Consider the following 57671-nt stretch of genomic DNA (forward strand, 5'->3'; position numbering starts at 1 on the left):
GAACGTCATCGCGCCGAATCGCACGTTGTGCGCGGGCCCGCCCAACGGGAACGGCATTGCGATGTCGCGGCCCGGGGCGGCGGCCGCCGATGCGGTGGGCGCGAGGGCGAGGCCGGCGCCCACCAGTAGTGCGGCGGCACCAAGCGCGGTAGCGGCCTTGCGGTGGGCGAGGGGCTTGCGCGTCACGGGGACTCCCGGATGGTCGACGGTCACGGCACGATCACTGGGGACATCGTCGCAGAAAAGCTGTGTGTTGGCTGGGAGTGGTGCGTGGTCGGCGTTGCGGCTCAGCCTGCTGCGCACAACGCACGGCTCGGCCGGCCCACTATGCTGTGGAACCCATGGCACTGAGCGCAACCCTGTACACCTTCACGATCCAGCTGGCCGACGTCGACCGCGGCGTCTATCAGGACCTGGAGTTGCGGGTCGCGCGGCATCCGTCCGAGACCGCCGAGTACATGCTGACGCGGCTGCTCGCCTACTGCCTCGAATACGAGGACGGCATCGCGTTCAGCGACGGCGGGGTGTCCGCGACCGACGAGCCGCCCGTGCTCGTGCGCGATCTCACCGGCCGGCTGACCGCCTGGATCGACGTCGGCGCGCCCGACGCCGACCGCATCCACCGCGCCGCGAAGCTCGCCGACCGGGTCGCGATCTACACCCACCGCGACCCGGCGAAGGTGCTGGCGGCGTTGAGCGGCAAGCGGATTCACCACGCCGAGGCCATCCCGCTCTACAGCCTCGACCGGGGGTTCGTCGACGCCGCCGCCGCGGCGATCGCGCGTCGCACCACCGCGAGCATCTCGGTGACCGAACGCGAGCTCTACCTGGACCTCGACGGGACCGGGTTCAGCACCCCGATCGAGGAACACCGGCTGGGGTAGCCGCCTGCCGAGGCGTCATCCGCGGCGCGTCGTCTGAGCCGGGACGGCCGAACATCCGAGCCGGGCAGGTCAGGCGCAGTCGATGCACCGCCGCGCGGAGGGCAGGGCGTCCAGCCGCTCGTCGCCGATTCGGCGGCCGCACTTCTCGCAGACTCCGTAGCCGCCCGTGTCGAGCCGGTGCACGGCGGCGTCCAACTCGTCGAGGTCGCGCCTCGCCTCGGCGAGCAGGGACGCCGTCTGCGCGCGTTCGAACGCGACGGTCGCACCCTCCGGGTCGTGCTCGTCGTCGTTGGTGTCCAGGCGTGAACCCTCGATGATCTCGTCGAGCCGGGCGGTGAGGAAGTCGATGCGGTGCGCGGCGTCGGCCCGCTCGGCGGCGATACGCTGCCGCGGCCAACCGCTGCCCGATTGGGGGTGCGTCATGGTTCGGTCAACGCGAGACGATGCCGATCCGATACCCCGGCGCGCCGGGGTATCGGATCGCGGCGCGGGCCGGCTGCGGCAGCCGGTCAGCGGCGGGCGAAGCGGGCAGGCTCGGTGCCCGGCAGCTGCACGACCTTGCCGCGCGCCACCAGGTGCCGCAGGTGCGCGGCCGCCTCGGACATCGCCATGTTCTGCGCGAGCGGGTGGAACTCCCCCCACGGGCGGTACCACTTCATCCGCTGGGCGACCTCCCAGAGGGTGATCTCGTCGTCGCCGAACGCTTCGTAGAGATGCTCGAGTCGCTCCTCGTGGTGCGCGATCAGTTCCTTCGCACGACCCGGCAGGTCGGTGATCGGGGTGCCGTGCGCGCCGAGGCCGCGGGTGATGCCCATCGACTGGACGTGGCCGAGCGAGTCGAGGAACTCCGCGAGCGCGTCACGCTCCTCGAGTGGATAGGTGAAGTTGCCGACGTGCGGGGTGGTCTTCTGCAGCACGTGGTCGCCGGTGAACATGACGTCGGCGTCCTCGAGGTAGAAGCACGCGTGTCCGGGGGTGTGCCCGGGCGTGAACACGACCTTCAGCCCGCGGCCGGCGAGCGAGATCACCTCGCCGTCGGTGAGGGTGCGGTCCGGCGCGGACTGTGGGCCGGCGGGGGCGCTGTGCCCGAGCGCAGCGAACGCGTCGCGGGCGTCCGCGGGGGCGCCGGCGTTGGTGAGGTTCTGGACCTGCTCGGTCACCCACGCCTCGTCGTGCGGCGACGACATCAGCCGGAACATCTCGTGGTCGGCCTCGTGCATCGCGATCCACGCACCCGACGCCTCGCGCACCCGCCCGCACAGGCCGGTGTGGTCGGGGTGGAAGTGCGTGAGCACGACGCCCTCGACCTCGGAGATCGAGTGGCCCACCGACTCGAGCCCGCCGGTTAAGCCTTCCCAGCCCTCGTCGCCGTCCCAGCCCGCGTCGACCAGCACTATCCCGTTCGGCGACTCCATCGCATAGATGAGCGTGCTGCCCAGCGGGTTGTGTGACATCGGGACCGTGATCTGGAAGATGCCATCACCGATGGCCAATGCGTCGGACATATCACTACCTCGCTGTGAATCGGGGCAAAGTCTTCTGCTTCATCCCTACCTCACAGGTGTGGTCTGGCGCACCAGGGGTCCCGGTAACAGGGAAGGGGTCGCGCGGGGGTCGGTCCCGCGGCGCGGTCAGTCCTGTGGCGCCCCGACCGGGATGGTCTCGCCCAGGCCGTCGCCGGCGCAGTCGCAATCGCCGCAGTCACAGCCGGCGGGGTTGCAGTCGCCCGCGTAGGTGTCGTCGTCGGCGTCGCAGTCCAGCGCGGCGTCGAACCGGGCGGCGAAGTCGTCGTCGAGGTCGTGGGTCAGCTCGTGGATCTCCTCGACCAGGTTCAGCAGGTGCTGCGGCGCGAACGGGTCCGCGTCCAGCAGCGTCGAGACCAGCAGGTGCTCGCGGTCGAGCGTGAACCGCAGCCGCGGCCACTCCTCGGACAGGTCGAGCAGCGGCCCGGCGGCGCGGGCGCGGTCGGTGACCCCGTCGAGCAGCGACGACCACACGTGCAGCTGCGGGCCGTCCTCGGCGACCGTGACGTACAGCGCGAAACCGTGCACCGGGACGACGATGTCGCCGTCCTCGTCGAGGTCCGGCTCGGCGCCGAACAGTTCGGTCAGCGCGCGCAGGCAGTACGAGCGCAACTCGTCGCGGTCCTCGGTGGCCACGGCGAAGGCGTCGTCGAGCTGCAGGGGGAGGTCGGCCTGATCGGTCATGGTTCCTCTGTTCGCGTGCAGGGGGTGGGCGGGCACCACGGTACCGGGTGCGGGTGATCTCTACCTGCCGGGAAGTCACGGCGCATTGATAGGTTGAGCTGGTTCAGCGCCGATGGATCGCGCGCGATGGGGAGGACATCAACGGTGGGGAAGAACCTACGGCTGAGCCCGGAAGCGGCTCAGCAATGCGCGGATGCCGTGCAGGAACTGATCGACGGCTTGGAAACTCAGATGCAAAAAGTCGACCGACTCACGGACTTGCGGTCGGCCGCTGGGTCGTTGCATTCGGCGCGGCAACTCATGGAAGGGTTCGAGCGCAAGGCTCGCGGGAGTTCAGACTCTTTGTACGAACGGCTCGGCCAGTTCCGCGACGTAGCAATCCGTATGCGCGAGAACTTTCTTGCGGGAGGCGAAGGGTTCGCTGCGATGGAAGAGCAGTTCGCTACCACTCTCGGCGAACTCGGGAAGGACCTGGAAGCGTGAAGGCCTTCAAAGCGTTGCTCGCAGTGCTCGCGGCCGCCTCACTCGCGGGATGCGCTTCGGCGACGACGGGTCCTCCCGCGGCTGGATCGACGGCTGTCACAGCTTCCCAGTCACCTAAAGCGTCTGAATCTTCTGCGCGCCAGCAGATTCTGTTCGATCCGTGCAAGAGCCTGCCGCGGGAGGTGGTGATGAAGGCGGGCTACGACCCGAACAACCTGGAGCCGTCCGACTTCGACGGTGGCAGCTACAAGTTCCTGGTGTGCGACCTCAGTTCCGACATGTACAGCTTGGGCATCTCCTCCGGCAACATCAGTGTCACGGAGCAGCAAGCACAACAGAAGCGTGATTCGCCGACGAAGGTCGTCACGCCGATCACGGTCGCCGGAAGGTCGGGCTTCGAGGCTCGTGACCCGAGCCGGCCGAACATGTGCACGTTGGCATTCCAGGCGTCGTACGGCGAGGTGCTTCTCACGCGGTACCAGCGTGAGAAGGCGACGGATGCGGGGCTCGACGTCTGCGATGGGATGCAGCAGACGGCTGTGACGATCGCAGCGGCGCTGCCGGTGGGGCGTAGGGCTCCAGCTTGACGGTTGGTTCAGAACAACGTCGGCTGCGCGGGTGCGCCGCCGCGGGCCTCGCGGACACGGGCGTTCCAGCGCTGCACCAGCCACATCTCGACCAGCTCGGGCTCGGTGTCGGCCTGCCGCGCCCAGGAGTGGAGCAGCTCGAGGTAGTGGAGGTAGCGGCGCGGAGTGAAGTCGTTGACGGACGGGTCTTCGAGCCAGCCCTCGTGTAGCAGCGTCGACACCCCGTGCTGGTCGACCAGTTGGGCGGGCCCGGCGGACGTGTGGACGTCGGTGGCCCACAGAAACGTTGCCAGCAGCGCGACGCCGACGCCGGGGGTGATGGGCCATGCGGACCAGGGCCGGTTCGGGTTGTCCGGCATATGGCGGCACTGCAGACAGTGATCGAGCGTGTGGGTGATCTCGACCAGCGGAGACTTGCCCGGCTGGGCATGGCGGTCGACGATGTCCGGAAAGCGGAGCGCGGCCCGCCGATCGGGGTGCCTGCTGCGCCAGGCCGCGCACAGGAACAGCAGCCCCAGCGCGTCGTTGTCGCCGTCGACCAATTCCTTGTGGTAGCGCAGATCGTTGCGCTGCAGCACCGCCCTCCCGGTGTTGACGATGTGACCGTCGAAATTGCGTGCTCGCAAACTGATTTCGTGGCCTGCCTTGGTGACCTGGGAGTTCCACCAGTCCAGATCGATCTCGACGCCGTCGTCGAGGACGTGCAGGTCGTATGAGCGGGTGCTGCACCACTGAATGCAGGCGGCCGGCGGTTCGAATTCGTCGTCGGGTGGGTCCATGAGGTGATCTTGGCAGTGGGGTGTGACAAGGGGGCGGGAAGACCGGGCCTCGGTTCGTAGTTCGGGGCTGTCGTCAGCGGACGAACCGGGACGAAGGATCACCAAAGTGGTGAGCACTTCTCACAAGAGTGCACGATCTCGCTGCGGTCGGAACAGGGGAGGATGGAGGTCCGAACGCTTTCCGAGGCGGAGGGCGACCCTGCGCGTGATCTGTGCGGGAAAGCGGATGAGCTGACGACGGCGCTACTACCGTAGTGGCCGAGATTGATTGTCTGGCCGGGTGATTCAGTTGATTAATTTGGCGTTTGGACACCGGGATCGCTCACCTCATCAATCGGCGCCATCTACGCACGCACCTACTCCGCGCCGCCCCTGGCCTTCGCGACGGGTCATTCTGCAACCACCGCACCGCTCTGCAACACTTCGGACGGCATGGGCCGCCGCAACCGCCACGTGATCGCGATCGGCCGCTCCCCGCGGTGCTCGACGTAGTCAACCTCGCTGAGCAGGAGGAACGGCGCTGCACCCAGTTCGTTGTGCGGGCGGTCGCGGACGAACAGCAGGACGTGGGTACTCATCTCGCGGTGGTGCAGGAAGCGCTGACCTGGACCGGAGGACAGCGCGGTCGAGTTCGGGGACTCCCAATGAAACAGGTCGCGGGCAATCGGGAAGTCCCTGTACATCGTGGTCGGGCTGAACTGACCCTCGTCCTTGTGCAGGTTTACGAACAGCGCATCGATCTTGGTGTCCGGCGCCCAGATCACGCCACCGGCCTGGCCGCGGGCGGCGCGCGCCATCGACGCCCAGTTGGTGGCGGCGAGAACTTCCTCGCGGCGGTAGTGAGCGTGCGTCAAGAGCGGAATCGACGCGAGCGCTGGGCTGATCGTGCGTGGGACATGGGCGATCCGCTCCATTGCGACGCCGAGCAACTGGGAGATTTCCTCGCACACCGCGGGATGAATGCGTAGGTGCGCGAACGCGTCCTCGTAGGCGTCGAAGCCGCCACGATTGGGCCAGAGCGTGAAGAACAGCATCCGCCCCAGGGTCTGCTCGCGCTCGGACAGGTCGTTGTAGCTGGGTCCGTCGACCGAGGCGAGGCGGCGGTAGATGTCGGCGCGCTCGGGATCGTCGACGTGGGTGAGGGCAGCGACGCGCCGCAGCAACTCGTCCTCGTCCGGCCCGGCCGGTGGCGTCGGCAGGCCGGCGTCGCGGCGTAGGGCCGTCCAGCTGCCGCGGCCGCTGTAGACGTCGACCAGCTCGTGGCCCGACTCGCGGAGGTACGTGGCCAGGGACGCGATGCCGTGCGAGCGGACGTCGTTGACCATCTCCTTGCGCTGATTGAGACGCAGCGAGGCCCGCACGTTCTCGGTGACGATCTGCTGAGAGACCTTGTCGAGGATCAGACGACTGCCACCGGGCAGATAGGGGAAGCCCTCCTCGATCTCGGTGATCAGTCGCTTGCGGGACGACCCGGTCAGTGCGCGGTAGCGGGCGTCGATGCGGAACTCGCGCCGCTGTTGGCCGATGAAGTCGAGGACCGTCAGTACCGCCTTGCCCGCACTGCGACGCAGGCCGCGGCCCAGCTGCTGGAGAAATATAGTGGCGCTCTGGGTGGGCCTCAGAAGAAGCAAGGTGTCGACGTCGGGGATGTCGAGGCCCTCGTTGAACAGGTCGACGGCGAACAAGCACTGCACCTCGCCGGCCCGGAGCGCGGCGAACGCCTCGGCCCGCTCGGTTCGGGTGGACTCACCGGTGACCGCCAGCGATCGGACGCCCTGATCAGTGAACACCCGGGCCATGTACCGGGCGTGCTCGACCGAGACGCAGAATCCGAGGGCCCGCATACGCGTCGGGTCGACAACCTTGTCACGAATGCCCTGCAGCACGAGTCTGGTGCGGGCGTCGTTGCCGGTGTAGACGTTCGACAGTGCGGCCTGGTCGTAGCTGCCGCGGCTCCACGTCACGGCTCGTAGGTCGGTGTTGTCCGCGATGCCGAAGTAGTGGAACGGGCACAGCAGATCTTGGTCGAGTGCATCCCACAGGCGCAACTCGTAGGCGGCGCGTCCGCCGAACCAGTCGAGGACGTTGCGGCCGTCGGAACGCTCCGGGGTCGCGGTGAGTCCGAGCAGTTCGACGGGCTGCAGGTACTCCAGCAGTCGTCGGTAGGTTGCGGCCTCGGCATGGTGGAACTCGTCGACCACGACGACCTCGAACTGTGTCGCGTCCAGGGTGGCGAGGGCCGCGGCATTGAGTGACTGGACGCTGGCGAACACGTGCTTCCATGCGGTCGGCCGGAGACCGTCGACGTACAGCTCGCCGAAGTTCGCGTCGGACAGGACCTCTCGGTACATGCGCAGCGCCTGCTCGAGGATTTCGTTGCGGTGCGCGACGAACAGCAGTGGCAGTCGACGCCCGGCGGCGTCGGAGAGCCGGTGGTAGTCCAGGGCGGCGACCACGGTCTTGCCGGTGCCGGTCGCGGCGACGACGAGGTTGCGGTGCAGGTCGTGGACGACGCGTTCGACGTCGAGGGCTTCGAGGATGGCTTCCTGGTGCGGCTTCGGGCGGACCTCGAGACCGGAGAGGGTCAGCGTGACGCGTCCCGATCCTGCGCCGCCGGCCTCGGCGAGTGCGCGGTCGAGGAGCTCGCCGTCGGTGGTGGGGTCGTAGTCCTTGAACGCCGGGTCGTTCCAGTAGGTGTCGAAGGTGGCCTCGAACTTGCGGATCAGGGCGGGGGTGCTCACGCCCGAGATGCGAACGTTCCATTCGAGGCCGTCGAGGAGCGCGGAGCGGGACAGGTTGGAGCTGCCGACGTAGCCGGTGTCGAATCCGCTGGCGCGGCGGAACAACCAGGCCTTGGCGTGCAGGCGCGTGGACGCGGTCTCGTAGCGGACACGAACCCGGGCGCCGTACGTGGTGACGAGTTCGTCGACGGCGCGGCGCTCGGTGGCGCCGCGGTAGGTGGTGGTCAGCACCCGCAGCGGCACACCCCGGTCGCGGATCTGCGCGAGTTGCGGTGCGAGCACGCTGATGCCAGCGAAGCGGATGAACGCGCACAACAACTCCACTGTGTCGGCGCTGGCCAGCTCGTGCGCGACCTCGCTGGCCATGTTCGGCTCTCCGCGGGCATTGGTCAGCAGTGCGACCTCGGATAGCGGCGTCACCGGACGAGGGATCGGCTCATGCGACGAGGACAAGCCGAGCAGCTGCTCCAGCGCAGGTAGGCGCTCGTCGACGGCACCGAGATCCGACAGCACCCGGTTGGCCAGCTCGCGACGAGCTTCCGGCTCGGCGATGTCCTCCAGCGCGCGGGTCGCTGCGTCGGCGATGTGCCGGCTGAGGACGTGCGGCGAATCTCCCTTCGGAATGTCTTCGAACTGCGGCATCAGCTCGGTGTCCTGCAGCTGAGTATCGAGACGGTCGGTGCGCAGGAGCTCGTAGATGCCTTGGGGGAGGGCGTCGGTCACCGGGACAGTCGATCACATGGTCGTGGATTCGATACGGGATAGTGCCGGTCGAACGAGCTCGGGCGGCTTTTCGTCCTCCGTCGCGCTCGGCGGTGTGGGAATCCTGCAAATGATGTCGTCGTTCGTGTGACTGACAGCGCTCGAGCATGTCAGTTGCCTCGGCTAATCTCAGCGCAGCACGCGGGCATCTTGTGGACCTCCCCGCGTGGTTCGACGGTAGGCAGGGAGATTGTGACGGTGGCGAACGAGCTCGCGGACTTCCTCGACCCCACCGAACCGGAGCTGGAGGACGCCTGGCGTTCAGTTGCCTCGAGAGCCGACGCCGGCGCCGGCCGACAAGTCAACTTCATTCCCGCGGAAGTCGTGCTCTGCCTGTGCGCCATGCGGTTGGTCGATCACAGCCGGTTCGGTAGCAGTTCGGCGAGCAGAGCGCCCTTCCCGGTGCCGGAGTTGGCTCGCCTATTCAAACGGCCGAACTCCAGCATCCTGGCGAAGATGGCCAATCTGGACGGTAGTCGCCCCAACGGGGGCAAGCACGACCAGGCGGTGTTCGAGCGACTGACTGCGGCACCGGACACGCTCGACACGCTATATCGGCGGATGCTGCGGTGCGCTCGCCGTCAAGGTGTCGGTCCGGATCTGCTCCCCGATTTTCTCGATCTGCTCGACTTCGTCGAGCACTCCGAACCTGTTCACTCCGGTGAGAGCAGGGGCACGACGGTTCCGTCCATGGAGTACCCGCGGTGGTTCCACGGGATCGACGGGCAGGTCATTCTCGACCGCACCCATGTCTGGATTACCCGGGACGGCGTTTCCGGCTACCCCCTACCGACCGAGCCGCGGCGTGCGCCGTTGGCTGCGGTGCGTGAGTGTCGGCTCATTCCCTCGCGGCGTGGTTCGGGAGGGCTGGCACACATACTCGTAGACGGAGCGGAGGACCTGGCGCAGGACGCGGACTGTCACCCCGAGGCGGTCTTCTTCGGCCATGAGCAGCGAGCCGAATTCGAGTTGCTGGCAGCACTGTTGGCCCCGGACGATGCCGCCTCTGGACGGATCTCGACGCCGGAAATCGACTTCCTTTCTGCGCTAGATCGGTTGGATCATGTGGCAACGGCGCAGGAGGTCCTCGATGCGGTGATCGCGGAGCGGGGGCTAGCCGACGGCTCCGAGGCAGCCGAGAAGTTGGCGGAAGCTCTGGACGGTCTCGATGACGACCCGCGCGTCAGTTGGGCATGGGTGGGGGAAGTCTGGGTCGCCGCGGGAGGGACTCGTCCCGACGAGGAACCGGACCGGATCGCGGTCTTGAAGGCATTGGGGAGCCTCGTCGACACGCTGCCGTCGGACACCGGCGTCACCGCGCTCTTTTCCGCGGCCCGCGGCACTGCGATCGCCGGCCTGCCTCACCAGCGGCTCGCGGCACTGTGGATGGCGCTGTATCCCGACACATCGGAACAGGATTCCGGCCAGGACGACGGTCTGGTCGACTCGACACCGAGTCGCGAGAACGCGCATATGTCCTCGATCGGTGAATCCGATGCGAACTCGGACGTTGGATATTCGGTTGTGCGTAATACGTGTTTGCCGCAACCGACTTCGACGCAGGCATCTGCGAGTCGGGTGGAACCACCCGTCGCAGCTACACCCACTGTCACGCGGCCGCCCACGCGGAGTGCCTTGGTGGGCGACCGGTGGCGGGTGTACCTCGACAGCGCCGGGTTTCGCACGCTTGCGGTGTGCGATCCGAGCACCGAGGCCGTAGAGGTCACGAAGGGGGAATTGGTGGGTCGTCGCTTCCTGGACCCGACCGCCGCGGCCGCGGCCGTCGTCGAGCGGTACGAACCCGGGGCCGATGCACCGGCCGACGGGTGGACCGCCTGGACCGTCGATGACGGCAGCGGCCGGTCGCTGGCGGCGGTGCGGTACGTCATCCCGACCGAGGTCGACCACGTTCAGGAATCCCGACTTGCAGGAGGTGAGCAGTCGACAAGGCGGGCGCTCGGAGGCGCGAGCACCGCGGATCTGGGAATCGCCTGGTTCATCGAGCAGATCCGTGATCGAGGTGCGACAGCGACACGGGTGACGGGCACACGGCGTACGGCGGTACGCGTGACGGTGCGGGGTCACGATCCGATTGTGGTGCGGGTGAAGACCCGCACCGACGGAACCTGGCAGGCGTCGAAGACCGACGAGAACCTGGATACCGACGACACAGGCGCCGGATTTTGGGCGTTCGTCGATCTCTGGCTCAGTCCGCCAGCGGTGTTCATCCTTCAGGCGAAGGATGTCGCGGACGGGATTCGGCGCGCAACGGACGCCTGGGTGGCCCGGGACCCGCGCCGCGAGAGGATCGGCCACCATGCGATCGAGCCGGCGCGCGTTCGGTATGGCCGCGACCGTTGGGACCTGCTCGGCCTGCCGCAGTAGGAGGTCCATCTGGGGTCGCCCCGCGCATGTCGCACCGACTACTTACGCTGTACGTCAACGCGCAGCTAACCGAAAATTGAGAGGGACAACGCCGTGAACAGGGAGGACGATCCCCACCTCAAGGACCGGGTCCAGAGGTTGATGCGGTTCCTGCGGGAACTGGTGAAATCGCGCAGCAAACCGGTGCTCGACCACCGTCGTCACGAGGACGTGGTGTGGCTGTCCGAGGATGCCGTCGAGGTGGCGCTCGTCCGGGACGCGGCTGCCGGCGACGTGGTGCTCCGATCGCGCCGTGTCATGCTCTCCGACCCGCCTGCATTGCCGGCCCACCTGCACGGCCGGGTTCGCGGGGATGTCACCGACTCGACGGCGACACCGACGCTCGACCCCCAGGTCACCGACATCGGCACCGCATTCGACGACTGGTTGGCGGACTGGCAGGCGTGGGCGGCCACCGACCGGGAACGTCGACCGGTCTGGCAGCTGAACACCGCGCTGCAACGAGCGATGCAGGAGCTCGGCGCCCGCCCCGAATCCGTCGAACTCGTCCTCGCCGCGGGCCTGCTCACCTTGCCGTCGACCGATGTCGGCGAGCCCGCGCGCACACACATCCTCACTCAACCCGCGACCATCGAACGCGACGACGCGTCCGGGGACCTACTGGTCCGGTTGGCGTCCGAGACGGCACCACGCCTCGAGGACACACAGCTGCTCACGGGCCTGTCGATGTTCGACCCCACGGGTTCGCGTGCGCTGCAGGACGGGCTGCAGGGCCTGTCGTCGCCGATCGATATGGCGATCCCGGTGTTCCTGAAGGCGTGGGCAGGTCGATCGCTGACCGTGCCGGTGCAGGTGGAAGGCGAGTCGGACATCCCGGACACGGACCGGACGCTGGTCGCCGCGCCGGCGCTCGTGCTCCGCAAGCGTGGCGCGTTCGCGCTCGTCGAGTACTACGACCGGATGATCACCGAGGCCGAACGCGACGACGTCCCGGTGCCGCTCGGGTTGGCGCAGCTGGTCGAGGCCATCGAGCCGGACGACCGGGTGGACTGGCTCGATCGCGCCGGCTCGGCCCCCTCCGCGACGCTCGCCGAGGATCCGCTGTTCCCACTGCCGGCGAACCCCGAGCAGCGGGAGATCATCGCTCGCCTCGCCCGGGACAGCGGTGTGGTCGTCGAGGGCCCGCCCGGCACCGGCAAGACGCACACCATCGCAAACCTGGTGTCCGCGTTGCTTGCCCAGGGCCAGCGGGTGCTGGTCACCAGTGAGAAGGCGCAGGCGCTGAGGGTGCTGCGCGACAAGCTGCCGCCCGAGATGCAGGAACTGTGCGTCGCGATCACCGACGTCGGACGCGGCGGATCCGCCGAGCTGAACCGCAGCGTCGCCGAGATCGCCACCCGCAAGTCGTCCTACAACGCCGCCACGACGAATGCCCGCATCGACGACCTCACCGCCCGGCGCACCGAGTCGCTGAGCCGACGCAGCAGCATCACCGAACGCATTCGATCGCTCCGGGAGTCCGAAACCTTTGTCCACCCCGAGGTCGCGTCCGGGTACGCCGGGACCGCGGCGTCGATCGTCCGGCACGTCACCCGCTGCGCCGACCGCTACGGATGGCTGCCCGGGCCGCTGCACTCGGCCGAGCCGGGCATCGGTGGCGCACAGGTGCCGGCCATGCTGGACCTGACTGCGCGATCGACGCCCGAACGAGCACAACGCCTACAGCAGGCGTTGCCGCGTATCGACGGTGTGCTGCCGTCCCCGGGCGACCTGCACCAGTTGTGTGCGCGGGCGGGTGCCGCACCACAGGATGTTCAGCCCGAAGCGGCGTGGCTCATGGAGGCGCTGGCCGTGGCACCGCAGCACGTCCTGACGGATGTTCGCCTGCGGTGCGAACGGCTGCACGGCGTGGTCGTCGACATCCGACGCCAGTCCGCGGCGTTCCAGGCGGCGGCGGACGCGGTGCTGTCCGGCGCCGCGGAACACCTGTGGTCGAAGACCTCCGACCTTCCCGGGCTTCTGCAGCTCGCCACCCAATCCGACAGCTTCGTCGGACCTCGAACAGTGGACGTCCCGGTTGCCGGGCGGCACGCACTCGACGCGTACGGCGCGATGGCATCGGCGATGCACGGCGGGCTCGAATGGCGTGGTCGGTTCCGCAAGAGCGACCAGCAGAAAGCGGTTGAAGCGCTCGGCCCGGTTGCCACCGTCGACGGTCAGCCGGCGACGACGGCCGAGTTGATGCGCGTGGTCGCGGAGCACCTCCGCGCCCTCGACTGCGTGCACCGCGCAGCGGCCGTCCTCGCCGACTTGAGGGTCCCCCTGGACACCGCCGGAACGCGCGCGGTGCAGGTCAATGATCTCGCCAACGTCGAGCGATCGAGGCAGGTCGTGAACGCACTTGTCGAGCAGTCGAGTTCGATCGCCGATGCGCTGCGGTCGATTCACCCCGGGGTGCCTCCGGTCCGGAGCATCGCAGAAGCCTCCGCTCTGGCCGCCGCAGCGGCCGCGATCGCGGCCCGATCCGACACCGACGCGGCCCGTACGGCGCTGCAGTCACTGGCGGAGTCAGTGGCGGCGTGCTTCTCGTCGGCGCCGTCCCCGGAGGGTGCTGCGCTGGTCGATGCGATCGGTGCCGGTGACTACGCCGGCGTCGAATCTGCGCTGTCCGCACTGGAGGATGCGCGTGCCGTCCAGGCGGAGGAGGAGCTGCTGGCGGGTCTGCGTCGACAGCTCGAGGACTCCGGTCCCGGGCTCGCCGCGCTCGTTGCCGAGAGTCCCTCCGACGAGCGATGGTTCGCCCGGGTCGCCGAGCTGGATGAAGCGTGGGCGTGGCGCCGCGCGCAGCAGTGGGTGCAGGCACATCACGAGGAGGGGGTCGACCGGCGCCTCGAGTCCGACCTCGAGATCGTCGAAGCCGACATCGCCCGCCTGACTGCGCAACTCGCCGCGGAACGGGCGTGGCGCGGCTGTCTGGAGCGGATGACTGCAGAGCAGGTGCAGGCGCTGCAGGCATACCGCGGGCAGGTCGCGAACATCGGCAAGGGGACCGGCAAGTACGCCGAGCAGTACCGGTCGGCGGCCCGGTCGGCGATGCAGGTGGCGCAGGGCGCGGTCCCTGCGTGGGTGATGCCGCTGCAGCAGGTGCTCGCCTCCATTCCGGCGGAGCCCGGCGCGTTCGATGTGGTGATCGTCGACGAGGCCAGCCAGGCCGACATCGCCAGCCTGTTCCTGCTGTGGCTGGCGCCGCGGGTGATCGTCGTCGGCGACGACAAGCAGTGCGCGCCGAGCGAGGTCGCGTCGGGCGCGCTGGACGCGGTGTTCCAGCGGCTCGACACCTACCTGCCGGACATGCCGGAGTACCTGCGTGCCAGCCTGACCCCGCGCGACAGCCTGTTCTCGATGCTGCGTACCCGGTTCGGTCAGGTGGTGCGGCTGCGGGAGCACTTCCGGTGCATGCCCGAGATCATTAGCTGGTCGAGCAACCAGTTCTACCGGGATGCACCGCTGGTTCCGTTGCGGCAGTTCGGTTCCGATCGCCTGAAGCCGCTGCGCACGTCGTATGTCGACGGCGGTGTGGTCACCGGCCGGGACGCGAAACTGTCCAACCGCCCGGAGGCACTCGCGATCGCGGACGCGATCGAGGCCTGTCTGGACGATCCCGCATACGACGGCAAGACCTTCGGTGTCGTGGTCCTGCAGGGACAGGCACAGGTCGATGTGATCCGGAACGAACTCCTGGACCGGCTCGACGGCAAGCAGTGGGACGAGCGCCGGCTGCGGATCGGCACGCCGCCGGACTTTCAGGGCGACGAACGACATGTCGTGTTCCTGTCCATGGTGATCGCACCCGGGCAGCGGGTCGCCGCCCGCACCGACAACAAGGCGCAGCGGGCGTTCAACGTCGCCGCATCACGGGCGCAGGACCAGCTGTGGCTGTTCCACTCCGTCACCTCGGACTCGCTGCGGGACACCGATCTTCGGCACTCGCTGCTCACCTACATGCAGGCGACGTCGCCGGCCCCGGCCGACCCGATGCCCGCCGGCGTCACCCGCGACGACCGGCACGCCCTGTTCGACAGCCTCTTCGAGCAGCGCGTGTTCCTGGACATCACCGCCCGCGGCTACCACGTCAACCCGCAGGTCGAGGTGAACAGCCGCCGCATCGACCTCGTCGTCACCGGCGCAGCCGGGCGCCTCGCGGTCGAATGCGACGGCGACGCCTTCCACACCACCCCCGAGCAGCGGGCCCGGGACCTTGAACGTGAGCGGGAACTCAAGCGGTGTGGCTGGGAGTTCTGGCGGATCCGCGAATCCGCCTACTACCTGGACCCAGTCGGCGCGCTGAGTGGGTTGTGGGCGGAGCTGGACCGCCGGGGCATTGCGCCGGTCATCCTTGACGAGTCCGGCCCGTCGGAGGGTTCCGCGTGGACGCCGGTTGTGCTGGTCGACGACGAGTCCCACACCGACCTGCCAGACGACGCGGCACCGGAACTTCCCGTCGTGGAGGCTTCGCCGACCGTCGACAGCGCGCCGACAGCGTCGGACTCGATGGCGGGCGTCGGCACAACGCTTGCGGAGCCGACGGTGGTTCTCGAGGAGTCCGTGCCCGCCGCTTCGCCGAGCATCGACGTGGTCCCCGCGATGTCGGAGGCATCGACTGTCGCCGAATCGCTGGCATTGTTCGGCGAGTTCGCCGCGGGCACGCCACTCTCGCTGTTCAAGGAGTTCGATGCGGACGAGCAGCCCTCGCTGTTCGACGAGTACCAGGTGAACGAGCCGGCATTGCCGACCGAACCCGTCACCGTCCTTGTCGACGAGACCCGTGGTGCGCCCGGCATCGACGAGCCCACCGACGGGGCCGTTGTGACGTCGGCGTCCGCGTGGGAGATCGTCGATCCCGACGTGGTTCCGGTGCCGCCACCAACGCCGACGGTCCCGTCGCCGCTCGATCCGCCCACCGCACTCGACACGCCGATCACACCGACACGCACGGCGGATGGTGGGATCGGGCCGTCACCGACGGCCGAGGCGGCGCACGACAGTGTTGCGTCCGAACCCGGGCTCGGTTCCGCCTGGGAGATCATGCCGCGCAGCGAGATCCCCACCGGCGACACGAAACAACCCGAGCGCGAGGACGTTCTCGATCTGTCGCCGCGCCTGCTGCAACAGTTCATCGTTGCCGAGGCGAAGCAGGGCCCGGTGACCGTGGACGTTCTGGCGCGGAACCTGCGGGTCGCTGCGTCCGACGTGCACGATGCCGCGGACGGCCTCGTCGGAACTGGTTCCCTCATCCGGGTCGGGGAGAGTTTCCTGCTGCCCGAGGATGTCGCTGCTGGGTCGGAGCAGACACCGCAGGACGAGGTTGCATGCGAACCCGAAGCCATGCCCCATATCTCGCCCGAGCCGTCGCCGCACCTCTCGGCACGACATGCACCCCACCCGGCTCCCGAACCGAAGCCTGCTGCCGACCCACCATCGGTGACCGACACCCTGCCCGCCGCGCAGGGCCCGTCCGCGAAAAGGGTGCTGCAGGCCGCCTCCTGGCGTGGACCCGTCACCCTCGCCCGAGCAGTCCAGATCACCCGACTCGCCGAGGCCGAGCTGGAACCGATCCTCGCCGAACTGGAGCGAGAGTCCGTTCTGCGCAGGGAGAACGGTGCCGATGGCGTGACGTGGGTGCGGCGGTGAACGCTGTCGGTGGTTTCGAACTGCGTGCCTGGCAGCGGGAGGCCTTCGATACGTGGGTCGCCGCCGGGCGCCGTGGCGTGGTGGAGGCGGTCACGGGAACGGGCAAGACCGCTGTCGGGATCACCGCCGCCGCCGATGCGGTGGCGCGGGGACGTGCAGTGCTGGTCGTGGTCCCGAGTGTCGCCCTGCTCGAGCAGTGGTTCCAGGCCATCCGTAAGGCCGTGCCGTCTGCCCGGATCGGACGCCGCGGCGCCGGTGCGAGCGACACGTTCGCCGGCATCGACATCCTGGTTAGTACTGTGCAGTCCGCGATCGGTCACGGTGCACCGATGCCCGACGGGCCGGCGCTGCTGGTTGCGGACGAGGTGCACCGCTATGGGGCGGGGTCGTTCTCCCGCCTGCTGACCGACGACTTCGAGGAACGGCTCGGACTCACCGCGACATTCGAGCGGAACGACAATGGAATCGCCGATCACCTGATGCCGTACTTCGAGATGCTCATCGCCGGCTGTGACTACCCTCGGGGACACGCCGAAGGCATCCTCGCGCCGGTTAGGGTGATGCTCGTGACGGTCCCGTTCACCCCGGCGGAGCAGGCGAAGTACGACGAGTTGGACGAGACGGTGACCAAGGAACGTCTCGCGCTGATCCACAAGCACGGGTGTTGCAAGGAGCCGTTCGGCGAGTTCATGCGCGACGTGATGCTGCTCAGCGAGGGTGGGGTGGACCGGGCGACGTGGTCCGCGCGCCGGTACCTGAAGGCGTTCTCGGGTCGCCGGGCGATTCTCGCGGAGAGCCAGGGGAAGCTCGAGACGCTACGGGAGATCGGGGGCGCCCTCGCGACGGGTGGCCGCAGCATCGTGTTCTCCGAGACGAAGGAGTCGGCGAAGGCGGCGGTGGACGCGCTGCTCGAGCAGGGGGCGCCCGCCGCTCCCTACACGAGTGATCTGTCGACCCGGGACCGCGCGGAGCTGCTCGAGCTGTTCAAGAGCGGTGTCATCAGCACCCTCGCGGCACCCCGGGTTCTCGACGAAGGCGTCGACGTTCCCGAGGCCGATGTGGGAATCATCCTGGCCAGCAGCCGGACTCGGCGACAGATGATTCAGCGCATGGGTCGGGTGATCCGGCCCAAGTCGGACGGGCGGCACGCCTCCTTCCTCGTCCTCTACATCGGTGACAGCAGCGAGGACCCGGACCGCGGCGCGCACGGCACCTTCCTCGAGCAGCTCACCGAGATCGCCTCGGACCTCGTCACTGTCGACGCGGGCGAGGCGCCGACACTCCTCGCCGACTGGTTGACCAGGGCGCCCGAGGCGGCGTCGGCCGCGGCACCGGAGGGAGTCGGGGTCGGTGGCGTCAGCCACCCGACCGACGGCAGCGGCCCCGACGGGGACGTACTCGGAGCGCTGCGGGTTGTCGCGGCGAGCGACGACCCTGCAGTCGGCGACGTACTCCTGGCGTGCCTGGCGGTGCTCGACCCCGACCAGGTCGCGGTGATGCTGCATCGGCTGGGGGCCGCGGGTGTTCCGGTGTCGAGTCCGGCGCGAACCGCGGAGATCCTGGGCATGACCACCGCGGACGTCGTCGAGTGCGAGTCCGCGGCGCTCGCCCGGCTCGCGGACGGGGACGTCGCGGCGGTTCTGTCGGACGTCTCTGTCATGGTGACGCCCGTCGTCGGCAGTGAACAAGCAGGGAGATTTGCGTGACCCACGTCGTGGCGACCATCAACCTCAAGGGTGGGGTGGGGAAGACAACGACCACCGCGGCGCTCGCCGAGACGCTGTCGGGGGAGTTCGGGCAGCGGGTGCTGCTCATCGACCTGGACCCGCAGACGAACCTGACGATCATGATGATCGGCGAGTCGCGGTGGGGTGAACTCGATTCGACGGGACGAACACTGGCGACACTGTTCGAGTCCGCGCTGGGTGATCGTCCCGGGCCGGTGGACGTGTCGACGCTGATTCAGCGGCAGGTGTCGCCGCTATCCTCGGTGACCTCGGTGGACCTGCTGCCGTCGTCGCTACGGCTGATCGAGCTGCAGGACCGGATCACCGACATCGGGGAGGGTAACACCGAGGTGTTGACGCGGGCGTTGAAGCCGGTGCTCGCGGACTACGACTACGTCCTCATCGACTGCCCGCCGAACCTGGGCGCGATGACGCTCAACGGACTGCGGCTCGCCGATGCGTACATCATCCCGACCATCCCGGACGTGATGTCCACGTACGGGATCGGGCCGGTGCAGGAACGGATCCGGCAGTTCGCCGAGGAGTGGGGAACCAGCATCGTCGAGCTGGGCGTGGTGGTTACCAAGTACCGCAGGGCGTCCGCAGTGCACCGCACCACCGTCGACGACCTGAACCGGAACAAGCAGATCTCGATGGTGTTCCCGTCGCTGATCCCGGAGGCGAACCAGATCGCCGCGGCCGCTGAATTCACCGACTTCGGGACGCTGCGCAAGAAGTACGGCAACGATGGCCAGTTCACTGTGCTGCGGGAACTGGCACAGGATTTTATCGCGACGACGAAGGTGCGGTTGGCATGGGCGTGAACGGACAGAACGGCGGGCTGGATACGGAGTCCCTGCGCCGGCGACGGGCGGTGACCGAGGCCGAGACGTCGTTGGTGTCCCTCGTCGGTGTGAATCCGGCTGCGGGGGAGGCGTTGTCGCGACTCGTCCACGTGATCGCGGCGGAGGCGGCGCGGACACCGCGGTTCGCGAAGGCCCTCGCTGACGCATTGGGCTCGGGCACGTCGGCGGCTCCGGCCACCGCACGGACGGCCTCGAAGCCGGCGTCACGGTCCAAACGGTCGAGGGGGCTCCTGGATCCGTTCGCGGTATTCGAAGTGTCCGGAGAGGCGGGCCTGAGGGCACGGCTGGGCACCCTGACCGGCGACCAACTCAAGGACATCATCGCCGAGCAGGGCATGAACCACGATGGCGCCGCGATGCGGTGGAAGACGCCGTCACGGCTCATGGATCGGATCGTCGAGCGGGTGCAGGCGCGGTCGACGAAGGGCGACGTACTCAGATAGGGGGCCGGCCGTGTTCGTGAAGTTCGAGGGTGATGACGGGCAGCTGATCCTCCACGACGGATTCGTGTGGATCACCCGCGAGAACCTACCTGCGAGTGCTGGATTCCGGCACGCGACCGATCCCCGTCGCGCACCCTTGCGCGCGATCGAGATGCTGACCGTGTTCCGTGGCGCCACCGCGCGCCCGGCGTGCGCACACGTCCTCGCGCGAGGTGACAGTGGCCGGGTACGGTGCACCGGCACCGTGTGCGACGGCCCGGGTGGGGTGCGGTTCGGTGCCGGCGGCGCGGTGCTCGACGAGTTGGTCGCGTCGTTCACTGATCTCGGTGTCGAGGTGCGGGAGGTGTTCCCGAGGCGGTCGCGGCCGCCGCGTCAGGGAATTCTGATCGACCACGTCGATTTGCAGGAGGAAGACGATCCGCCGGCCGTCGACACTGTCGACTGGTACCTGACGCGCATACGGCGGATTGACCTGCTCGGAGCCGAGGAGGAGGTCGAACTCGCTCAGCGCATCGAGGTGGGCCTCTACGCGGACGAACTACTAACTGCGGCGGAGGAACGAGGTGAGACACTTCCTGCTTCCGTAAGTGGGGATCTCCGCTGGCTTGTCCGCGACGGTGCCCGAGCTCGAAACCACCTGATCGAGGCGAACCTTCGACTCGTCGTCCATTCCGCGCGGGCGTACCAGGGCCGCGGACTCGATCTTCCCGACCTCATCCAGGACGGCAACACCGGCCTGATGCGGGCAGTCGAGAAGTTCGACTACGCGCAAGGCAACAAGTTCTCAACCTACGCAACGTGGTGGATCAGGCAGGCGATCACACGCGGCATTGCAGACAAGGCGCGGAGCGTGCGGCTGCCGGTCCACGTGGTCGATGATGTCATCCGCCTCAACAGGTTGCGCGACGAGTCCGAGGAAATCGGAGGTCGTGAGGCGACCGACTCGGAGATCGCGGTTGCCGCTGACATGGATGTCGACAAGGTTCGCCAGCTGGATAGCTGGTCGATCCCTGTGGAAAGCCTTGACAGCGTGATCGGTTCAGAGATGGGGGTGCCGTCGCCCGCGGCGACGGATGAACCGAAGTTCGACATTGAAGACGAGGCCGTCGAGGGTCTCGAAGTGATCTTTCGGGATGGACTTCGCCGCGAGCTGGAGGCGATGTTCGGCTTTCTCACCGACCGTGAAGCAGCCGTGATCGCGCTACGACAGGGATTCGTCAGCCGACTCCCCGGCTCGTGGCACGGGCTCGAGGCGGGAACGCTGGACGGGGAGCCGCGCACCCTTGACGAGATCGGCCGGATCTACGGCGTCACCCGAGAGCGGATCCGTCAGATCGAGGCCAAGACAATGAAACGACTTCGAGAAGAGAGCGGGCTGGCGGACGCGCTGTGGACCTACCTCGACCTGATCGAATAGGGGACAGCCCCGTCACCAAGCCTCGAATCGTGCATGCACTTCAGCTTGGAGCGTGATGTTCTCCGGCTTGATTCTCGAGGAGTCATCTCCGGAGCCCCCGGCCTGATATGCGCGAGCACCCATCGAGTTGCCACCGCTCGCCCCGACGCCCAACATTCCGCGATCGGCGATGGCCACGGGGTTGATTGTGCTGCGACCGATACTGGCTGCGTAGGTTTTCGCTTTCGCCATTGCGTCACGCACAGCGAGATCGCGCACCTGCATGACGTGTTTGGCTCGACTGCGGGTCGTCAGCGCCCAGTCGAAATGCCCAATGCTTACCCCTTCGGTGCTGGAGTGCGAACTAACGAAGGCGTCGATTGCGGCGAGCCTGCTGAACTTCACTTCGATGGCTGCCGAAGCTCGATAGACGTACGGCAGCTGCTCGCCGTCCGAATTGTACGGTCGGTGTCGAGACTGCCTGGTCTGGTCGAGGGACCACCAATTGACGGGACCGTGCGCGCTGTCATGGAGTGCCGTGATCTTGCGGCTCAGCTCCTGGACGAGTTGGGCGGTCGGCGCCCCTGCACGTTCGGCGGTGGGGCCATCGAACTGGACAGACAGCGAAATCGTGCAACGTTCAGGCGCATACGTGGCTTCGCCGTGTCCGGCGACGGTGACGGTGACGGTGACAGGGCTGGTGTGCATAGCTCAGTAGTGTGCCAGCAGGGCGAGGTGCGAATGTGAGGGGACATTGACCCGGGACAGTTCCGCAGGGATGGGTGGGTCCGAGGGAATTCCACAGCTTAGGGATCCGCGCCAGCGGCCGCTTGTACGGCCGCGGGCGGTGCGGTGACGGCCCCTGCATGGGCGCTGGCGCGGGCGCCATGGAGGACACGCTGTACTCAACGCGAGCACGGGTCAAGGTCCTCGTGCGAGGTGACGTGACTCAGATCCTGTCAGAGTCCTCGACCGTAACCTGGTCCGACTTGTCCGCGACAACAACGGTGTATTGGATGAGGTCACGTTTGCTGCGGACGGATCGATCAGGAACACGGAGGGAAATGAGTCCGACAACGTCCTCGCGGGTGACAGGAGTCTTCTCGTTATCGTCGGCCTGATCAGCAACGAGCGAGATGATGACGACCCCGCGTTTGTCGCTGCGACCGATGGGCGCGACGTTCGTTCCTTCCGAGATCGGTCCGGCAGCAAGGATGTTCCTCTTGCTCTCACCGGTGAAGTCGATACGTGGGGCGGCACGACGTGCGCGCTTGAACACCGGCGCCGCGACGTCGAGCTCGCCAAACCCGAGGGTACGTCCCGGGGTGTGGCGCTGCGGCCACACAATCGCCCAGTCTTCGATCCGTGCCTTCTCTGTCGCCGAGGAGATGAAGGCACGAAGGGGATTGATGACACTCGAATAGTCGGCGTGCCAGGAAAGCTGGTCGAAGAGGGCGAGGAAATCCGCTGCAGGGATGATTCCGAGTTTGACGGGCTGCGACAGCCGGGCCCCATTGTCGGTGTACGGAAGCTCTGCGTCCTGAGTCGCGCGTGCGAGCAGCGGGATGATCACAGTGTCTAGATTCGCCTGATTCTCGGCCTTCTGCGTCCGTGACGGAATCGATGACAGCTGGTGGAAGGTGCCGACAGAGCCACGCGACGCGACCACGGCATTGAACATCTTGTTGCGCGCCGTGGGTTTTAGCCACGGCAGATGCTGGCTGACGAGTGGCGGAATCTGTCGTGGCTCGACGATGGGCTTGCCGTCTTCGTCGACCCCTGCGTACTTTCCGAGTTCGTCGCGGAAGGCTTCCTCGTCGAGGAGAAGTGCCTCGAAGGCCTCGTAGAGATCAGCTTGGTTGTCGCGCCGGATATAGAGGCGCACGAGATCGCGGTACCCATCACGGAAGCCGAACCATCGGCCGGCCTGCATGAGGGTATCGGCCTGGCCGGCCTTGCGGCGGAAGTAGGAGACGGTGAGCCCCTCGACGGTGAATCCGCGGCTCAGTTTCGTACCACCGACTAGAACACGCCACACCTTGCCGGCATCGAAATCGAGGGCTTGCTGCTGGCTCTGAACGCTCGTATCCGAGTTGACGATGAGGATCGGGTCATTGCCGCCGCTCGTCATCTCCGCGTACGCCGTCGCGATGTAGGGCTTGATCTCGTCAAACGTCACAGGCACCGGGCCGTCGGCGCGACCCCGCATGACCGGGAGGAAGTCGTTGTCGAACTGTCGACGCAGACGCGAGAGTCCCTCGCCCGAGGTGAACTTACCTGTGTTCCACAGTGAGCGGACGAGTATGGCCGCATCGTAGTGGGCGGCGTTGCCGGTCTCTTCGTGAACAAGCATCGTGTGATGGCGGTAGGTCTTCTGGCCGGCTTTCGGTCCAGTATTGATGTGCGCGGACTCGCGATACTTCTTAATCGCTCCGCTCAGGACCCAGGCGTCCAATGCCTCGCGCAGCTCGGCCTTGCGGCGGTCCTCGTCGGAGTCGGGATCGCCTTCGAGTGGGCGCACGTAGGCCAGTTCGTTCGATGTCGCTACCGTTTTCGGAACGTTCTCCCGGCCCGAATCGATATCGTGGAATTCCTGGACTCCCATGTATCCAGCAGGTCGGGGAAGTGAAAGGACGAAGTCCGAGGGGAATAGGTCTCGCTCATCGTCGGGGTCGATGAAGACGTTGGCGAACGGAGTTGCCGTATATCCGATGTACTGAGCGCGGGGGACTATCTGGATCATCTCGGTGATGAGTTCGTTGATCGTCGTGCGTACCTTGGACTTCTTCGGGTCCTTGGTGTTGACCGATGCGAGATCCGACTCGTCGTCGATTATCAGCGCCGGCAGTTCACTCAACAGCGACTGGAGTGGCTTGAGGTCCTTGATGAGCTTCTTGAGCGGCGCCGAGTTCTTCTTCACGACAACGACGTAGGCGTCGGTATGGAAGAGGTTCTCAGGGGCATGGAGCGGCTTCGTCTTGTCGTGCCGCTCGTAGCGCAGCTGCGACATACCCTGGGGCAGGCTCTTGTAGTCGGAGTGATGTGTGGTGACCCGACGAATGCGTGCGACGCCGGGCTGGTCGAGCGCGACGTCGGTGTGGCGGACGAACCTGTTCGCGAGCCAGTCCTCGTCCTGCTGGTAGTCCAGACCCTTCGCTACAGCGGGGTCGGTCGGGTCCTGTCCCGCAAGAACGTTCTCGACACCCATGAGCTCCATATCGATCCGACGCTGGGTCTGGGCACGGAGGATTTCGATGGTGCCGGTCATGACAACCACAAGCCGGTAGCCGGCATCGATCGCCTTGGCGATGACGCCCGTGAAGTTCGCGGTCTTGCCGCTCTGGACGTATCCGACCACTAGCCCTTTCGTCTGCTTGACCTCACTGCGAGTTGGATCGGTGAGGCGCTCGACAATCGAGTCGCTGCTCTGGTCCAGAGTGGTGATGGACGACGCCTCCCACCCCTTTACCTCGGCAAGGTAGCTCTTGTAGTTGGTCCAGTAGAGGCTGCTGCGCTGTCCGCGAGCTTTCTCGTACCACGGTTCGAACTCCTTCGAGATAACGACAGTGCCCTCCCGGTAAACCGGGATCACTGTCCGAAGGAACTCCTCGAACGCCGTCGACAACCCGAGTGCGGCGACGACCGCTTGCCGACGGGTGACCGTTCCGGCGACGGCCTCGGTGCCGTCCGCGGCCACCAGTGTGAATGCGGAGCTGGCATCCCATTTCGCGAACGCCAGCCGCAATCCGATCATTGCGTTGCTGTCGGTCGGTGCGTGCTCAAGGAAACGGACGAGATCGGCTTCCGAGAAGTCCTCACCCGAGAAAGCCAGCAGCACAGGAAACAGAGCCCGAGGCTCTTGTTCGGCAAATCCGGGAAGAGCGTTGCGGAGCGCAGTGGCCAGGTTCTGATCGATGGGAAGCACTGTTGTCATTCGTCCTCCACGGGTACTCGTACGGGTTCCTTCGACGGTCAATCGTTGCTGCTTCGCATCGTCGCCTCGACCTCGATTGCTGCCCCGAGAACCGCGCGCCACAGCGCGATGTTGTCCTTGTCCTTCGGGCCGAGATGGGCGCCCTCGAAGACGTGGTGCGTGAGCAGGAACAACAGCGCCTTCACGAGCGGTGCGTCGTTGAGGCTTCCGCCGCCCGGCGACAGCAGGTGCCGATAGCGTTGATTGAGCCACAGAATCTTGTTGCCAAAGTCGACGTCGATGAACTCGCCCGTCGGTAGACGCTTCCACTGAACCGTGAGCGAGTCGGACCGCTTCAGGGGAAGCTCGTTCTTGACGGCCCGGCGCAGGCCGGGAGCGAATCCGCGATCCGGGGTGATGACCGGCTGTCGCTTGCGGGTGCGTCGATTTCCGTCGGCATAGGTCGCTTCGGCGTCGGCGAGGAAGTCGTCGAATGTGGTGCCGTCGCGTGCAGTTGCGTGGGAGAGCGCGTCCTTGAAGATCGGTTCGAAGCGCAGACCGGACTTCTCCGAGTTCATGGTCAGGAATGTGCCGATCGCCTTGGCGTCGTCGAGAACCACTCGCGCCAACTGGCGTTGGGGGGATCGGTTCGCCACGTCGGACCAGCCACCCACTTGTAGCAGGCGATCGGCTCGGTAGACGTAGAAGCCTTGGAAACTGTCGCCCGACTTGCCGAGGATCCGAAATCCCGGGATGTCCGTCTTCGGTGGCCAGATGTGACACGTCAACTCGAAGGACTGGGTGCCGGACTTGGCCGTGATCTTCTTGGGGTAGCCGGGGCGCCCAGTGTTCGCGTATCCGAACGGGTCGATCGGCTTGACCGGTGTCCCGATGGCCTCCTCCGCGTACGCCAGTTCGTCGACCAGGATGTCGATGGTCAGCGCGTTCTTCTCGATGAGGCGGTGGAAAGTCACACCCAGGTGGGAACGGAGGTCACGCTCGACGTTTGCCATCCACGTACGAGCCTCGTCCGCGTTCGCCCCGCGGTAGGTGGCGCGTATGGACGTCCACACGACGGTCGAGCCATGGGTGGAGCCGACAACCTCTTTGCGACGGCGCCGTGCGGCGGCCGTTGCTCTGTTGGACAAGCGTTCGCACGAGAAGTCCTTCGAGAAGTCGGCACGTCTGATCCGGCGACCAACGGGTGCCTCATCGATTGTGGACGACCAGACGGTGAGGACATCGCTGTGGCTGAACGATGCGGCCTTCATACCGACACCGAAGTGGCCGAGATCATCGGCGCCGTAATCACGGCGGTGGCCCAGCGTCATCGCCTTGTCGATTGCGCTCGGGCCCATGCCCTTTCCATTGTCGACAACCTCGACCTGAACGAGGCTGTCGTCCTTGGTGAGCAATCGGATCGAGATACGATCAGCCCCCGCGTCGAGGCAGTTGTCGACCAGATCCGCGATGGCAGATTCGAGGGTGTGATGAGCCCCGAGGCTCTTGACCAATCTCGCGTCGGGCTTGAGCTGGATGGTGTCGACGACGTCGTTGTCGGTTGCCACCGGGCCTCCTCATCGTATTGCTGCTGAATGCTCGTCTGCGTTACCGCCGTCGCCCGGATGAATCTCCTCGTGTTCGATGGTCCGCACACGCGAGTTATCAAGGTAGGCAAGATAATACTGCGCTAACCGCGTATCACGTTACGCGGTTCCAACCACCTGTTGCTCGATGGCGTTCGTTGCCCCGCTTCGAGGCGTTACGTCTCGTCATCCGTTCGGCTGACAACCGACTGCGGGTGGTCAGATGGCGACCAAGCTGCGGTCGAGGAACACGACGACGCCGGTAGTCTCAGCGCTCGAACAGTCTGGTGCTGCTGTGGGCCCACTGCCATGGATTCCTTCTAGTAACGCAATCGCGTGCATGTCTCGTCGTCGAGAATGCCCATTTCGCACCCGCTCTCAGATTGACGGTCACCCGAGGTCGGGGGCTCGCCGCACCCCCGGCCGCAGCGGTCTGCGCCGATCACGGGGGATCCGTCGGGCCAAACGCATCCGTCCGGTGTGCATGAATAGCCGCGGTCGCTGGTGGTGCCGGACGGAGGGTCAGGGACGGGAGGAGCGGAGGTGGCTTCACGTGCCGACTTCTGGCGGAAGAACTCGTCGTTGCAGTCCTGCGTGTACATGAACGTGCCATCGGACATCCGCGTAGTGCCTGGCTCGTAGTTCTCGCTGATGTCTGGACATCCGGCGACTGTCGCGCAGATGCTGGTCCCACTCGAGAGTGTCGCGCCGAACTGGTTTGTGGGGGCCGGCATCGGCTGACTGCAATCGACCGTTGCCGGTGCTTCCGAAGTCTCGATAGCCTCGGCTGGCGGGGTTGGTTGCGCTACAGGCGGGGTGGAAGGCAGGGCCGCCGGGGGAGGTGCGGTGGGGGCCGGACTGGTGGTTGCTCGCGCCGAGGAGGCGGCGACCGGGAGCCCGCTGAGGTGTTTGTCGGCGCAGCCGCCGGCGAACAGCGCAGCGGCGAGACCGAGGTATACAAGCGCGTTGATTGATTTGCTGCGCATTGTGAACTCCTTCGCTTCCGCGCCGACGCAAGCTGTCGTCGACTGCAGGCAACGAGTATCGCTGAGTCCGCGCCGTGTCGGGTATCTGTCGAATGAACGAACTTCCGCATAGGTGAGTTGAGCTCGCCGCAAACCACTGGCTGGGTTGTGTTTCCGCTTGGCGGGCTGGCTCGGCTACGGTCAAACGCGTGGCCTCGTCGGTGAATCTTGCATTGGTAACGCGTCAATCCGTTCTTGACGCAATCAGGGAGTTCGACGAGCTGGGTCAGGCGGAGTTCCTGCGCCGCAGACGATTCGCCGAGGCACGTAATTTCCGAGTGGTCTACCAAGGCCGGTTCTACGACTCGAAGGCGATCGCCGGTGTCGCCCACGGCTATGCGACCGGACGATTCGTCGACAGCTCGGAGTTTTCGGGTGGGCTAGCGACTGTTGCCGAATGCCTGCGAAACTTGGGCTTCGTCGTCGACAACGGCGAAAAGGGCGCTCGCGGTGGGCTGTTGTGGGAGCTGGAGACGACGAAGGTGTTCACGGCCGGCGGCAGGGGCGCGGCCTACAAGTTTGTGGTGCTCCGGTGGGCGGTTGACGGCCCCGAATCGCAGCATGCTCCGGTCCCGCTGTCGAAGGTTCGCCCCGAACTCGCCGAGCTGTTGTCGCCCTACGCCGTCGCCGACTCGGCGCCGAACCCGGCAGATCCGTGGGTTGCACTGCGTCGCAGCGGATGGTGGAGAATCGACGCGCCGCCCGGTGTCGACCTGGCGTCGCCGAGCCACCAGCAGGTCCGTGCTTTGGTGAGGCGTGACGACCTTGCCGCTGGACTCAGTGACGCCGCTCGTGTACAGCTGCAGGATGAGGAGTGGCGGCAGGAAGCGATCGCTGTGCTCGCCCGGCGAATCGACGAACTTGCGCCGGGCGTCGCTGTTACACGAGCTTGACGTTGTCGAAGTAGTCCGAGTGCCCGCCCACTTTCGCGGACACATCGCGGTCCTTGATGTTCGAGTACTTGCTGCCGAACCCGCCCAACCCGACCGCGACACTTCCCACCTGGGCGACCTTGTACAGGTACTTGAGCACGGTGTCGTTGCTCGAGAAGTAGTTGTTGACGGTGCCGTGGACCGCCTCACTCAGCGGCCGCCAGTCGCCCTTCTTGCCCTCGGCCGCACCGAGTAGGTGGACGGCGTCGATGCGCGGCGCGTCCTCGCTGGTCCCCAGGGTCTCCGCGGCGGTGATCATGGCGCGGGCTCCCAGGCTGTGGCCGACCAGGATGACGCTGTCCTCCTTGGTGCGGGCGAGGATGCCGGCGAGCGCCACGCCGGTGCGGTCGGCGCGAACGACGGCAGTGTGCCACGGGTTCTTTGCGAGGTTGGTGGCCATGAGTGCTGGTGCAACCACGTTCAGCTTCTTGGCGGCTATCTTGCCAGCTTGCGCCGCGGCATCGACGACAACGTGCATGCCGCCTCGCGCACCCATCTCCTTGAGTGCGAAGGCGCCCAGTTTCTTGAGTTCCTTGCTTCCCCAGTGCAGTCGATAGATCGGCGAGTCCGGATACCTGCGCTCGACCATCTGCATGGCAGAGCTCCAGTAGGGGTCGTTCTCGGTGGTGAAGCCCCGTGCGACGATGACCGGAATGCCTGGGCCGTCCCGGAACTTCTCGATGGCGAAGGACTTGTCTTCGCTGACATACGCATTGGTGATGCTCGCGCCGAGTGCGCCGCCCAATGCCGCACCACCCGCCACGACGACGTATGTGCCACCGACCATGCCGAGGCCACCTGCAGCGATGCTGCCTCCGTCCAGCAGCGCCAGGCCGTAGCTCGTCGCGGCGGCGCCCGAGTATCCACCGACGATGGTGCCTATTGCCCCACCGATCGCCGGGGCGGCGAGGATTCCCCCGGTACCCACCACGCCCGCGGCTACGACGCCGGCCATGGCGAATTGCGAGCCGCGCCTGAGGTTATGACTATCGAATACGCGGAGCTCCTCGTAATCCTCCAGCCTGGCGATCTTGTCGGATGACTTCTCGAAGCTGGGCAACTCGTGGCGGTGCTCAGCGCAGAAGCGTGGCACACGAAGCGACCCGTGACCGCGAGTCGCCATGTGTTTGCAGTGCGGGGCGGCGCATTTGAGCGTGGGTGAGCCGCAGGTGACGCAGAGGTACGCGGGCACGCTCGTCAGACCGGTCTCGACCTTGTTGTGATCGCTGAGGGTGTAGCAGGCCGAGCACCAGCCAGAGCGGGTCGTGTGGCCCAATCCATCGATCAGCCCGGCGATCTTCTCGGCAGTCGTCGCGTGGGCGTCGGCCGTCCTGCGGTGGCTCTCCTTTTTCTCCGGAGTCTTGAACTTGCGGAACAGCTTCTCGTTCTTCGCATAGGCCCACGCGTTGTGGATGAGCGCGCGGTTGGCGAGCATCGCCGCGTCGCCCTCGGTCGTGGGCTCGATGTCTTCGATGGCGCCGGTGAGCCGCAGGAGCAGGCCCATCGGCGAGCGAACCTCGCAGATCATCCCGTCGTGCGACACGGGCTTGAAGGTCACAGCGTCAGATGTCAAGGGTTGCTCCCGCCTGGTACCTGTCGAGGTTGCGCCGGTAGCTGCGGCGTCGAGTCGCAGCGCTACGGATTGCGGGACGCGGATATGCGTCATCTCCCCGCAGGTTCATCCGAGCTCCCTCGTGCGCGCCACCCCGTGCCGAACGGCCGCGAGATCACGGAGGCGTTCGACTGATCGAAAGAATCGTACGACGGAATCGGGACGCTGGGTGGTCCGTTCCCGGCTGTGTCGGAGCGTTGTCATTCAGTCGAATGAACGGTGATCGCTGTCGCAGACAGGGCGTCGAACCTCTCCTGTCTCCTGTTGGGTGGCGTACTCGGATGCTGTGGTCAGGACGCGGAACACCGACCGCCGGAGGGGAACCCGGCCAGGCATCGGCATCGCTGCAGGCCGTGGCTGATAGATTCGGCGGCCTTAGGGGGGATCCATGGGGAAAGCGCTCAAGCTCAGTCCAGAGGCGGTCCAGCAGTGCGTCACGGCGACGCAGGAGCTGATCGACTGCCTGGACGACCAGATTCGCAGGGTTGACGATCTCACGAGCCTCGCCGGTGCGGGCGGGATCCTGGTATCCGCGCAGCAGCTGATGCAGGGGTTCGCAGACAAGGCTCGGGGGAGGCCGGATTCCGTCTACGCGCGGCTGATGCAGTTCCGGGAGGTCGCGATCCGGATGCGTGACAACTTCGCTGCCGGCGGACAGGGCTTCGCCGAGATGGAGGCGCAGTTCGCCGATGCGCTCGGTGGTATCCAGAGGGATCTGCAGGCGTGAGGGCGCTGGTCGGCTGTGCTGCGCTCGGGCTTGCACTGTCAGTCGCCGGGTGTGCGTCGGCGACGACCGGTCAGAGTGTGGCCGGATCGACCAGTGCGAGTTCGGCGAACGCGCAGTCCGTTTCCACACCGACTCCGCGACTGACTGACGATTCAGGTCGACCGCAGATCATGTTCGATCCGTGTAATGACATCCAGCCTGGCACCGTGGCCAAGATGGGCTACGACCCCGGATATAAGGACAACTCCGACTTCCGTGGTGGCAGTTACACATTCATGTCTTGCGGGTTCCACTCCGAGATGTACAGCCTGGGGATATCCTCGGGCAACATCACGACAACCGAGCAGGAAACGCAGCAGAAGCGCGATTCACCGACGAAGGTGGTCACGCCCATCACTGTTGACGGACGCGCCGGTTGGATCGCGCGTGACCCGAGCCGAACGCAGATCTGCACGCTGGCGTTCAGCACCTCCTACGGCGAGGTAATGCTCGACCGGTTCCAACGGGAGAAGGCGCAGAAGTCGGGATTGGACGTGTGTGACGGGATCGAAGGCACCGCGCAGATCATCGCGTCGATCTTGCCCCCGGGTGCGTGACCGCGGGACCTACCGAATTGGCGATGACATCCTTGTGCCGAACAGTCGATGGCATCGGATCCCAGAAGCGCCCATTGCTGCCGCCGGTGTAGTTGCCGAAGACGCTTATGGCCAGCGCCAAGGACCAGACGATGCCGAGCAGCCACGATTTCGTCAGGTCGAAAGATGTAGGCCACCTTCCATCCCTGGGTCGGATGGCGACGAGCCCGAACAGGGCCTTTCCGACGGTTGCGTGAAGAATCCGTTGGATGACGACGCGGTCGACGAACGACAGTATGGGCCAGGAAATCACTGCCCACAGTTTCAACTGCGGAAACTGCGCAGCGAGTGAGGAGCCCTGCGTGATCAGTACAAACAGCGCGACCATCGGAGCTGCGTGAAGGATGCAGTCGAGGACGAACGCCGAAGCCGTGCGCAGTCCCGTCGCCGACGGATATCGAGAGTCACCTGCGTCGCCGTGCCTCACTTCTTGTTCGTCGAGTCGGCGAAATGTATCGATCGACCGGATTTGCTGCGGTGCGGTCCGCGCTCGGTCGTGCTGGTCCTTACCGTGACGACCGTCGTTCATAGGTTCAGCACGCTCCCCGGGGCCTTCTGGATCTGAATATCGATCGAGCGGGCCGTGCTGACGATCATCTGCCGGAAGTGTGGCCCGTGTTCGGCGAACATCGTGGAGAACTCGATCGCGGCGATGGCGGAGCCGTCGCTTGTCGTCACCGCCGCCTCAAGTTGGAATACAGGTGTTGTTTTTCCGTCGGCCGGGTTCCCGGGAAAATCCGGCACCGGCAGGTCTCTGATGCGTTCGAAGAACATCATCGGTCGCTTGTCGATCTCGATCACCTGCAGATCCCCTTTGTCGCTTGACTCAACCTTGGATTCGGCGAGGTTCTTCACGACAAGCCGGGGGTTCTCGGTGTCGCCGCCCGTGTCGTAGACGACGACAGTGAGTATCGAGGTGACAACCGTGTCACCGAAGGAGTGGCTTCCAAGGCCGCAGTATCGGACTCGATCCTTGGCGAGCGCGTGAAGGCACGCGCCCAGTGCGGGCAGGATCTGACTGGCAGCGGATACAACGCCGGGCCTGTCGACGTCATCCAACAGTTTTGCCGCGTTCACGATGCTGCTGTCGACGTCAGTCAACGGAAGGGGGACGAATCCGGCGGGGATGCTGAGCGCCACGGTCACATCGCGGGTGTCAAACGTCATGACTTGAGCCAATCCCTGACGTCGTCGTAGCCCTGCGAGATCACGGCCCTGCCTCGCCATGCGAGTTCGATCGTGTCGTGACGGTTCATCTTCGCTAGTTCTGGAGCCGCGTGCACGCCGACGCCGAGGGTGGGTTCGGGTACCTTCAGCACTGTCAAGGCTCTGTCGATAACCTTCGTCGAGAATCCTGGCGCATGTGCGGCATCTGACAGCACGCTGGACAGTGTTGGCGCCGCCCGACCTGCTGCGGCGGCTTCGTCGGCGAGCTTCCCCATCGACGCAACACCCTTGATGGCGCCAACTCCAGGCGCAAGGCCTAGGCCATCCAGCCCGACTTTGGCGAGAGATCCGAGGTCCTCGGTCCGGAAGTCGCCGCTGCCGAGTCCCTTACCGAAATCGGCAAGATCGCGACGAACCTTCGGGTCGTTGAAATCGAGCCCCACGTTTGCCGCGCTGGCGGCAATTCCGACGGCCATGCCGATCAGGTCGAACGGTGGCGGGGTGAGTAGTGCGACGAATGCGCCGACCGCCGCCACCCCGCTCAGAATGTTGTGTACGAGCTCTTTATGTTTAGAGATCCAGTCGCCGACCGCCTTGACTGCGTCGGTGATCGTGTCCCACCAGTGCTTCTGCGGCGGGGTTGGGGCGAAGTCCTTCGCGGCCGAATCCAGTTCGGCGGCGGCTCTTTTTGCGGCAGCGTCATGATCGTGAGCAAGATCATGCGCCTGTTCGATAATCGAACTGAGTTCGCGTTGTGCATCGGCTACATCCTTGGCCGTTGCATCTACCCGTGCGGCCGCGGCGTTGAGGCGAGTTTGCGCCACCCCCAACTGAACTGGATCCGAGAAGGTTCGGTCGGCTAGGGTGAGGTCGGGGTTTGCCTCAGCTTCGCGCAGGGCTGCTTGTGCCTGCCCAATTCTCTGCCGGGCGGCAGCGGCCTCTGCTTCCAGGCGTCGGGCGACGTCTCGGTTGTTGGTCAAGGCGGACTGCCACTCGTTGAGCGCGACCACCGCGCGCTCGAGTGAATGCTGTGCGTGGCCAAGATCTTGGGCGAGTGTGGTGTCGAAGTGGCTTCTGAAACCGTCGCCACCCGCGCCCCTCCAAACGTCGTCACTGCCGTTTCGGAGCCGCTTCAGGGCACCGTTCGTATCCCGGACGGACTCGCCCGACGCATCGATCTTGCCGCGCAGGAGTGCGACGTCATTCGGGGCTCCCGGGACGGGGTCAAACCCGAGATTGGGATAGGGATCGAGTGTCACTGGACCCGCTCAGCTGCGGCGTCACCAGGCGAGGGGACGGGCTGGCTCAATGCGCCCCGCGATCGATTCAATGCCTCGGCAAGAGCCTGGTCCGCGTCAAGGTACGCATCACGGCACTGAGAGACACCGTTCGCCATGTCCTTTGCGTGCGCGCCGATTCGATCCAACCCGTAGTGCCACCGGCGCTGAAAGCGGTCGGCGGCGTCGTTGAGTATCTTGGGGCCGATGTCGCCGTGGCCGGCCGCTTTCATCGCGTTCATTGCATCCGTGAGCACCTGCTCAGAACCCCGAAGTAGTTGCACCGCTTTGTCGAGGGCATCAACATCTGCCCTGAGAAAGTCACCCAAATCAGCCCCCCGCTTGTATTGCGCCCCGGCCGCCGTTGCTCAGAGGAGAGCGCGGGCCCGCCCATCGTAACGCGCGACAAGGGCTGACCGGGACCCTGGCGACGCCCCGACACCGCCCCCCATCACCGGGTCGCCAACACACCCCCGTCCACCGGGATGACCGCACCCGTCAGGTAGGTGCTCGCCCGGCCGGCGAGGAACACCGCAATCCCGGCCATGTCCTCGGGGCGGCCGATGCGGCGCAGCGGAATCTGCTGACCGACCGCGTCGGAGCCGACGGCGAGTATCCCGGCTGTCATCTTGGACTCGAACAGCCCCGGAGCGATGGCGTTGACCAGGATGTCCGGGGCCAGCTCGCCGGCCATCTGCTGGGTGAGCATGTGCACGGCCGCCTTACTCGCGCTGTAGGAGAAGTTGTTGTAGCCGGGCTCCGGCGCGCGAAGGCCGTCGACACTTCCGGTCATGACCACGCGCTCCGGATCCTCCGGCGTCGACGCCGCCCGCAGCAACGGGAGCAACGCCTGGGTGAGCAGGAAGGCGCCCTTGACGTTGAGCGCGAGCACCTTGTCCCACGCGGACGCCGGAAACTGTTCGAGCGGGGCACCCCAGTTGGTGCCGGCATTGTTGAACAGCAGGTGGATCGCCGCTTCGCGCCTGACGAGTTCACCTGCCAGCGCTGAGACTCCGGACTCCGTACCCAGGTCGGCCGGTATGGCGTGGATCGGTCCGATCGACTCGAGCTCTGCCACAGTGGATTCGAGCTCGTCGACCTTGCGGCCGCTGATGTACACGGTCGCGCCGGCGGACAGCAGACCCTCGGTGATCATCTTGCCGATGCCGCGACCGCCGCCGGTCACGACCGCGACCTTGCCGTCGAGCCGGAAAAGCTCGGACACATTCATACTCAAGCTCCGTTGCCGATCCGGACTCAGGCGCTGTACAAGTCGTCGTGCAGGGTCAGTTCGATGTCGAGGATCTCGACCTCGACGGCGCCCTCGGCCTTGAACCGGTCGCCGACGCTGGCGACGATCGGCCCGTTGACGTAGGCCTCTGCGGCCTCCCTCGTCTCGAAGAAGTAGATGCCTCCGACCGTCTCCTGATCGCGGTTGCGCACGTAGTACTTCTGCTTGAGCCCGGGGAGCTGGCGGAACTTGTCGAGTCCGCCGATCGAGAGCTTCTCCTGATCGGCTTCGCTGAGCTTGCTGTCGAAGCGCATCCGGACGATCACCATGGTGGTTCTCCTTTGTGTTGTGATGTGACAGTTGAGATTCCCCGCCGAGTCACTCCGCGGGTACGGGAGTGTGCGCGGGCTTCGTGGACGGCTGTCGGCCGAGCAGTTCTCGGGAGCGTTGCCGGAGTTCGTCCTTGATACGTGGGTAACGCACGGCGTACCAGCATGCGCACGCCACGAACCAGACCCCGAGGCCGATGAGTGTGGCTGCCGACAGTCGGGTCAGCAGTAGGTAGGCGGTGACCCCGAGCACCGGGACGGACAGCGCGGCGCAGACCAGATGCGCGGCCCACTGCAGCCGGAACGACGCCGCCTCGAACAGGTCCGGACGCAACCGGCGCAGCCGCACCGAGGCGCCGGACAGGATGATGAAGCCGATCGAGAGGAACGCCGCGACGCCCGAGGCGATCTCCTCGATGCCGTATCCCAGCAGCACCGGTGCGAGCCCGATCACGGTCACCGCCACCAGCAGGTAGTGCGGCGTGCCGAAGCGCTTGTTGACGGCGCCGAACCTGGCAGGAAACCACCCGTCGGAGATCGCGATCAACAGGCCTTTGGTACCCCAGGTCATCGACGAGTTCATGGTGCCCAGTGAGGCGACCAGGCCGCCACCGATGACGAAGAACACGAACAGTGGATGTGGCAGCACCTGCTCGGCAACGACTGTCAGTGGCTTCCCCGCGACCTCGGGTATCGGCAGCACTCCGACTGCCGGAATCGCGAGCAGGATGTAGAGAACTCCGGCGAACAGCGTGCCGCCGATGATCGAGATGGGGATGGTGCGCCCTGGGTTCCTCATCTCGCCGCCGAGTTCGGCGACGAAGGTGCCGCCGCCGAGGACGAAGGTCAGCAGCGCCGATGCCTGGAGCAGTCCACCGACACCGTTGGGGAGGACGGCCGGATAGTGCGCCCAGTCGACGTGGAGGAATCCGCCGACGATGAACGTCATGTACCCGACGAGCATGATCAGTGCGAGCACGAGGCCGATCCGCGCGGAGAAGGACGCACCGAGCAGGTTGATGACGAAGAAGAAGAGGATGAGCGTGATCGCCACCGCGTGCGGGTTGATCCACCCGGCGAGGCTCTGCAGGTAGACGCCCGCGGTTAGTCCGAGGACGCCGACGGTGATCTGCGACAGGACGACGAATCCGAGGTTGAGGAATCCCACCCCCGGGTGGAGGATCCGGGCCGCGTACTTGTACATCCCGCCGGCCGTGGGCAACGCGGAGGCCAGCGCGGCGTACGGAATCGTCGCCAGCGGCAGCGCGATGGCGGTGATGACGACCGCGATCGGCACGCCGCCGCCGGTGAACGTGATGGCGGAGCCGAGGATGGCGAGGATGCCGCCCCCGACGATCTGGTGGAACGTGATGCCCAGTGCCTGCATCAGCGTGACCGATCGCTTGAGGTTGTGTACCTCACCCACGGCGGGACCATCAGGCGCCATGTCAACCCCTTGTTGATGAGTGTTGAAATGTGTTGCCACGGAGTATGGGGGTGAACACTTCGGAGTGTCAACCATCACATGTGGAGGGTTCCGGTCGGCGATCAGTCCCACTGGTTGACCCATCCGGCGCAACACTTGTAGAACTTTGTGTAGGCCGACCAACAGGAGAGGGGCCTGGGGATGACAGGGACGACCGGAGACAGTCCGCTCGGCGCGAGCCTCGGCGCAATTGGCCGCACGATGGACGGCGAGCGGCTGCTGATCTTGTTGACGAAGATCGTCGACGTGCTCGGCCATGCGCTGCCGCACGGCACCGAGGTGGTGCTGCACGACCTCGGTAAATTGCCGAACTCGGTCGTCGCTATCAGCGGGTCGGTCACCGGGCGGAGCGTCGGCGGTTCGGCGGCGGAAGTGCTGGTCGAACGGATCACCGCCGCGGAGGAAGACGAGCTCCTCGGCTACGAGAGCACCCTCCCGGACGGTCGATGGATCCGATCGTCGGCGCTGATCGTCCGGGATGTGTCGGGGACGGCGGTCGCGGCGCTGTGCATCAACACCGAGATGTCGCTGTGGCGCTCGGTGGATCGCATCGTCTCGTCGATGCTCGGCCTGCCGCCGCGCGAGGAGTCGGCCCCGAGCTCGCGGGTCGCCGAGCCGGTGCCGGCGACGAGCCGGAGCCTGGAGCGGGCCGCCTTCACCGAGGGCATCGACTCGTTCGCCGACCTGATGATCGCGCGTCAGGTCGCGGCCATCGGCGTGCCCGTCGACTCCATGCGCAAGTCGCACAAGATTGCGGTGGTGGCGAGCCTGCGCGACCGCGGCGTGTTCGAGCTGCGCGGCGCGGTCCGTCAGGTGGCCGAGGCGCTCGAGGTCTCGCGGTTCACGATCTACAACTACCTGAATGAACTCGGGGACAAGCGCGTCCCGGAATCGGGAGACGAGCAATGACTTTCGATGACATCACCGCCGAGTGCCTGCGTGCCGCCGGTGGGATGAAGTGGACCAAGCATCCGGGCATGCTCGGGGCGTTCGTAGCCGAGATGGACTTCGGCGTCGCGCCCGCCATCGCCCGCTCGCTGCATGACGCGGTCGATCGTGGCCTGGTCGGCTACACGCCCCCGTGGCTGGAGGAGGAGGTGAGCGCGTCGACGAGCGAGTGGCTGTCCGTGCGCTACGGGTGGCAGGTCGCGGCCGATGGCATCCTGCCGACCTCGGATGTGATCCACGCGTTCGAGATCGTGTTGAGCCGGATCGCCCCGCCCGACGCGCAGGTTGTCCTAATGACGCCGGCCTATGGTCCGTTCTTCATGCTCTCGGCGATTCTGGGGCGCAAGGTCATCGAGGTACCGATGCTGCGCGACGGAGGGTCGTGGCAGGTGGACCTGGCCGGTCTCGATGCGGCGTTTCGGCAGGGGGGAGGGGTGCTCGTGCTCTGTCACCCACACAACCCGATCGGGAAGGTCTACACGCCAACGGAACTCGCGGACATCGCAGGTGTCGTCGCCGCACACGACGGGTTGGTCTTCGCCGACGAGATCCACGCTCCGCTGACGTTCGACGGTGTGCCGCATGTTCCGTACGCGTCGGTCAACGAGACCGCGGCCGGCCATGCCCTCACCGCCACCTCCGCGTCAAAGGCGTTCAACCTGGCGGGGCTCAAATGCGCCCAGTTGATCCTCACCGCCGACGGTCATCGCGCAAGGTTGAACCCCTTGCGCGAGTACGTGTCCCATGGGTGTGCTGTCCTCGGGGCGATCGCCACCGTTGCGGCGTACCGCGACGGGGCCGATTGGCTGGGGGAGGTGCTCGGCTACCTCGCCGGGAACCGTGACGCCGCGCTCGAGCTGATCGGCGAGCTGGCTCCGGGCATCGATGCGACCCGTCCGGCGGCTACCTATTTCAGCTGGCTCGACATGCGCGGGCTGGGCATTGAGAACCCGCAGAAGTTCTTCATGAAACACGCTGGAGTGGCACTGTCGGACGGTTCCACATTCGGGGCGGTCGGTGCCGGGCATGTACGGCTCAACCTGGCGATGCCGCGCCCGTTGCTCCGCGATGCGATCACCGCGATGGGCGCTGCGATCGGCGGGTGATGGATGGGGCGGTCTGAACCTCCGATCTCAGGCCGGGGCAACCCCAATGGCTCCGACTTCCAGCGTCTGCTGCAGGGCGGTCGCCCGAGGGCGCCCCGTAGTCTGGACGTGTGAGATGGGATTGCTCAGGGCATAGCGTCGGTTCTCCTGGTTCCTGAGGGTCGCGGGTTGGTCACCTGCTCCGAACGGGCCATGGCATCCGTCCGTCGAACGGTGGACAGTGTGAAGTCCGAGCTCGGTCCACCGTCTCCGGCGGCGTCTCCGAGGATGCAGGCGGCCAGTATGAGCAGAACGAGCAGGTAGAGGAACCAAGCCTTCGTCAGCCTGCCGAAGCTGGGCCATCGACCGTCTTCGGGCCGGATGACCACGAGCCCGAACAGTGCCTTTCCGACGGTCGCATGAAAGATCGCCTGGATGACGATGCGGTTGAGCATGGACAACGCCGGCCAGGAGACGAGCGCCCACACCTGCAACAGTGGGAACGTCTTGGCAAGCGTCGGATCGTATGCGACAGCAGCGAATACCGCGAGCATGGGTACGGCGTGCAGCACGAAGTCGACCGCAGAGGATGCGATCCAGCGCAGAGTCTTGGGTGAGGGGTAGCGGAGGTCGGCTCTCTCCCCGAATCGCCGCGGCTGGGCGTCGAGGCGCCCAAAGCTCTCGATGCTGCGAAGCTCTGGTGGCGGCGACGGCATCTCATTGCGCTGGCCCCTGCTGTGTCGGCCGTACGTCGTGGAGATCTCAAACCCTTCTTGGCTCAATGGTTCTGGCTACTTGATCGGCACAGACTTCATGATCGCGTCGATCAACGAGACCTGTGAGTCGCACGATGCTGTCGACTCGTCGTCAGGCGAGACCGTGCTCTTGGTGGGTGACGGGTGGATGCTCACCGTCAGGTAGACCTGGTCCTGGAAGGGGACGCGCACGGTGCACAGGCCCCCGCCGTCCTCCATCGCCTGGGCGGTTCGTCCGTCCACCGTGACGGTTCGTTTGCCCGACATCAGTGGCACCGCCGAGAGCGCGGCCGGCGGGTGGTAGAGAGTCACCTTGACCACATGGGTTCCGTCGATCGAGTTGAATGAACACGAACGGCTGTTGGTGTCAGATCGTCTCGTCGGAGCTTCGGCAAGGTCGGAGCCGACGGCCTGCACTTGCTTCATCGACACGAGCGAGCAGAGATCAACATCCTTCCAGTTTGAGGCCTGCGCGGCCGGCGGCGGTGTGCCTGCACCGCAGGCCGACAGAGCCAGACCCAATCCCGCAACGAGCAACGACGAGACGTGGCGTGACTGAACCAAGGCGATTCCTCAGGATTGTGTTGCGCGGACTGATGACGTCGCGGACCTACCATTCGTTGGTCAACCATGAACGTGGAGGCCGGTCCTCGTCGTCATCCCAGTCGACCGTCGGCCTGGATGGAGCGTTCGGTGCCGAAGTGTCGGGGCGTGTGAAGACGAACGGCACGCCGAGCGCGGCAAGCTCATGGATCTCGGGTGGTGGCCAGGAGCTGTTGACAATCTCCGACCAGCTGCAAATACCGCTTCGTACTCGGGCGGCGGCGTCGACCATCGCCGCGGAGGCGCCCGGGGCAGCAGAGACCCGCTCCAGCAGTGCCTCGTCGACCTGCTCGATGGGTTGGCCGGCTTGGAAGCTGCGTTGGGCGAAGGCGGATGTGTTGGCCGCAAGAGTGCGCAACGATGATTCGAACCTCGTGTACAGGACTTCGAGGTGTGGTGGCAGGTACTCCGTCACGACGCATCCTGCCACGGTTGCTCGCCCGGCCCCACTGCAAAGTTCGATGTCGGTGCCCCGGTAAGGGCGGTGACATCGGACACGGCGGCTACGTCGCCGGCCATCTCGAGATTGTCTTGGAGTTCATCGACTTTTTCCTGGAGCGGCTGAAGCTTCTCAGCGAGTGCATTCGCGATCGCGTCGGCGGGGTTCTCGATTGCATCGATCACGGCAACGGCGTCAGCGATGAGGTTCTTTATGTCGTTGATCAGCTCATTCGCTGCCATCCAAATGTCGACGATGGCGTGGCCGATCTCGATCATCTGGAAGATCCATCCTCCGGGAACAACTTTCGTTGCGTTCCGGATGAAGACGTCCTTGAGGCCGGCGCCGATGATCCGGTCCTGGATCACCTGACTGATCTTGTCGAGCAGAGCGGTGGCTGTCTCCTGAATCTGGTCGGAGGTGGCCTTGAGGACGCGCTCGGCGAGCCTGCCGAGTGGTCCTTCCCAAGCGAGCGCCTTGGCGAGATGTTCCACGTAGTCCTGGTAGGCGATCGCGGCTTTCCCGTCCCAAGTGGTGTCGAGGCGGCGCGCGCCATCGCGGAGATTCCCCGCAACCTGCTCGCATGCGGTCCCGGCCTTCGCGAAGGCCTTGCCGCTACGCTCCAACTCCGCCCAGTTTCCGGCGATCGGCTTGATGGCGGCTTCGATGGGGCTCCAACCGTCCCCGCCGCCGACCCACTGGGTGACCGTTCGGACGGCGTCGTCCAGGTCTTTGAGGATGCCTGTCGTGCTGTCGATGAGGCCACGGACATCGCACTCTGCGGCGGGCGGAGCGGTGAAGTCTGGTTCATCGCGTACGGCGAACGCCTCCGATCCGGGTATCCCGTCGTAGACGGTGACCATTGCGCAGGAATCTGCCAGTATCACGCTGGCGAGTGACGAATGTTGTTGTGCGAGTGCCTGTGCGTTCGCGTGATCTTGACTGGAGAAATGCCAGGCGGTGTGCCGGAGTTCGTTCGCCATGCCGAACGTGACGTCGTGGCGCCGCTGCACGCGACCAGCCGCTGCTGCGGTGTATTGCTCAATCGGCGCCGCGAGTAGCTCCAGTAGACCGCTGTAGCCGGGTCCCGGCGTCCCTGCGTTCATCAGGCTGCGAGCTCGGATCAGGTGATCGGCCGACGCGTCTGCAAGGCAGGCCATGCCGCCGATTTCCGTCGGCTGCGCCGCGAACCGTTCTGCCACTCCCCATGTCCTCTCCCCGAACTTGGGCGACCCTACCAGTCGACAGGGGAGGAACTGCTCCGGTGAGCGAGTGGCGTCCGTCGCATCAGCCGGGCCACCGCGCGCAACTCCGCGACGGTGTCGACAACGTCATGGCCTCATACATATAGCCTCCCTACAATCTCCACCCAGACCTCCACCGGTGGGTTGAGCCGCCGCGCGCCCCGTCGAAATAGCGTCGTCACCACAGCACACGACCAGGGAGGCGGCACGACATGACCACTGCGCACACGACCCCGCGACACCGACTGGCGATCCTGGCCGACCCCACCATCGCGGGCTCGGTCATCGCGCCGGTCGGCGCCTACCAGCTGCTGCACCTCGCCGACTGGTCGGACATCGCCGCGCTGAGCGTCGCGGCGATCTTCCCGGCCACCGCGACCATCTACGAGGCCACGCGCAAGCGCCGGCTGAACGCGCTCGGTGCGCTGTCGCTGGTGGCGGTGCTGATCGGATTGGGTGCGGCGCTCTGGTTGCGCGACCCGCGCGTGCTGCTGGTCAAGGATTCGATCGTCACCGGCATCATCGGACTGGCGTTCCTCGGCTCGCTCGCGACCACGCAACCGCTGGCCTACCGGCTGGGCCGCCAGTTCGCCGGCGACCGGGTGCCGGTCATCGACTCGCCGCAACGCCTGCACGGCTACCGGATCGTCTCCGCGGTCTGGGGTGTCGCGCTGGTCGGCGAGGCCGCGCTGCGCGTCGCCCTCTCGTACGTGCTGTCGACCGCGACGGTGGTGACGATCTCGCCGCTGCTCAGCGTCGCGGTGTTCGGCGCCGTGACCGTGTGGACCGTTCGGCGCGCCCGCCGCCACGCGGGTACCGGCACCGACTCCACGGCCGTCGCCGCCCGAGTCGCCCTTTCGTAGCGGACGTCGCCCGGCCGGTGGGTGCTGGTGTCGACCATTGCCGACGCGGCCTCGATAAACCATCAGATTCTGATGGTTATTCGAGCGTCCGGCACGACCACCGCCGATAGAGTCGCGGCATGACCGACGTTCTGGTGGTGGGGGCGGGACCGACCGGCGTGACACTCGCGATCGACCTGGCCCGGCGCGGCGTGCCGGTGCGCATCATCGACCGCGCACCCGCGCCGTTCGCGGGCTCTCGCGGCAAGGGCCTCACGGCGCGCACGCTCGAGGCGTTCGACGACTTCGGCATCGTCGGCGAGATCCTCGCCCTCGGCCATCGCGGACTGCCGCACCGGGTGACCGTGCGCGGCGAGGTCGTCAGCGACGCCGATCCGAGCGCCAGGCTCAGCGACAGCGCGGACCGCCCCTACGCGGTCGGGCCGATCCTCCCGCAGTTCCACACCGAGCAGGTGCTGCGAAACTGTTTGGCGGACCATGGCATCCACGTCGAATACGGCGCCGAGGTGGTCGCCGTCGAGCAGGACGGCGGCGGGGTGACCGCGCACCTTGCCGACGGCACCGCGATCGATTCGCAGTACCTCGTCGGGTGCGATGGCGGGGGAAGCGCGGTCCGCAAGGCGCTCGGCGTCGGATTCGACGGCCAGGGCGGGTTCCAGGCGATGCTGATCGGCGATGTAGAGGTCACGGGATTGACGCCGGACCGCTGGTACCAGTGGACCGACCCGGACCGCGGATTCCTTGCGCTGTGCCCGTTCCGGCGCACACCCGTCTGGCAACTGCAGGCCGTGCCGTTCGCCGACTTCGGCGCGGACGGCACCCTCCCCGAGCCGTCCCTCGACTACTTCCAACGTCTGGTCGACGACCTGACCGAGCAGCCCGGAATCCGCCTCTCGAACCCGACGTGGATGTCGACGTGGCGCGTCAACGTGCGCATGGCCGAACGGTTCCGGGTCGGAAACGTGTTCCTGGCCGGCGATGCCGCGCACGTCCACCCGCCGACGGGCGGGCTCGGCATGAACACCGGCATCCAGGACTCCTACAACCTGGGCTGGAAGCTGGCGGCGGTGCTCGGCGGCGGCGACCCGGCGCTGCTGGACACCTACGAGGAGGAGCGTCGGCCGATCGCGGCGTGGACGCTCGGCTTCAGCACCGACGGGCTGGACAGGGTGACCGGCGACTTCGCCGACGGCACCCCGCGAGGGATCGCGGCGCATGGTGCGGACCGTGAACAACTCGGGTTGGACTACCGGTTCGGCTCGCTGGCAACCGATCTCGCCCGGGTGTCGACGGTGCATGCGGGGGACCGGGCTCCCGACGCCCCGTGTCGTGACCCGTTCGGCGATCCGGTCCGGCTGTTCGATGTGTTCCGCGGCCCGCAGGTGACCGTTCTCGGTTTCGGCGGCGCGCCGGTGGTCTCGCTCGCCGGGCGCCACGTCGTGGTGGCGCGGGTCGGCACGGCGCCCGGCCCGGACGTCGACCTCGTCGACGACTACGGATGTGCCCGTGCGGCTTACGGCGTCGACGGCGACGCGATCGTCGTCGTCCGTCCGGACGGCTACATCGGCATGACCGCGGCAGCGGATCAGATCGAGGAGGTCCGCGCCTACCTCGCCCGGTTCGACTCGCCGCGACCTCGCTGAACCACCACACTGGAACACATGCCCACACCCTGGGTGCTGCACGTGGACCTCGACCAGTTCGTCGCGGCGGTCGAGATACTGCGTCGGCCCGAGCTCGCCGGACTCCCCGTGGTGGTCGGCGGGCACGGCGACCCCACGGAGCGCGGCGTCGTCTCCACCGCCTCCTATGAGGCCCGCGAGTACGGGGTCGGCTCGGGCATGCCGCTGCGGGTGGCGGCGAGGAAGCTGCCCGGCGCCGCGGTGTTCCTGCCGGTCGACGCGCCCGCCTACACGGCGGCATCGAACGCAGTCATGGACACCCTGCGCGACACCGTCGCCGTCGTCGAGGTGCTCGGCTGGGACGAGGCATTCCTCGGCATCGACACCGACGACCCGGAGTCCGCCGCGCAATCGGTGCAGGCGGCCGTGCTCGACGCGACCGCACTGCACTGCTCGATCGGCATCGGCGACAACAAGTTACGCGCCAAGATTGCCACCGGATTCGGCAAGCCCCGCGGCATCTTCCGGCTCACCGCAAACAACTGGTGGCAGGTGATGGGGGAGCGGCCCGCCGACGCGCTCTGGGGCATCGGCGGCAAGACGGCGAAAAAGCTCGCCGCCCTTGATATTCACACCGTTGTCGAGCTCGCCTCCGCACCGATCGACATGCTGGCGGCTACGTTCGGCCCGAAGACCGGGCCGTGGCTGCACCACCTCGCGTACGGGCACGGCGCACGCACCGTCAGCGCCGAGCCGTACCGGGCCCGCTCACACAGCCGCGAGATCACCTTTCAACAGGACGTGGCCGACTGGGGTCGGCTCGCCGCCGAGGTCCGCGACCTCGCTACCCGCGTCGCCGCGGACATCGCCGCCGAACACCGCCCGGCGATCCGCGTCGCCCTCAAGGTGCGCTACGCCCCGTTCGACACCCACACGACCAGCGCCTCGCTGACCGAACCCACATCAGACCCGTGCGAACTCGCCGACGCCGCAGCAACATTGGTCGACCGACTCGATCACGACCGGAAGGTGCGGTTGATCGGTGTCCGGCTGGAGATGGTGCCGTCTGGCGACGCCACCTGACGTGCCGTCAGATCCGGAGCGGATCGCCGTAGACGGTGACGCTGTCCTGTGAGACCGCAGTGCCCGCATTCAGTGTCACGTATCCGCGGATGGTGACGGGCCCGCCGCACCCGGACATCGTGATGTGGACGCCGTCCATGCTGATCGAGGCGTTCTGCCCCTTGAAGCTCTTCTTGACCAGCTGCACGTCGTCGACCGAGCCGGGAGTCAGCTTGACCTTCACGTTGTTGTTGATGGTCGGCGGGGTGATGGTGGGGGTGGGAACGTTTCCGTCGCCGCCGCCCGACGAGCCCAGCGAGCCGGTCGAACCCAGTCCGAGGGCGAGCTCGCCGTCCAGGGTGCGGGGACAACCGATCTGGTAGCCGGCGAGCAATGCCCCCGAGTTGATCTTGTGCGCGCCGTTGCCGCTGATCTGGCCCGTCCCTCGCGCCGAGACGAAGGCCTCGCGCGTCAAGAAGTCGCCCGCGAGGTTGGGCACCGAATTGATGACGCCGTCGAACAGGGAGGCCGTCAGCTGCCAGCCGTCCACACTCGCCATCGTTCGTGAGTGCGGAGCCATCGTGACCGGTGCCGCGCCGGCGAACCCGGGGCAGGCCACCACCATTCCGCTCGCTGCGGCGAGGCCCGCCAGAATCGGAACGATTTTCGGGCGTCGCGCGCGAACGCTCATGGTGACCAGTCCTCCGAATGCCGAGTTGTCGAGCCCACGCAAAACCAGTGTTTCAACCCTATACCGGCGGCGATGCGCAGGAGGACCGAACACGCGTCCGGATTCGGCCCGCCGAACCTCAGCCGGCGAGCAGGTCCTGGTACTCGGGACGGTCGCCGACGAACTTCTCCACGTACGAGCAGGAGGCGCGGATCTTCAGCCCGTCCGCGCGGGTCTGGTCGAGTGCGTGCCCGACGACCTTGCCGGCGATGCCCTGGCCGCGGAACGCCGGATCGGTGACGGTGTGGTTGAAGTCGCGGACGTCGCCGGACAGCGTGTAGTCGGCGTGCCCGGCCAGGGTGCCGTCGACGTGGATCTCGAATCGGCTCTGCGCCGAGTTGTGGTCGAACTTCTCCGTCATGGTCACGGTCCTTCCGTCAGGGAATGATCTCCAGGTTATCCACCCCGACGTGATTCAGCTGGAGTGGGCGAGTTCCGGCTCGTGGCCGGGGATCTCGGTGCCGCGGATCGACACCCCCGCGGTCTCCCGCAGGAACAGCATCGACACCATGCCGATGGCGCAGGCGATCATCATGTAGATGGCCGGGAAGATGTCCCAGCCGGTGATGCTGATCAGCTGATTGTTCACATACGGCGCGGTGCCGCCGAAGGCCGCCGTCGCCACGTTGTAACTGATCGCGAACCCGGCGTAGCGCACCTGGGTCGGGAACATCGCGGGGAACGTCGCCGAAATCGTGGCCAGCTGCGGAATGTAGAGCAGACCCAGGACCGCGAATCCCAGCAGCGCCCAACCGAACCCCTTGCCCATCAGCCAGTACATCGGCAACGCGAGCACGAACAGTCCGATCAGCGAGCCCCACCACATGGGTTTTCGGCCGGTGCGGTCGGACCAGCGGCCGAAGAAGGGGATGAACGCCATCATCACGACCTCGCCGATGAGCACGAGGAACGTGGTGGACTGCTCGTCCATGCCGATGTTCTTCTCGAGGTAGGTCGGCTGGTAGGTCAGCAGCGTGTAATTGACCACGTTCAGCGCGATGACCATGCCGAACATCGTGATGATCGGTCCGCGATAGCTGCGCAGCAGGTCGACGAACCGGCTCCACGCGGTGCCCTCCAACTCGTCGTGCTGCTCGGCCTCGGTGAACACCGGGGTGTCGTCCATGCGTGAACGCAGGAACCAGCCGATCAGACCCAGGGGAGCGGCGATCAGGAAGGGTATCCGCCAGCCCCACGAGTTCATCGACGCGTCGGACATCGAGTGCTGGCAGATCAGCACCACCCCTGAGCCCATGACAAACCCTGCGAGCGTGCCGAATTCGAGGAAGCTGCCGTACTTGCCGCGGGTCTTGTCGGGCGCGTACTCGGCCATGAACGTTGCGGCCCCGCCGTATTCGCCGCCGGTGGAGAATCCCTGCACGACGCGCAGCAGGATCAGCAGGATCGGGGCCGCGATGCCGATCGACGCATGCGAGGGAATGCAGGCGATCAGGAAGGTGGCGCCGGACATCAGCAGGATGGTCGTGGCCAGCACGGCCTTGCGACCCAAGCGATCTCCGATCGGTCCCCACACCATGCCGCCGACCGGACGCAGCAGGAACGACACCGCGAACGTCAGCATCGTCGCGACCGTCGACAGGCTGCCGGGGAAGAACGCGTTGCCGATGTAGGTGGCCACGGCGGCGAAGACGCCGTAGTCGTACCACTCTGTGGCGTTGCCGATGGCCGACGCCGCGATGACCTTGCGCAGCAGCTTGCGCCCCTCGGGCGTATCCGGGTCGGGGGTGCCGGTGACACCCTCCGATGCGGGCACGCCGCCCTCGAGGGATCTGTCGGCGTCGCCGCCGGCAGGTGTGGCCAGGCCCGCGTCGTCTGGGCGCATCGGTCCTCCTCTACCGGCGATCGGTGCACGGAGGTCCGTGCTCGCCGGCTGGTCATTCCGTGAGCTTGCTCGTTCGCTTTCGGACGTCCTGGTCCGTGATACCCCGGGGCGGTTCAGTTCATGCGAACCCAAATCGTTCAAGACGTCGCTGAGTTGCTGACGGTACGGACGCGGCGGACGGTTGACGAATCGCAAAACACGCTCATGTGTTCGATTCGAGGCCGGCGGGAGGTGCCCGAATTGCGGCGTCAGCTGTGAGTTAGCCGCCAATTGTGCGGCATCGAATATCGGACAAAGTGGAAGATTTCGTTACCAAGATGTGAGCTGCGTCTCGCCGTTGCGGCGCCGTGCGGTCGATCCTTCGTGACGCTCGGGGCGTCTCACGGTCGACACTTCCCGTATTTAAAGGATACTGTTGCGTTAATCACAACCTGAATCTACGACGAAGGGTAGTAGGCGATTCGCGTTCTCCGTAGCATCGACCCTGTGAAACCCCGTGCGCCGCGTCGCCCCAAAAGCTGGCATCAACGTGCGGGGATGCCGGTGCGCGTCTGGCTGATGCTGTTGATCCTGGCCGGGTTCACCCACCCGTGGCTGCCCGACTCTCGCTGGTTGCTGGTGCACCTGTTCACGCTGGGCGCGGTCACCAACTCGATCCTGGTCTGGTCGCAGACCCTCGCCGAGCGGTTCCTCGGCTATCACCTGCCCGAGACCGCGCGCCGTCCGCAACTGGCGCGCATCTACACGCTCAACGCCGGCATCGTGCTGACGATCGTCGGCATGCTTGGCTCGGTCTGGCCGGTCACGCTCGCGGGCGCCGTCGTCGTCGGGGCCATGGTCGCCTGGCACGCCATCGGCCTGCTGATGCTGATCCGCCGGGCCCAGTTGCACCGCGCCGCGCAGGGGGAGGGCCGGGCCGAACACGCGCAGAGCGTCTGGTTCTTCGTCGCTTCGGCGGCGCTGCTGCCCGTCGGCGCGGGCTTCGGCGCCGCGCTGGCCTACGGCTTCGCGGACCCGGCGCAGGCCGGTTTCCTGTTTACCCACCAGGCGATGAACATCCTCGGGTTCCTCGGTCTGGCCGCCGCCGGGGTGCTCACCGTGCTGTTCCCGCGGCTGCTCGGCGAGACAGACCCGTCGGCCCGGCGCCGCCCGATCGCGCTCGCGGTGCTGCTGTCCGGCATCGGCGTGCTCACCGGTGGGGCGCTCTCCGACCTGCCCGACCTCGCCGCCGCCGGGGTGCTGATCTACCTGACCGGCTGGCTGGTCGTCGCGCTGCCGCTGCTCAAGGTCGCGGTCCGGCGCCCGCCCACCGGCTACGCGGCAGCCTCGATCACAGCGGCGCTGCTGTGGCTGATCGGGTCGCTGATCGCGCTGGCCGTGGTGCTGATCGACGGGCCGATGGAGGCCGACCGCGCGACGCTGATGACGGTGCCGTTCCTGGCGGGCTTCGCCGCGCAGTTGCTCTTCGGTGTGATGAGTCACCTGCTGCCGACCATGATGAGCGACAACCCTGCCGTCAGGGCCGCCGGGGTGAACCGGATGAACCGGTGGTGGCTGTGGCGGGTGCTGGTCATCAATGTCGGCCTGGTGATCTGGCTGTTCCCGCTGGCCAGCTGGATCAAGGTCGGCGTCTCCGCGTTGGTGATGCTCGCGTTCATCCTGTTCCTGCCGATCATGATCTCCAGCGCCAAGGCGGCGATGGGCGTGCGCCGGGCGATGCGCGAGGGCAGCGGGCAAGCAGCGCCGGAGGGTGCCGCGCCCGTCGAACCGGCGCCGCCGGCACCGCAGAACCGCGGCCAGCAGGTGATCGCAGCGATGGCCTCGCTCGCGCTGGTGATCGCGGTCGGCTCGGCGCTCGGCGGCGGCGCGGGCGGACCGGTCGAGGACGCGGCCGCCGGGGTCGCCCCGACCGGCCAGACCACCACAGTGCAGGTGGACGCCGCGAACATGCGCTTCACCCCGGATTCGGTGACCGTCCCGGTCGGCAACCGGCTGGTGATCAACGTGACCAACAAGGACACGATGGTGCACGACATGGTGCTGGCCTCCGGACAGAGCACCGGCCGGCTCGGGCCGGATCAGCGCGCCACCCTCGAGGTCGCGGTGGTCGGCAAGTCGATCGAGGGCTGGTGCTCGATCATCGGCCACCGCCAGCAGGGCATGGTCTTCCACGTCCGCACCACCGGTGGCGGCGCCGACGCGAACTCACCGGGCCAGATGGCGATGGGCCCGGGTATGGCCGGGATGTCCGGAGCTGCAACCGGCCCCGCGCCGGACGTCGACCTGATGCGTAAACCTCCCGCGTCCTTCGAGGCCCGTGACCCACGGCTCGCGCCCGCGCCGACCGGCACCGTGCACAAGTACACCTTCGACATCACCGAGGTGCCCGGCGACTTCGCACCCGGCGTGCAGCAGATCATGTGGACCTACAACGGCAGACCGATGGGGCCGACGCTGCGCGGCAAGCTCGGCGACACCTTCGAGGTAACGCTCGTCAACCACGGCACCATGGGGCACTCGATCGACTTCCACGCCGGCATGGTCTCGCCCGACGAACCGATGCGCACCATCAATCCGGGTGAGTCGCTGGTCTACACGTTCACCGCCAACCACACCGGCGTGTGGCTCTACCACTGCGCGACCGCGCCGATGGCCGTGCACATCGCCGCCGGCATGTTCGGCGCGGTGATCATCGACCCGCCGGACCTCGCCCCCGTCAGCGCCGAGTACGTGATGATCCAGTCCGAGGCGTACCTCGGGCCGCAGGGTGGGCAGCCCGACGCGGACAAGGTCATCGCGGACAAGCCGGACCTGGTGATGTTCAACGGCTACGCGAACCAGTACGTCTACCGCCCGTTGCACGCGAAGGTCGGCGACCGCATCCGCATCTGGGTCGTCGACGCCGGGCCGAACGAGTCGCTGGCGTTCCACGTCGTCGGCAGCCAGTTCGACACCGTCTACAAGGAGGGTGCGTACCTGCTGCGGCCGGACAATCCTCTGCACGGCGGCTCACAGGTGCTCGACCTCGGTGTGGCGCAGGGCGGATTCGTCGAAATGCAGTTCACCGCGCCCGGCACCTACACGTTCCTCGACCACCGGATGGTCGCCGGAGACCGCGGCGCGATGGGCAAGATCGTCGTGTCGTAAGAGGGCGTCGTAGCAGCGTGAGTCACTGGGCGAGCAGGATCGCAGCGCCCTTGACGGGCGAGCGGGCAAGGCGCGCATCGGAGGTCAGCAGCGGAGCGCCCAGCGTGACGGCGGCTGCGACATAGAACGCGTCCGCGACCCGGACCGAGTCGCGCAGCAGCCACGCCCGGTCGCGCAGCGCGCTCAGCGACACCGCCGTGTACGGAAACGTGCGCCACGAGTCGTAGGCACGGGTCAGTCTCTCGGGCGGAACCTTCCCCGCACGTTCGAGTCGCGCCAACGCCGAGCAGACCTCGACTTCGACCAGTTGCGGTGCCCAGACGTCGTCGCGGTCGAGCAGCGCGTGGACACGCTCGCCGCGTGGGGTGCGCAGCAGCAGGTCGAGCACTGCGCTCGCATCGACGATCTGCATCAGCGTGGAGCCGGATCGTCGGACCGCACGTCGTCGAGGAGCGCGACAACGTCTACGTCGACTGCCGGCAGATCGGCCCGCTCCCAGTCGGCCAGCCACACGTCGATGCGCGGCCGGGACACCTCGCGCGCGAGCACCCGGGTGACGTACTGGGACATCGTCAAGTGCTCGGCCTTGGCGCGTGCACTGATCGCGGCGTGGAGCTCCTCCGGGATGTTCTTCACCTGCAGGTTGCTCATACGCATGAACGTAGCATGACGACAGCATGCAAACCGTACGGCAGCTACGCCGAGGTCGACGCGTGCGGCCGGTCTCGTGGGCGCTGCGTGAGCGACGCGGCCCGTTCCGCTACACCGGCGCCCTGCGTGCGGTCACCTACGCGCCCGGCGAGTTGCGCACCCCCGCCGCGGTCGTCGACGCCGTCGAGCGTGAGGCCGCCCGCGTCGCCGACTGATCTTGTTGCGTTCACGGTGAGCGCAACGGTTCCGCCACTCCTGCGGATCCGGTTCACTGGACCATGTCGAACAACGAGAGGAAACATCATGCCCGCCAAGGATATCCGCCGCATTGTTGCGGTGGTCTCCGCGGCGCGGGCCGGACGATGTCGCTGCTGTCACCGACAGCACTGATCTCCAGTGGCGCGCGCCGAGTACCGCGCGCCGCCGTCACCCGACTCCCGTGAAGGGCACCTCGTGAGCCATCCCCATCCCTCCTCGTCGCCGCGACGGGGCCGGCGTGCTTTCCTGCGCGGCGCCGGCCTGGCCGCGCTCGCCACCGTCGGCGCCGCCGGCCTGGCCGGTTGCCGCTCCGCCGTGGCCGTCCAGGCCGACGCCGGCGCCGGCGCGGACACCGCCACCCGTGGCGGGAACCTGCGAGTCGGCCTGCGCGGCGACCTGAGCCCGGCGCAGTTCCTGGTCGTCGGCACCGGAGCCGGACCGCTCGTCACCGGTCTGGTCTACGACACCCTCACCCGCTACCCGCTCACCGCGCTGCAACCGCAGCCACAGCTGGCCCGGTCCTGGCAGCTCTCCGCCGACGGGCTTTCCCTGGGCTTGGACCTGCGCGACGACGTGCGCTTCCACACCGGCCGACCGTTCGCCGCGGCCGACGCCGAATTCTCGTTGCGCACCTACGCGGACCCGCGCTGGACCGCCCAGTTGCGCAGCACCGCCGCCGCGATCACCGACTACGAGATCCCCGACCCGCACCGGCTGGTGCTGCACTTCGCGGCCCCGCTCGGCAACATCTTCGACCTGCTCGACCTCGTCCCGATCCTGGACCGGGAGAGCTTCGCGGACTTCACCACCGGGGCGAACTACATCGGCACCGGCCCGTTCCGGCTCACCTCCCGAACGCCGAACAGTCGCATCGAGTTCGAGCGCAACGAGCACTACTGGCAGCCCGGGCGGCCCTACCTCGACCGGGTCGAGGCCGCGATCATCCCGGATGCGCAGGCCCAGCTCAACGCGCTGCGCTCCGGACAGATCGACTACACCGGCGCCTTGAGCTACCGGGACTCGCAGCGCATCGGCCGCACCGCCGGCTTCGCCACCACCGCACTCGACGGCGCGGAAAGCCAGATCTATGTGGGCGCCAACGTCACCGCGCCCGGCCTCGGTGACGTGCGGGTGCGCCGCGCCATCGCCTACGCGCTCGACCGCAACCGCGTCATGGCGGACGTCTACCGCGGCACCGGCTACCCGGTGAACCTGCCGTGGCCGACCACCTCGCCGGCCTACGACGCGGCCCGGAACGCCACCTACCGCCGCGACGTCGGCCGGGCCACGGCGCTGCTGGCGCAGGCCGGGGCGGTGCCGGAACTCCTGCTGACCTACATCGGCGCCGAGCCGTCGCACCAGGCGGTCGCGCAGATCGTGCAGTCCAACCTCGCCGACGCGGGACTGCGGGTGCGGCTGGACCCGGTGGAGCAGACGGTGTTCCTCAAACAGCTGATCGGCGCGAAGTTCCCCGGATTGTGGGTCACCGGCCACAGCTTCACCCAGTTCGAGCCGTCGACGCTGGCCGTGAGCGCCTACCCGTTCAACGCGGCCAAGAACGCGTCCCGGTTCTCCTCGCCGGCCTACACCGCCGCGGCCACCTCCGCCTGGCACCTCGCCGACCCCGCCGGGCCGCAGGCGCGCGACCGGTACTCCGCGCTGAGCGGCCAATTGCTCGACGCGCTTTTCCTCATCGAGATCGGTGTCGTGGTGCCGCAGATCGCCACCGCGGCGCGGGTGCGGGGCGCCTCCGCCCGTAAGGGCGGGCAACCGGACTTCACCGGCACCTACCTGACCTGACCTTTCTCGCCTGCCGAAACCGTTTGTGCGCGAACATCTTCGTGCCCCTTTGAACGGAGCCACCCGATGGTGCGCTACCTGCTCCGACGCCTGCCGTCGGCCCTGCTGGTGCTCTTCCTGTCCTCGATCCTGATCTTCCTGGTGATGCGGTTGGTGCCGGGCGACCCGGCCGTCGCCCTCGCCGGGCCCGACGCCACCCCCGAATCGCTTGCCGCCATCCGGCATTCACTCGGTCTCGACCAATCCCTGCCGCAGCAGTACCTGTCGTGGATCGGGCACGTGCTCACGTTCGACCTCGGTCGCTCGTACGTGCTCGGCGGACAGACCTCCGAGCTGGTGATCTCGGGCCTGGCCGACACCGCAGTGCTCGCCGGGGCGGCGCTGCTCGTCGCGGTGACGGTGGCGCTGGTCGCGTCGGTCGCGACGGTGGTCTGGCCGACCCGGCCGCTGACCGCACTGATCGGGGCGGCAGGCACTGCGGCGGTCGCGTTGCCGCCCTTCGTGACCGGCGTGCTGCTGGTGCTGGTGTTCGCGGTCGCCGTGCCGGTGCTGCCGTCCGGTGGAGTGCCGCCGGACGGGCTGCTGGCCGCGCCGGACCTCACCGTGCAGTATCTGCTGCTGCCGGCGTTGTGCCTGGCACTGCCGGTCGCCGCCGCGCTGACCCGCTTCCTCACCGAGGCGCTGCGCACCGAGATGGCCCGGCCCTATGTGACCACCGCCCGCGCGGCAGGGATGTCGCGATGGCAGCTGGTCACCCGCACCGCGCTGCGCAATGCGCTGCCCACCACGGTGACCGCGCTGGGCCTGCAGACCGGCCAACTGCTCGGCGGTGCGGTGCTGGTCGAGGCGATCTTCGCCTGGCCCGGCATCGGGCAGCTGCTGCAGGAGGGCATCGGCCGCCGCGACTATCCGGTGGTGCAGGTGCTGCTGCTGATCTCGGTCGCGGTGTTCGTCGCCATCCAACTCGTCACCGACCTGGTGCACGCCTACCTCGACCCCCGCATCCGCATCGGAGGAGCCACATGACCACCGCCGCAGTGTCGGCAGCGCCGGCCGTCCCATCTGTGCCCACCGCCTCGGCCCGCCGGCCCCGACCGGTGGTGCGCGCACTGACCCGCGGCCAGGGACTCGTCGGCGTCGTGTTGGTCGCCGTGATCGCCCTCGCCGGGCTCGCCGCGCCGTTGCTGACCGGCTACGGGCCGACCGAACAGATCCCGCTGGCGAACCTGGTGGGCCCCAACGCCACCCACTGGCTCGGCACCGACGAGGTCAACCGGGACGTGCTGACCCGCACCCTCTACGGCATCCGCGTCGATCTGGTCATCGCCTTCGTCGCCGTGCCGCTCGGCGCGGCGATCGGGGCGCTGGCGGGACTGGCCGCCACCGTGCACCCGGCGCTCGACGCCGCGGCGCAGCGGGTGTTCGACGTGATCCTCGCCTTCCCGCTGATCATCCTGGCGATCACGCTGGTCGCGATCACCGGCGCCGGCGTGGTGCCGATCGTGACCGTCATCGTCCTCGCCGAGATCCCGATCTTCGGCTGGCTGATCCGCACCAGCGTGCTCAAGGTGCGCGAGCTGGACTACGTCGAGGCGGCGGAGGTGATCGGCGCCGGCCGCTGGTGGGTGTTGCGCACCCACGTGCTGCCGAACGCGCTCGAACCGCTCGGCGTGCAACTGGCGCTGTCGCTGTCGCTGGCGGTGTTCGCCGAGAGCGCCATGAGCTTCATCGGGATCGGCGTGCGTCCGCCGGCGCCGTCGCTCGGCTCGATCCTCGCCGGGGCGGCGGCGAACCTGGACGCGAACCCGGCCTACGCGCTCGGCCCGCTGGCCGTCATCTCGGGGCTCGTCCTCGGCTTCCTGCTCGTCGCCCAGGCGCTCGGCCGCGCCCGACGGGTCTGACGAACCATGAACGGAGACAACATGAACGCGGCCACCAGCACCGCTGACGCCACGACCGATGATCTCGTGCTCGACATCCGTGACCTGAGCGTGCGTGTCGGCGCGGACTCCCGAGCGGTCGTCGACCGGGTGAGCCTGACCGTGCGTCGCGGCGAGATCGTCGCGCTGGTCGGCGAATCCGGGTCAGGCAAGACGCTGACCTCGCGGTCCGTGCTCGGGCTGCTGCCCGACGGCGCCCGCGCGGACGGTTCGATCCGGCTCGCCGGCCAAGAGGTGATCGGCGCGCCGGAGAAGGTGCTGCGTTCGCTGCGCGGCGTGCGGGCGGCGATGGTCTTCCAGGAACCGCAGTCGGCGCTGAACCCGGTGCGCACCGTGGGCCGGCAACTGGTGCAGGCGCTGCGCGCCCACGGTGGTCCGCGGCGCCCGGGGCGGGCCCGGGCGGTCGAACTGCTGCGGCACGTCGGCATCCCCGACCCCGAATCGCGGGTGCACGCGTACCCGCACCAGCTCTCCGGCGGACAGAAGCAGCGGGTGGTGATCGCGCTGGCGCTCGCCGGCGACCCGGACCTGTTGATCGCCGACGAGCCGACCACCGCACTCGACGTGACCGTGCAGGCCGAGATCCTCGCGCTGCTGCGCAGGATTCGCGACGAGCGGGGGACCGCGGTGCTGCTGATCACCCACAACCTCGGCGTGGTCGCCGACGTCGCCGACCGGGTGGTTGTGCTGCGGTCCGGCCGTGTGGTCGAACAGCAACCGGTGCACCCGCTGTTCGCCGTCGCCCACGTCGACTACACCCGCGAACTGCTCGCCGCGGTTCCGCGGCTGCCCGACCTCGCCACACCGGTCGTCGCCGAGCCGGCGCCGTCGGACGAGCCGGTGCTGGTCTTCGACCGGCTGGCGGTCGACTATCCGGGTCGCGGCGGCCGGGCCGGGTTCCGGGCGCTGCACGGACTGGACCTCACGCTCGGCCGCGGCGAGGTGCTCGGCGTGGTGGGGGAGTCGGGGTCGGGCAAGACGACCCTGGGCCGGGCTGCGCTCGGCATCGTCCGGGCGAGCGGCGGCCGGGTGCTGCTGGGCGGCGAGGACCTGGGCACGCTGACGCGGGCGCGCCTGCGGTCGGTGCGCCGCCGGGTCGCGCTCGTGCACCAGGACCCGGCGGCGGCCCTCGACCCGCGCCTGTCGATCGGCGACAGCATCGCCGAGCCGCTGCGGGTGCACCGCACCGCGACCGGCCCGGACCGGGCCGGTCGGGTCGCCGAACTCTTGGACGCAGTACGGCTGCCCCGCGACTTCGCCGAGCGGCGCCCCGCCGAATTGTCGGGCGGTCAACGTCAGCGGGTGGCGCTGGCCCGGGCGCTCGTGCTGACCCCGACCCTGCTGGTCGCGGACGAGCCGACCAGCGCGCTGGACGTGTCGTTGCAGGCGCAGATGCTCGAACTGTTCGCGGACCTGCGCGAACAGTACGGATTCGCGTGCCTGTTCATCAGCCACGACCTGGCGGTCGTGCACCACGTGGCCGACCGGGTCGCGGTGCTGCGGGCCGGCGAACTGGTCGAGACCGCGACCGCCGAGCGGCTCTTCCGCCGACCCGAACGCGACTACACCCGCGACCTGATCGCCGCCGTCCCCATCCCGGATCCCGTCCGTCAGCGTCGACGAAGGGAGGACCCGACGCCGCAGCAACCCGACCTCGTCCTCGCCGTTTGACCGGCCACCCGACACCCACGAGCAGCACCACACCCCTGAACGCAGCAACCCGAAGGAGTTCCGACATGACCGTCCACACCCTGCCCGCCCTCGACCGGACCGCCGCCGAGGAGGTGTACGCCGACGGAGGCATCAGCGT

50 protein-coding genes (2 of these 50 only partly in view) are annotated in these 57671 nt (G+C 67.1%); 24 read left to right on the top strand and 26 right to left on the bottom strand.

Features of this window, described 5'->3' with window-relative positions; translation table 11 throughout:
- Positions 1–186: the beginning of a hypothetical protein gene (locus tag G4X40_RS21160; RefSeq protein WP_277835494.1), read on the bottom strand. It extends 366 nt beyond the left edge of the window; the window shows 186 of its 552 coding nt (coding positions 1–186); it begins with the start codon at positions 184–186; its stop codon lies beyond the left edge, outside the window.
- A gap of 155 nt (positions 187–341) precedes the next feature.
- On the opposite strand from G4X40_RS21160, the gene G4X40_RS21165 reads away from it, so the two are divergent.
- Positions 342–884 carry a YaeQ family protein gene (locus tag G4X40_RS21165; RefSeq protein WP_277835495.1) on the top strand — a complete coding sequence of 181 codons (543 nt, stop codon included), beginning with the start codon at positions 342–344 and terminating at the stop codon, positions 882–884.
- Positions 885–953: 69 nt separating this feature from the next.
- Here G4X40_RS21165 and G4X40_RS21170 read toward each other — a convergent pair whose 3' ends face one another.
- The 3 genes from G4X40_RS21170 to G4X40_RS21180 all read right to left on the bottom strand — a co-directional run bounded on the left by G4X40_RS21170 (position 954) and on the right by G4X40_RS21180 (position 3091).
- Positions 954–1307 carry a TraR/DksA family transcriptional regulator gene (locus G4X40_RS21170; RefSeq protein ID WP_277835497.1) on the bottom strand — a complete coding sequence of 118 codons (354 nt, stop codon included), beginning with the start codon at positions 1305–1307 and terminating at the stop codon, positions 954–956.
- 86 nt (positions 1308–1393) lie between these two features.
- Positions 1394–2389, bottom strand: a complete 996-nt coding sequence (locus G4X40_RS21175) for an MBL fold metallo-hydrolase (RefSeq protein WP_277835500.1) — start codon at positions 2387–2389, stop codon at positions 1394–1396.
- Between the two features lie 126 nt (positions 2390–2515).
- On the bottom strand, positions 2516–3091 hold the full coding sequence (locus G4X40_RS21180; protein ID WP_277835502.1) for a T3SS (YopN, CesT) and YbjN peptide-binding chaperone 1: 576 nt from the start codon (positions 3089–3091) through the stop codon (positions 2516–2518).
- 144 nt (positions 3092–3235) lie between these two features.
- Between G4X40_RS21180 and G4X40_RS21185 the strand changes: the two genes are divergently transcribed.
- Both G4X40_RS21185 and G4X40_RS21190 read left to right on the top strand, forming a co-directional pair.
- Entirely contained in the window at positions 3236–3574 is a 339-nt protein-coding gene (locus G4X40_RS21185; protein WP_277835505.1) for a hypothetical protein, read from the top strand.
- Positions 3571–4161: a DUF3558 domain-containing protein gene (locus G4X40_RS21190; protein WP_277835507.1), complete on the top strand. Its 591-nt coding sequence runs from the start codon at positions 3571–3573 to the stop codon at positions 4159–4161. The genes G4X40_RS21185 and G4X40_RS21190 overlap by 4 nt, the downstream gene beginning before the upstream one ends.
- A gap of 8 nt (positions 4162–4169) precedes the next feature.
- On the opposite strand, the gene G4X40_RS21195 is transcribed toward G4X40_RS21190, so the two are convergent.
- Together G4X40_RS21195 and G4X40_RS21200 are read right to left on the bottom strand one after the other, a co-directional pair.
- A complete protein-coding gene (locus tag G4X40_RS21195; protein ID WP_277835511.1) occupies positions 4170–4940 on the bottom strand; it encodes an 8-oxoguanine DNA glycosylase OGG fold protein in 771 nt (256 codons plus the stop codon).
- A 389-nt stretch (positions 4941–5329) separates the two neighbouring features.
- Positions 5330–8404 carry a DUF3427 domain-containing protein gene (locus G4X40_RS21200; RefSeq protein WP_277835513.1) on the bottom strand — a complete coding sequence of 1025 codons (3075 nt, stop codon included), beginning with the start codon at positions 8402–8404 and terminating at the stop codon, positions 5330–5332.
- A gap of 237 nt (positions 8405–8641) precedes the next feature.
- Here G4X40_RS21200 and G4X40_RS21205 point away from each other — a divergent pair, with 237 nt between their 5' ends.
- From G4X40_RS21205 to G4X40_RS21230, 6 genes are all read left to right on the top strand, one after another.
- The gene (locus G4X40_RS21205) at positions 8642–10828 is read left to right on the top strand and encodes a hypothetical protein (protein WP_277835514.1); all 2187 of its coding nucleotides are present in this window, start codon (positions 8642–8644) and stop codon (positions 10826–10828) included.
- A 93-nt stretch (positions 10829–10921) separates the two neighbouring features.
- The gene (locus G4X40_RS21210; protein ID WP_277835517.1) at positions 10922–16519 is read left to right on the top strand and encodes an AAA domain-containing protein; all 5598 of its coding nucleotides are present in this window, start codon (positions 10922–10924) and stop codon (positions 16517–16519) included.
- Positions 16516–18225: a DEAD/DEAH box helicase gene (locus G4X40_RS21215; protein ID WP_277835521.1), complete on the top strand. Its 1710-nt coding sequence runs from the start codon at positions 16516–16518 to the stop codon at positions 18223–18225. Before G4X40_RS21210 ends, G4X40_RS21215 begins: the two co-directional genes overlap by 4 nt.
- Positions 18222–19070: a ParA family protein gene (locus tag G4X40_RS21220; protein WP_277835524.1), complete on the top strand. Its 849-nt coding sequence runs from the start codon at positions 18222–18224 to the stop codon at positions 19068–19070. The genes G4X40_RS21215 and G4X40_RS21220 overlap by 4 nt, the downstream gene beginning before the upstream one ends.
- Positions 19061–19555 carry a hypothetical protein gene (locus tag G4X40_RS21225; protein WP_277835526.1) on the top strand — a complete coding sequence of 165 codons (495 nt, stop codon included), beginning with the start codon at positions 19061–19063 and terminating at the stop codon, positions 19553–19555. Before G4X40_RS21220 ends, G4X40_RS21225 begins: the two co-directional genes overlap by 10 nt.
- A 10-nt stretch (positions 19556–19565) precedes the next feature.
- Positions 19566–20972, top strand: coding sequence for a sigma-70 family RNA polymerase sigma factor (locus G4X40_RS21230; RefSeq protein WP_277835530.1), 1407 nt, complete (start codon positions 19566–19568; stop codon positions 20970–20972).
- A gap of 12 nt (positions 20973–20984) precedes the next feature.
- Here the strand turns inward: G4X40_RS21230 and G4X40_RS21235 are convergent, their stop codons facing one another.
- The 3 genes from G4X40_RS21235 to G4X40_RS21245 all read right to left on the bottom strand — a co-directional run bounded on the left by G4X40_RS21235 (position 20985) and on the right by G4X40_RS21245 (position 26432).
- A complete protein-coding gene (locus tag G4X40_RS21235; protein WP_277835534.1) occupies positions 20985–21659 on the bottom strand; it encodes an SIMPL domain-containing protein in 675 nt (224 codons plus the stop codon).
- Between the two features lie 241 nt (positions 21660–21900).
- Positions 21901–24885: a Z1 domain-containing protein gene (locus G4X40_RS21240; protein WP_277835538.1), complete on the bottom strand. Its 2985-nt coding sequence runs from the start codon at positions 24883–24885 to the stop codon at positions 21901–21903.
- Positions 24886–24923: 38 nt separating this feature from the next.
- The gene (locus G4X40_RS21245) at positions 24924–26432 is read right to left on the bottom strand and encodes an ATP-binding protein (RefSeq protein WP_277835540.1); all 1509 of its coding nucleotides are present in this window, start codon (positions 26430–26432) and stop codon (positions 24924–24926) included.
- A gap of 1192 nt (positions 26433–27624) precedes the next feature.
- Between G4X40_RS21245 and G4X40_RS21250 the strand changes: the two genes are divergently transcribed.
- The gene (locus tag G4X40_RS21250; protein ID WP_277835543.1) at positions 27625–28368 is read left to right on the top strand and encodes a hypothetical protein; all 744 of its coding nucleotides are present in this window, start codon (positions 27625–27627) and stop codon (positions 28366–28368) included.
- On the opposite strand, the gene G4X40_RS21255 is transcribed toward G4X40_RS21250, so the two are convergent.
- On the bottom strand, positions 28355–29965 hold the full coding sequence (locus G4X40_RS21255) for a DUF726 domain-containing protein (protein ID WP_277835546.1): 1611 nt from the start codon (positions 29963–29965) through the stop codon (positions 28355–28357). The genes G4X40_RS21250 and G4X40_RS21255 overlap by 14 nt on opposite strands.
- Positions 29966–30407: 442 nt before the next feature.
- Here G4X40_RS21255 and G4X40_RS21260 point away from each other — a divergent pair, with 442 nt between their 5' ends.
- The gene (locus tag G4X40_RS21260) at positions 30408–30746 is read left to right on the top strand and encodes a hypothetical protein (RefSeq protein WP_277835549.1); all 339 of its coding nucleotides are present in this window, start codon (positions 30408–30410) and stop codon (positions 30744–30746) included.
- On the top strand, positions 30743–31342 hold the full coding sequence (locus G4X40_RS21265; RefSeq protein WP_277835551.1) for a DUF3558 domain-containing protein: 600 nt from the start codon (positions 30743–30745) through the stop codon (positions 31340–31342). The genes G4X40_RS21260 and G4X40_RS21265 overlap by 4 nt, the downstream gene beginning before the upstream one ends.
- Here G4X40_RS21265 and G4X40_RS21270 read toward each other — a convergent pair.
- The 7 genes from G4X40_RS21270 to G4X40_RS21300 all read right to left on the bottom strand — a co-directional run bounded on the left by G4X40_RS21270 (position 31311) and on the right by G4X40_RS21300 (position 36811).
- Complete coding sequence (locus tag G4X40_RS21270) at positions 31311–31910, bottom strand: RDD family protein (RefSeq protein ID WP_277835553.1); 600 nt, start codon at positions 31908–31910, stop codon at positions 31311–31313. The two genes, G4X40_RS21265 and G4X40_RS21270, sit on opposite strands and share 32 nt — an antisense overlap.
- A complete protein-coding gene (locus tag G4X40_RS21275; RefSeq protein ID WP_277835556.1) occupies positions 31907–32548 on the bottom strand; it encodes a hypothetical protein in 642 nt (213 codons plus the stop codon). The genes G4X40_RS21270 and G4X40_RS21275 overlap by 4 nt, the downstream gene beginning before the upstream one ends.
- Positions 32545–33807, bottom strand: a complete 1263-nt coding sequence (locus G4X40_RS21280; RefSeq protein ID WP_277835559.1) for a hypothetical protein — start codon at positions 33805–33807, stop codon at positions 32545–32547. Before G4X40_RS21280 ends, G4X40_RS21275 begins: the two co-directional genes overlap by 4 nt.
- Complete coding sequence (locus G4X40_RS21285) at positions 33804–34154, bottom strand: hypothetical protein (protein ID WP_277835561.1); 351 nt, start codon at positions 34152–34154, stop codon at positions 33804–33806. The genes G4X40_RS21280 and G4X40_RS21285 overlap by 4 nt, the downstream gene beginning before the upstream one ends.
- Before the next feature lie 122 nt (positions 34155–34276).
- Positions 34277–35056: an SDR family oxidoreductase gene (locus G4X40_RS21290; protein WP_277835563.1), complete on the bottom strand. Its 780-nt coding sequence runs from the start codon at positions 35054–35056 to the stop codon at positions 34277–34279.
- 26 nt (positions 35057–35082) lie between these two features.
- Positions 35083–35385, bottom strand: a complete 303-nt coding sequence (locus G4X40_RS21295; RefSeq protein WP_277835566.1) for a YdhR family protein — start codon at positions 35383–35385, stop codon at positions 35083–35085.
- Between the two features lie 49 nt (positions 35386–35434).
- Positions 35435–36811, bottom strand: coding sequence for an APC family permease (locus G4X40_RS21300; protein ID WP_277835569.1), 1377 nt, complete (start codon positions 36809–36811; stop codon positions 35435–35437).
- Between the two features lie 201 nt (positions 36812–37012).
- On the opposite strand from G4X40_RS21300, the gene G4X40_RS21305 reads away from it, so the two are divergent.
- Both G4X40_RS21305 and G4X40_RS21310 read left to right on the top strand, forming a co-directional pair.
- Positions 37013–37780 carry a helix-turn-helix transcriptional regulator gene (locus G4X40_RS21305; RefSeq protein WP_277835571.1) on the top strand — a complete coding sequence of 256 codons (768 nt, stop codon included), beginning with the start codon at positions 37013–37015 and terminating at the stop codon, positions 37778–37780.
- Positions 37777–38925, top strand: a complete 1149-nt coding sequence (locus tag G4X40_RS21310) for a MalY/PatB family protein (protein ID WP_277835573.1) — start codon at positions 37777–37779, stop codon at positions 38923–38925. The genes G4X40_RS21305 and G4X40_RS21310 overlap by 4 nt, the downstream gene beginning before the upstream one ends.
- A gap of 125 nt (positions 38926–39050) precedes the next feature.
- Here G4X40_RS21310 and G4X40_RS21315 read toward each other — a convergent pair whose 3' ends face one another.
- The 4 genes from G4X40_RS21315 to G4X40_RS21330 are packed head-to-tail and all read right to left on the bottom strand — an operon-like array spanning position 39051 to position 41903.
- On the bottom strand, positions 39051–39686 hold the full coding sequence (locus tag G4X40_RS21315) for an RDD family protein (RefSeq protein WP_277835575.1): 636 nt from the start codon (positions 39684–39686) through the stop codon (positions 39051–39053).
- A gap of 9 nt (positions 39687–39695) precedes the next feature.
- Entirely contained in the window at positions 39696–40223 is a 528-nt protein-coding gene (locus tag G4X40_RS21320; RefSeq protein WP_277835579.1) for a DUF3558 family protein, read from the bottom strand.
- A gap of 46 nt (positions 40224–40269) precedes the next feature.
- Positions 40270–40677: a hypothetical protein gene (locus G4X40_RS21325; RefSeq protein ID WP_277835580.1), complete on the bottom strand. Its 408-nt coding sequence runs from the start codon at positions 40675–40677 to the stop codon at positions 40270–40272.
- Positions 40674–41903, bottom strand: a complete 1230-nt coding sequence (locus tag G4X40_RS21330; protein ID WP_277835583.1) for a hypothetical protein — start codon at positions 41901–41903, stop codon at positions 40674–40676. Before G4X40_RS21330 ends, G4X40_RS21325 begins: the two co-directional genes overlap by 4 nt.
- Positions 41904–42157: 254 nt before the next feature.
- Here G4X40_RS21330 and G4X40_RS21335 point away from each other — a divergent pair, with 254 nt between their 5' ends.
- The 3 genes from G4X40_RS21335 (at position 42158) to G4X40_RS21345 (ending at position 45513) form a co-directional block, all read left to right on the top strand.
- Positions 42158–42808 carry a VC0807 family protein gene (locus G4X40_RS21335; protein WP_277835586.1) on the top strand — a complete coding sequence of 217 codons (651 nt, stop codon included), beginning with the start codon at positions 42158–42160 and terminating at the stop codon, positions 42806–42808.
- Positions 42809–42927: 119 nt separating this feature from the next.
- A complete protein-coding gene (locus tag G4X40_RS21340) occupies positions 42928–44451 on the top strand; it encodes an FAD-dependent monooxygenase (RefSeq protein WP_277835587.1) in 1524 nt (507 codons plus the stop codon).
- Between the two features lie 18 nt (positions 44452–44469).
- Positions 44470–45513 carry a DNA polymerase IV gene (locus G4X40_RS21345; protein ID WP_277835589.1) on the top strand — a complete coding sequence of 348 codons (1044 nt, stop codon included), beginning with the start codon at positions 44470–44472 and terminating at the stop codon, positions 45511–45513.
- 7 nt (positions 45514–45520) lie between these two features.
- Here the strand turns inward: G4X40_RS21345 and G4X40_RS21350 are convergent, their stop codons facing one another.
- The 3 genes from G4X40_RS21350 to G4X40_RS21360 form a co-directional block, all read right to left on the bottom strand.
- Positions 45521–46051 carry an MspA family porin gene (locus G4X40_RS21350; protein ID WP_277835590.1) on the bottom strand — a complete coding sequence of 177 codons (531 nt, stop codon included), beginning with the start codon at positions 46049–46051 and terminating at the stop codon, positions 45521–45523.
- A gap of 250 nt (positions 46052–46301) precedes the next feature.
- Positions 46302–46622, bottom strand: coding sequence for a GNAT family N-acetyltransferase (locus G4X40_RS21355; protein ID WP_332844347.1), 321 nt, complete (start codon positions 46620–46622; stop codon positions 46302–46304).
- Positions 46623–46637: 15 nt separating this feature from the next.
- Positions 46638–48065 carry an MFS transporter gene (locus G4X40_RS21360; RefSeq protein WP_277835592.1) on the bottom strand — a complete coding sequence of 476 codons (1428 nt, stop codon included), beginning with the start codon at positions 48063–48065 and terminating at the stop codon, positions 46638–46640.
- 537 nt (positions 48066–48602) lie between these two features.
- On the opposite strand from G4X40_RS21360, the gene G4X40_RS21365 reads away from it, so the two are divergent.
- Positions 48603–51212: a multicopper oxidase domain-containing protein gene (locus G4X40_RS21365; protein ID WP_277835593.1), complete on the top strand. Its 2610-nt coding sequence runs from the start codon at positions 48603–48605 to the stop codon at positions 51210–51212.
- A 22-nt stretch (positions 51213–51234) separates the two neighbouring features.
- Here the strand turns inward: G4X40_RS21365 and G4X40_RS21370 are convergent, their stop codons facing one another.
- Both G4X40_RS21370 and G4X40_RS21375 read right to left on the bottom strand, forming a co-directional pair.
- Positions 51235–51624 carry a type II toxin-antitoxin system VapC family toxin gene (locus G4X40_RS21370; RefSeq protein WP_277835594.1) on the bottom strand — a complete coding sequence of 130 codons (390 nt, stop codon included), beginning with the start codon at positions 51622–51624 and terminating at the stop codon, positions 51235–51237.
- Positions 51624–51863, bottom strand: coding sequence for a FitA-like ribbon-helix-helix domain-containing protein (locus tag G4X40_RS21375; RefSeq protein ID WP_277835596.1), 240 nt, complete (start codon positions 51861–51863; stop codon positions 51624–51626). Before G4X40_RS21375 ends, G4X40_RS21370 begins: the two co-directional genes overlap by 1 nt.
- Before the next feature lie 62 nt (positions 51864–51925).
- On the opposite strand from G4X40_RS21375, the gene G4X40_RS21380 reads away from it, so the two are divergent.
- From G4X40_RS21380 to G4X40_RS21405, 6 genes are all read left to right on the top strand, one after another.
- Positions 51926–52078 carry a hypothetical protein gene (locus G4X40_RS21380; RefSeq protein ID WP_277835600.1) on the top strand — a complete coding sequence of 51 codons (153 nt, stop codon included), beginning with the start codon at positions 51926–51928 and terminating at the stop codon, positions 52076–52078.
- Positions 52079–52316: 238 nt separating this feature from the next.
- Positions 52317–53921, top strand: coding sequence for an ABC transporter substrate-binding protein (locus G4X40_RS21385; protein ID WP_277835603.1), 1605 nt, complete (start codon positions 52317–52319; stop codon positions 53919–53921).
- A gap of 66 nt (positions 53922–53987) precedes the next feature.
- A complete protein-coding gene (locus G4X40_RS21390) occupies positions 53988–54947 on the top strand; it encodes an ABC transporter permease (RefSeq protein ID WP_277835606.1) in 960 nt (319 codons plus the stop codon).
- Positions 54944–55822 carry an ABC transporter permease gene (locus tag G4X40_RS21395; RefSeq protein ID WP_277835607.1) on the top strand — a complete coding sequence of 293 codons (879 nt, stop codon included), beginning with the start codon at positions 54944–54946 and terminating at the stop codon, positions 55820–55822. Before G4X40_RS21390 ends, G4X40_RS21395 begins: the two co-directional genes overlap by 4 nt.
- 21 nt (positions 55823–55843) lie before the next feature.
- Positions 55844–57532 carry a dipeptide ABC transporter ATP-binding protein gene (locus tag G4X40_RS21400; protein ID WP_277835609.1) on the top strand — a complete coding sequence of 563 codons (1689 nt, stop codon included), beginning with the start codon at positions 55844–55846 and terminating at the stop codon, positions 57530–57532.
- Positions 57533–57597: 65 nt separating this feature from the next.
- Positions 57598–57671: the 5' portion of a TauD/TfdA dioxygenase family protein gene (locus G4X40_RS21405; RefSeq protein ID WP_277835612.1), read on the top strand. 898 nt of this gene lie beyond the right edge of the window; only the first 74 of its 972 coding nucleotides appear in the window; it begins with the start codon at positions 57598–57600; its stop codon lies beyond the right edge, outside the window.

It is taken from the genome of Speluncibacter jeojiensis (assembly GCF_029589495.1).
Lineage (GTDB): Bacteria > Actinomycetota > Actinomycetes > Mycobacteriales > Mycobacteriaceae > Speluncibacter > Speluncibacter jeojiensis.

Excerpts from the sequence above, each read along its gene's own strand:
- G4X40_RS21275 (WP_277835556.1), bottom strand. The coding sequence starts at position 32,548 with ATGACGTTTGACACCCGCGATGTGACCGTGGCGCTCAGCATCCCCGCC.
- G4X40_RS21340 (WP_277835587.1), top strand. The coding sequence starts at position 42,928 with ATGACCGACGTTCTGGTGGTGGGGGCGGGACCGACCGGCGTGACACTC.
- G4X40_RS21270 (WP_277835553.1), bottom strand. The coding sequence starts at position 31,910 with ATGAACGACGGTCGTCACGGTAAGGACCAGCACGACCGAGCGCGGACC.
- G4X40_RS21365 (WP_277835593.1), top strand. The coding sequence starts at position 48,603 with ATGCCGGTGCGCGTCTGGCTGATGCTGTTGATCCTGGCCGGGTTCACC.
- G4X40_RS21175 (WP_277835500.1), bottom strand. The coding sequence starts at position 2,389 with ATGTCCGACGCATTGGCCATCGGTGATGGCATCTTCCAGATCACGGTC.
- G4X40_RS21375 (WP_277835596.1), bottom strand. The coding sequence starts at position 51,863 with ATGAGCAACCTGCAGGTGAAGAACATCCCGGAGGAGCTCCACGCCGCG.
- G4X40_RS21310 (WP_277835573.1), top strand. The coding sequence starts at position 37,777 with ATGACTTTCGATGACATCACCGCCGAGTGCCTGCGTGCCGCCGGTGGG.
- G4X40_RS21170 (WP_277835497.1), bottom strand. The coding sequence starts at position 1,307 with ATGACGCACCCCCAATCGGGCAGCGGTTGGCCGCGGCAGCGTATCGCC.
- G4X40_RS21240 (WP_277835538.1), bottom strand. The coding sequence starts at position 24,885 with ATGACAACAGTGCTTCCCATCGATCAGAACCTGGCCACTGCGCTCCGC.
- G4X40_RS21295 (WP_277835566.1), bottom strand. The coding sequence starts at position 35,385 with ATGGTGATCGTCCGGATGCGCTTCGACAGCAAGCTCAGCGAAGCCGAT.
- G4X40_RS21335 (WP_277835586.1), top strand. The coding sequence starts at position 42,158 with ATGACCACTGCGCACACGACCCCGCGACACCGACTGGCGATCCTGGCC.
- G4X40_RS21390 (WP_277835606.1), top strand. The coding sequence starts at position 53,988 with ATGGTGCGCTACCTGCTCCGACGCCTGCCGTCGGCCCTGCTGGTGCTC.
- G4X40_RS21400 (WP_277835609.1), top strand. The coding sequence starts at position 55,844 with ATGAACGCGGCCACCAGCACCGCTGACGCCACGACCGATGATCTCGTG.
- G4X40_RS21180 (WP_277835502.1), bottom strand. The coding sequence starts at position 3,091 with ATGACCGATCAGGCCGACCTCCCCCTGCAGCTCGACGACGCCTTCGCC.
- G4X40_RS21395 (WP_277835607.1), top strand. The coding sequence starts at position 54,944 with ATGACCACCGCCGCAGTGTCGGCAGCGCCGGCCGTCCCATCTGTGCCC.
- G4X40_RS21165 (WP_277835495.1), top strand. The coding sequence starts at position 342 with ATGGCACTGAGCGCAACCCTGTACACCTTCACGATCCAGCTGGCCGAC.
- G4X40_RS21195 (WP_277835511.1), bottom strand. The coding sequence starts at position 4,940 with ATGGACCCACCCGACGACGAATTCGAACCGCCGGCCGCCTGCATTCAG.
- G4X40_RS21370 (WP_277835594.1), bottom strand. The coding sequence starts at position 51,624 with ATGCAGATCGTCGATGCGAGCGCAGTGCTCGACCTGCTGCTGCGCACC.
- G4X40_RS21360 (WP_277835592.1), bottom strand. The coding sequence starts at position 48,065 with ATGCGCCCAGACGACGCGGGCCTGGCCACACCTGCCGGCGGCGACGCC.
- G4X40_RS21345 (WP_277835589.1), top strand. The coding sequence starts at position 44,470 with ATGCCCACACCCTGGGTGCTGCACGTGGACCTCGACCAGTTCGTCGCG.
- G4X40_RS21260 (WP_277835549.1), top strand. The coding sequence starts at position 30,408 with ATGGGGAAAGCGCTCAAGCTCAGTCCAGAGGCGGTCCAGCAGTGCGTC.
- G4X40_RS21225 (WP_277835526.1), top strand. The coding sequence starts at position 19,061 with ATGGGCGTGAACGGACAGAACGGCGGGCTGGATACGGAGTCCCTGCGC.
- G4X40_RS21305 (WP_277835571.1), top strand. The coding sequence starts at position 37,013 with ATGACAGGGACGACCGGAGACAGTCCGCTCGGCGCGAGCCTCGGCGCA.
- G4X40_RS21235 (WP_277835534.1), bottom strand. The coding sequence starts at position 21,659 with ATGCACACCAGCCCTGTCACCGTCACCGTCACCGTCGCCGGACACGGC.
- G4X40_RS21350 (WP_277835590.1), bottom strand. The coding sequence starts at position 46,051 with ATGGCGAGTGTGGACGGCTGGCAGCTGACGGCCTCCCTGTTCGACGGC.
- G4X40_RS21290 (WP_277835563.1), bottom strand. The coding sequence starts at position 35,056 with ATGAATGTGTCCGAGCTTTTCCGGCTCGACGGCAAGGTCGCGGTCGTG.